Annotated in this window: 59 protein-coding genes, 1 tRNA gene and 1 other RNA gene (1 of these 61 running past the window's edge); 24 read left to right on the top strand and 37 right to left on the bottom strand. The window is 30.0% G+C overall.

Annotation, left to right across the window (positions count from 1 at the left end; translation table 11 throughout):
* The 6 genes in view from tpx to ribB are tightly spaced (at most 60 nt apart) and all read left to right on the top strand, a layout consistent with a single transcriptional unit that may run on beyond the window.
* Positions 1 to 99, top strand: partial view of a thiol peroxidase gene (gene tpx / locus B2989_RS04335; protein ID WP_292944692.1) — the 3' portion only. It extends 408 nt beyond the left edge of the window; 99 of the gene's 507 nt are visible here — the last part of the coding sequence; the start codon falls outside the window, past its left edge; it ends in the stop codon at positions 97 to 99.
* Positions 92 to 460 (top strand): diacylglycerol kinase, encoded by a 369-nt coding sequence (locus B2989_RS04330; protein ID WP_292944689.1) that lies wholly within the window; start codon positions 92 to 94, stop codon positions 458 to 460. The genes tpx and B2989_RS04330 overlap by 8 nt, the downstream gene beginning before the upstream one ends.
* Before the next feature lie 60 nt (positions 461 to 520).
* Positions 521 to 2,944, top strand: coding sequence for a DNA translocase FtsK (locus B2989_RS04325; RefSeq protein WP_292944686.1), 2,424 nt, complete (start codon positions 521 to 523; stop codon positions 2,942 to 2,944).
* Positions 2,945 to 2,956: 12 nt separating this feature from the next.
* Complete coding sequence (locus tag B2989_RS04320; protein ID WP_292944683.1) at positions 2,957 to 3,592, top strand: LolA family protein; 636 nt, start codon at positions 2,957 to 2,959, stop codon at positions 3,590 to 3,592.
* A 6-nt stretch (positions 3,593 to 3,598) separates the two neighbouring features.
* Complete coding sequence (locus B2989_RS04315; protein WP_292944680.1) at positions 3,599 to 5,761, top strand: LptF/LptG family permease; 2,163 nt, start codon at positions 3,599 to 3,601, stop codon at positions 5,759 to 5,761.
* A 50-nt stretch (positions 5,762 to 5,811) separates the two neighbouring features.
* Positions 5,812 to 6,966: a 3,4-dihydroxy-2-butanone-4-phosphate synthase gene (ribB, locus tag B2989_RS04310; protein ID WP_292944677.1), complete on the top strand. Its 1,155-nt coding sequence runs from the start codon at positions 5,812 to 5,814 to the stop codon at positions 6,964 to 6,966.
* Positions 6,967 to 7,038: 72 nt separating this feature from the next.
* Here the strand turns inward: ribB and B2989_RS04305 are convergent, their stop codons facing one another.
* The 4 genes from B2989_RS04305 to B2989_RS04290 all read right to left on the bottom strand — a co-directional run bounded on the left by B2989_RS04305 (position 7,039) and on the right by B2989_RS04290 (position 13,288).
* Positions 7,039 to 10,779, bottom strand: a complete 3,741-nt coding sequence (locus B2989_RS04305) for a DUF3857 domain-containing protein (protein ID WP_292944674.1) — start codon at positions 10,777 to 10,779, stop codon at positions 7,039 to 7,041.
* 40 nt (positions 10,780 to 10,819) lie between these two features.
* Positions 10,820 to 12,013 carry a DegT/DnrJ/EryC1/StrS family aminotransferase gene (locus B2989_RS04300; RefSeq protein ID WP_292944671.1) on the bottom strand — a complete coding sequence of 398 codons (1,194 nt, stop codon included), beginning with the start codon at positions 12,011 to 12,013 and terminating at the stop codon, positions 10,820 to 10,822.
* 107 nt (positions 12,014 to 12,120) lie between these two features.
* The gene (locus B2989_RS04295; RefSeq protein ID WP_292944669.1) at positions 12,121 to 12,588 is read right to left on the bottom strand and encodes a thioredoxin family protein; all 468 of its coding nucleotides are present in this window, start codon (positions 12,586 to 12,588) and stop codon (positions 12,121 to 12,123) included.
* A gap of 67 nt (positions 12,589 to 12,655) precedes the next feature.
* On the bottom strand, positions 12,656 to 13,288 hold the full coding sequence (locus tag B2989_RS04290) for an NAD(P)H-dependent oxidoreductase (RefSeq protein ID WP_292944666.1): 633 nt from the start codon (positions 13,286 to 13,288) through the stop codon (positions 12,656 to 12,658).
* Positions 13,289 to 13,494: 206 nt separating this feature from the next.
* On the opposite strand from B2989_RS04290, the gene B2989_RS04285 reads away from it, so the two are divergent.
* Positions 13,495 to 13,579: transfer RNA gene (locus B2989_RS04285), tRNA-Ser, on the top strand.
* 134 nt (positions 13,580 to 13,713) lie between these two features.
* Here B2989_RS04285 and B2989_RS04280 read toward each other — a convergent pair.
* A complete protein-coding gene (locus B2989_RS04280; protein ID WP_292944663.1) occupies positions 13,714 to 14,457 on the bottom strand; it encodes a hypothetical protein in 744 nt (247 codons plus the stop codon).
* Between the two features lie 256 nt (positions 14,458 to 14,713).
* Positions 14,714 to 16,090 (bottom strand): sugar porter family MFS transporter, encoded by a 1,377-nt coding sequence (locus B2989_RS04275; RefSeq protein WP_292944660.1) that lies wholly within the window; start codon positions 16,088 to 16,090, stop codon positions 14,714 to 14,716.
* A 208-nt stretch (positions 16,091 to 16,298) separates the two neighbouring features.
* Here B2989_RS04275 and B2989_RS04270 point away from each other — a divergent pair, with 208 nt between their 5' ends.
* A complete protein-coding gene (locus tag B2989_RS04270; protein WP_292944657.1) occupies positions 16,299 to 17,069 on the top strand; it encodes an RNA polymerase sigma factor in 771 nt (256 codons plus the stop codon).
* Positions 17,070 to 17,134: 65 nt separating this feature from the next.
* On the opposite strand, the gene B2989_RS04265 is transcribed toward B2989_RS04270, so the two are convergent.
* The 9 genes from B2989_RS04265 to B2989_RS04225 all read right to left on the bottom strand — a co-directional run bounded on the left by B2989_RS04265 (position 17,135) and on the right by B2989_RS04225 (position 23,404).
* Entirely contained in the window at positions 17,135 to 17,599 is a 465-nt protein-coding gene (locus B2989_RS04265; RefSeq protein ID WP_292944654.1) for a pyridoxamine 5'-phosphate oxidase family protein, read from the bottom strand.
* A 5-nt stretch (positions 17,600 to 17,604) separates the two neighbouring features.
* Positions 17,605 to 18,513: a mechanosensitive ion channel family protein gene (locus B2989_RS04260; protein ID WP_292944651.1), complete on the bottom strand. Its 909-nt coding sequence runs from the start codon at positions 18,511 to 18,513 to the stop codon at positions 17,605 to 17,607.
* A gap of 7 nt (positions 18,514 to 18,520) precedes the next feature.
* Positions 18,521 to 18,817, bottom strand: coding sequence for a chaperone modulator CbpM (locus B2989_RS04255; protein ID WP_292944648.1), 297 nt, complete (start codon positions 18,815 to 18,817; stop codon positions 18,521 to 18,523).
* A 2-nt stretch (positions 18,818 to 18,819) separates the two neighbouring features.
* Positions 18,820 to 19,710, bottom strand: a complete 891-nt coding sequence (locus tag B2989_RS04250; RefSeq protein ID WP_292944645.1) for a J domain-containing protein — start codon at positions 19,708 to 19,710, stop codon at positions 18,820 to 18,822.
* Positions 19,711 to 19,923, bottom strand: a complete 213-nt coding sequence (locus tag B2989_RS04245) for a hypothetical protein (protein ID WP_292944642.1) — start codon at positions 19,921 to 19,923, stop codon at positions 19,711 to 19,713.
* Between the two features lie 82 nt (positions 19,924 to 20,005).
* Entirely contained in the window at positions 20,006 to 20,680 is a 675-nt protein-coding gene (locus tag B2989_RS04240; protein WP_292944639.1) for an ABC transporter ATP-binding protein, read from the bottom strand.
* A gap of 2 nt (positions 20,681 to 20,682) precedes the next feature.
* Positions 20,683 to 21,945, bottom strand: coding sequence for an ABC transporter permease (locus B2989_RS04235; RefSeq protein WP_292944636.1), 1,263 nt, complete (start codon positions 21,943 to 21,945; stop codon positions 20,683 to 20,685).
* Positions 21,945 to 23,024 carry an efflux RND transporter periplasmic adaptor subunit gene (locus B2989_RS04230; RefSeq protein ID WP_292944633.1) on the bottom strand — a complete coding sequence of 360 codons (1,080 nt, stop codon included), beginning with the start codon at positions 23,022 to 23,024 and terminating at the stop codon, positions 21,945 to 21,947. The genes B2989_RS04235 and B2989_RS04230 overlap by 1 nt, the downstream gene beginning before the upstream one ends.
* Complete coding sequence (locus B2989_RS04225) at positions 23,021 to 23,404, bottom strand: hypothetical protein (RefSeq protein WP_292944630.1); 384 nt, start codon at positions 23,402 to 23,404, stop codon at positions 23,021 to 23,023. The genes B2989_RS04230 and B2989_RS04225 overlap by 4 nt, the downstream gene beginning before the upstream one ends.
* A gap of 132 nt (positions 23,405 to 23,536) precedes the next feature.
* Between B2989_RS04225 and B2989_RS04220 the strand changes: the two genes are divergently transcribed.
* The 8 genes from B2989_RS04220 (at position 23,537) to B2989_RS04185 (ending at position 30,832) form a co-directional block, all read left to right on the top strand.
* On the top strand, positions 23,537 to 24,673 hold the full coding sequence (locus tag B2989_RS04220) for a PAS domain-containing sensor histidine kinase (protein ID WP_292944627.1): 1,137 nt from the start codon (positions 23,537 to 23,539) through the stop codon (positions 24,671 to 24,673).
* Positions 24,673 to 25,722, top strand: a complete 1,050-nt coding sequence (locus B2989_RS04215) for a response regulator (RefSeq protein ID WP_292944624.1) — start codon at positions 24,673 to 24,675, stop codon at positions 25,720 to 25,722. Before B2989_RS04220 ends, B2989_RS04215 begins: the two co-directional genes overlap by 1 nt.
* Positions 25,723 to 25,811: 89 nt before the next feature.
* On the top strand, positions 25,812 to 26,654 hold the full coding sequence (locus B2989_RS04210; RefSeq protein WP_292944621.1) for a universal stress protein: 843 nt from the start codon (positions 25,812 to 25,814) through the stop codon (positions 26,652 to 26,654).
* A gap of 8 nt (positions 26,655 to 26,662) precedes the next feature.
* On the top strand, positions 26,663 to 27,424 hold the full coding sequence (locus tag B2989_RS04205; RefSeq protein ID WP_292944618.1) for a patatin-like phospholipase family protein: 762 nt from the start codon (positions 26,663 to 26,665) through the stop codon (positions 27,422 to 27,424).
* Positions 27,425 to 27,504: 80 nt separating this feature from the next.
* Positions 27,505 to 29,067: a protein adenylyltransferase SelO gene (locus tag B2989_RS04200; protein WP_292944615.1), complete on the top strand. Its 1,563-nt coding sequence runs from the start codon at positions 27,505 to 27,507 to the stop codon at positions 29,065 to 29,067.
* Positions 29,068 to 29,437: 370 nt separating this feature from the next.
* Positions 29,438 to 29,947, top strand: a complete 510-nt coding sequence (locus tag B2989_RS04195; RefSeq protein WP_292944611.1) for a peptide-methionine (S)-S-oxide reductase — start codon at positions 29,438 to 29,440, stop codon at positions 29,945 to 29,947.
* 35 nt (positions 29,948 to 29,982) lie between these two features.
* A complete protein-coding gene (locus B2989_RS04190; RefSeq protein ID WP_292944608.1) occupies positions 29,983 to 30,423 on the top strand; it encodes a DUF2452 domain-containing protein in 441 nt (146 codons plus the stop codon).
* Complete coding sequence (locus B2989_RS04185; RefSeq protein WP_292944605.1) at positions 30,416 to 30,832, top strand: hypothetical protein; 417 nt, start codon at positions 30,416 to 30,418, stop codon at positions 30,830 to 30,832. The genes B2989_RS04190 and B2989_RS04185 overlap by 8 nt, the downstream gene beginning before the upstream one ends.
* A gap of 92 nt (positions 30,833 to 30,924) precedes the next feature.
* Here B2989_RS04185 and fsa read toward each other — a convergent pair whose 3' ends face one another.
* The 3 genes from fsa to ffs form a co-directional block, all read right to left on the bottom strand.
* Positions 30,925 to 31,578, bottom strand: a complete 654-nt coding sequence (gene fsa / locus B2989_RS04180; protein WP_292944602.1) for a fructose-6-phosphate aldolase — start codon at positions 31,576 to 31,578, stop codon at positions 30,925 to 30,927.
* Between the two features lie 283 nt (positions 31,579 to 31,861).
* Positions 31,862 to 32,662 carry an SDR family oxidoreductase gene (locus B2989_RS04175; RefSeq protein ID WP_292944599.1) on the bottom strand — a complete coding sequence of 267 codons (801 nt, stop codon included), beginning with the start codon at positions 32,660 to 32,662 and terminating at the stop codon, positions 31,862 to 31,864.
* 149 nt (positions 32,663 to 32,811) lie between these two features.
* Positions 32,812 to 32,910: signal recognition particle sRNA small type (gene ffs, locus B2989_RS04170), an RNA gene on the bottom strand.
* Positions 32,911 to 32,998: 88 nt separating this feature from the next.
* On the opposite strand from ffs, the gene B2989_RS04165 reads away from it, so the two are divergent.
* The 6 genes from B2989_RS04165 (at position 32,999) to B2989_RS04140 (ending at position 37,948) form a co-directional block, all read left to right on the top strand.
* The gene (locus B2989_RS04165) at positions 32,999 to 34,036 is read left to right on the top strand and encodes a glutaminyl-peptide cyclotransferase (RefSeq protein ID WP_292944596.1); all 1,038 of its coding nucleotides are present in this window, start codon (positions 32,999 to 33,001) and stop codon (positions 34,034 to 34,036) included.
* Between the two features lie 109 nt (positions 34,037 to 34,145).
* A complete protein-coding gene (locus B2989_RS04160; RefSeq protein ID WP_292944593.1) occupies positions 34,146 to 34,898 on the top strand; it encodes a hypothetical protein in 753 nt (250 codons plus the stop codon).
* A 27-nt stretch (positions 34,899 to 34,925) separates the two neighbouring features.
* Positions 34,926 to 35,309 carry an acyl-CoA thioesterase gene (locus B2989_RS04155; protein ID WP_292944590.1) on the top strand — a complete coding sequence of 128 codons (384 nt, stop codon included), beginning with the start codon at positions 34,926 to 34,928 and terminating at the stop codon, positions 35,307 to 35,309.
* Positions 35,310 to 35,380: 71 nt separating this feature from the next.
* On the top strand, positions 35,381 to 36,934 hold the full coding sequence (locus tag B2989_RS04150) for a hypothetical protein (RefSeq protein WP_292944587.1): 1,554 nt from the start codon (positions 35,381 to 35,383) through the stop codon (positions 36,932 to 36,934).
* Between the two features lie 76 nt (positions 36,935 to 37,010).
* A complete protein-coding gene (locus tag B2989_RS04145; protein WP_292944584.1) occupies positions 37,011 to 37,232 on the top strand; it encodes a YgaP family membrane protein in 222 nt (73 codons plus the stop codon).
* 95 nt (positions 37,233 to 37,327) lie between these two features.
* Positions 37,328 to 37,948, top strand: coding sequence for a hypothetical protein (locus tag B2989_RS04140; protein WP_292944581.1), 621 nt, complete (start codon positions 37,328 to 37,330; stop codon positions 37,946 to 37,948).
* 67 nt (positions 37,949 to 38,015) lie between these two features.
* On the opposite strand, the gene glyA is transcribed toward B2989_RS04140, so the two are convergent.
* On the bottom strand, positions 38,016 to 39,290 hold the full coding sequence (glyA, locus tag B2989_RS04135; RefSeq protein WP_292944578.1) for a serine hydroxymethyltransferase: 1,275 nt from the start codon (positions 39,288 to 39,290) through the stop codon (positions 38,016 to 38,018).
* 144 nt (positions 39,291 to 39,434) lie between these two features.
* Here glyA and fahA point away from each other — a divergent pair, with 144 nt between their 5' ends.
* Together fahA and B2989_RS04125 are read left to right on the top strand one after the other, a co-directional pair.
* On the top strand, positions 39,435 to 40,727 hold the full coding sequence (fahA, locus tag B2989_RS04130; RefSeq protein WP_292944575.1) for a fumarylacetoacetase: 1,293 nt from the start codon (positions 39,435 to 39,437) through the stop codon (positions 40,725 to 40,727).
* Positions 40,728 to 40,845: 118 nt separating this feature from the next.
* Entirely contained in the window at positions 40,846 to 42,027 is a 1,182-nt protein-coding gene (locus B2989_RS04125; protein ID WP_292944572.1) for a hypothetical protein, read from the top strand.
* Positions 42,028 to 42,292: 265 nt separating this feature from the next.
* Here the strand turns inward: B2989_RS04125 and B2989_RS04120 are convergent, their stop codons facing one another.
* The 18 genes from B2989_RS04120 to B2989_RS04035 form a co-directional block, all read right to left on the bottom strand.
* Positions 42,293 to 42,895, bottom strand: a complete 603-nt coding sequence (locus B2989_RS04120; RefSeq protein WP_292944569.1) for a short chain dehydrogenase — start codon at positions 42,893 to 42,895, stop codon at positions 42,293 to 42,295.
* 10 nt (positions 42,896 to 42,905) lie between these two features.
* Positions 42,906 to 43,175 (bottom strand): CBU_0592 family membrane protein, encoded by a 270-nt coding sequence (locus tag B2989_RS04115; protein ID WP_292944566.1) that lies wholly within the window; start codon positions 43,173 to 43,175, stop codon positions 42,906 to 42,908.
* A gap of 44 nt (positions 43,176 to 43,219) precedes the next feature.
* Positions 43,220 to 43,522: an ArsR/SmtB family transcription factor gene (locus tag B2989_RS04110; protein WP_292944564.1), complete on the bottom strand. Its 303-nt coding sequence runs from the start codon at positions 43,520 to 43,522 to the stop codon at positions 43,220 to 43,222.
* Between the two features lie 345 nt (positions 43,523 to 43,867).
* Positions 43,868 to 44,434: a hypothetical protein gene (locus B2989_RS04105; RefSeq protein WP_292944561.1), complete on the bottom strand. Its 567-nt coding sequence runs from the start codon at positions 44,432 to 44,434 to the stop codon at positions 43,868 to 43,870.
* Between the two features lie 47 nt (positions 44,435 to 44,481).
* Positions 44,482 to 45,048 (bottom strand): hypothetical protein, encoded by a 567-nt coding sequence (locus B2989_RS04100; RefSeq protein ID WP_292944558.1) that lies wholly within the window; start codon positions 45,046 to 45,048, stop codon positions 44,482 to 44,484.
* A 7-nt stretch (positions 45,049 to 45,055) separates the two neighbouring features.
* Positions 45,056 to 45,763, bottom strand: coding sequence for a hypothetical protein (locus tag B2989_RS04095; RefSeq protein WP_292944555.1), 708 nt, complete (start codon positions 45,761 to 45,763; stop codon positions 45,056 to 45,058).
* A 241-nt stretch (positions 45,764 to 46,004) separates the two neighbouring features.
* Positions 46,005 to 46,685, bottom strand: a complete 681-nt coding sequence (locus B2989_RS04090) for a hypothetical protein (RefSeq protein WP_292944552.1) — start codon at positions 46,683 to 46,685, stop codon at positions 46,005 to 46,007.
* A 45-nt stretch (positions 46,686 to 46,730) separates the two neighbouring features.
* Positions 46,731 to 47,114 (bottom strand): iron chaperone, encoded by a 384-nt coding sequence (locus B2989_RS04085; RefSeq protein WP_292944549.1) that lies wholly within the window; start codon positions 47,112 to 47,114, stop codon positions 46,731 to 46,733.
* 87 nt (positions 47,115 to 47,201) lie between these two features.
* Positions 47,202 to 47,813 (bottom strand): outer membrane beta-barrel protein, encoded by a 612-nt coding sequence (locus B2989_RS04080; RefSeq protein WP_292944546.1) that lies wholly within the window; start codon positions 47,811 to 47,813, stop codon positions 47,202 to 47,204.
* A gap of 56 nt (positions 47,814 to 47,869) precedes the next feature.
* On the bottom strand, positions 47,870 to 49,627 hold the full coding sequence (locus tag B2989_RS04075; RefSeq protein ID WP_292944543.1) for an FAD/NAD(P)-binding protein: 1,758 nt from the start codon (positions 49,625 to 49,627) through the stop codon (positions 47,870 to 47,872).
* Between the two features lie 265 nt (positions 49,628 to 49,892).
* Entirely contained in the window at positions 49,893 to 51,548 is a 1,656-nt protein-coding gene (locus B2989_RS04070; protein ID WP_292944540.1) for a serine hydrolase domain-containing protein, read from the bottom strand.
* Positions 51,549 to 51,749: 201 nt separating this feature from the next.
* The gene (locus B2989_RS04065; RefSeq protein WP_292944537.1) at positions 51,750 to 52,307 is read right to left on the bottom strand and encodes a hypothetical protein; all 558 of its coding nucleotides are present in this window, start codon (positions 52,305 to 52,307) and stop codon (positions 51,750 to 51,752) included.
* 159 nt (positions 52,308 to 52,466) lie between these two features.
* Entirely contained in the window at positions 52,467 to 53,294 is an 828-nt protein-coding gene (locus tag B2989_RS04060) for a hypothetical protein (RefSeq protein WP_292944534.1), read from the bottom strand.
* Positions 53,295 to 53,456: 162 nt separating this feature from the next.
* Positions 53,457 to 54,008, bottom strand: coding sequence for a hypothetical protein (locus tag B2989_RS04055; protein WP_292944531.1), 552 nt, complete (start codon positions 54,006 to 54,008; stop codon positions 53,457 to 53,459).
* Between the two features lie 165 nt (positions 54,009 to 54,173).
* Entirely contained in the window at positions 54,174 to 54,653 is a 480-nt protein-coding gene (locus B2989_RS04050; protein ID WP_292944529.1) for a hypothetical protein, read from the bottom strand.
* A gap of 142 nt (positions 54,654 to 54,795) precedes the next feature.
* Positions 54,796 to 55,530, bottom strand: coding sequence for a hypothetical protein (locus B2989_RS04045; RefSeq protein ID WP_292944526.1), 735 nt, complete (start codon positions 55,528 to 55,530; stop codon positions 54,796 to 54,798).
* A gap of 150 nt (positions 55,531 to 55,680) precedes the next feature.
* Positions 55,681 to 56,154, bottom strand: coding sequence for a hypothetical protein (locus tag B2989_RS04040; protein ID WP_292944523.1), 474 nt, complete (start codon positions 56,152 to 56,154; stop codon positions 55,681 to 55,683).
* 175 nt (positions 56,155 to 56,329) lie between these two features.
* A complete protein-coding gene (locus tag B2989_RS04035) occupies positions 56,330 to 57,631 on the bottom strand; it encodes a metal-dependent hydrolase family protein (RefSeq protein WP_292944520.1) in 1,302 nt (433 codons plus the stop codon).
* Positions 57,632 to 57,671 lie beyond the last annotated feature (40 nt).

Genomic DNA, 57,671 nt, shown 5'->3' with positions numbered 1-57,671 from the left:
TTAGATGAAAATGGAATTGTACAATATACAGAGCAAGTACAAGAAGTGGCTGACGAGCCTAATTATAAAGCGTCACTTTACGCATTATTAGATGAGTAAAAAAGAACCATTTATAATTAATCGTTTAAAAAGTGTTGGGTATGCCTTTAAAGGCATGCTCTTACTTTTAAAAACAGAAGCCAGTATACAAATACAATTTTGTATTGCTATTATTGTTACTATCGCTGGTTTTGTTTTAAACATCACCTCTACCGAGTGGATTATGCAATGCTTTGCAATAGGCTTGGTCATGAGTGTAGAAGGTGTAAATACTGCTATTGAGGCAATTGCAGATTTTATACATCCAGAACATCACGAAAAAATTGGTTTTATTAAAGACATTGCTGCAGGTGCTGTTTTTATTGCATCCATAGCTGCTACAATCATTGGTTTGATTATTTATATCCCAAAGCTATTTTAAACAATTATCCATTAGGATAAACGTTAACTATTTGTATTTTTACGCAAATTAAACCCAAAAATGGCGAAAGCAAAAAAACAAACTAAAACAAAAAAGAAAGTCGGTTTTAAAAAACCTGACTTAACCTTAACTAGTCAGCAAAAACTAGTCTTGGGTAGCTTTTTAATAATTTTAGGTGTCTTGTTTTTTATATCCTTTTTATCCTATTTATTTACGGGTAAAATTGACCAAAGTGCCTTAACCGAATTTTCTTCTAGAGAAGTAGAAACCCAAAATTGGTTAAGTAAACTAGGTGCTTGGATTAGCGATCTATTTATTCAACGTGGTTTTGGTATAGCAGCTTTTATATTTTCTGGTCTTACCTTTTTATCAGGAGTCTACGTGCTTACTGACCTAAACAAAACTAAATTACGTAAACATTGGTTTTGGGGCATTTTAGTTGTTATTTGGTTTTCAGTTTTATTTGGCTTTTTTGCTCATAAAAATGATGTATTAAGCGGAACTATTGGTTTTGAAATTAATAGCTTTTTCCAAGATTATATTGGTAAAATTGGAACTATATTATTATTAGCTTTTGCTTTTATTAGCTATTTAGCCATTCGTTTTAAATTTACACCACAACGCATAGCAGCTATCTTTAAAAATGCTAGAAAGAATATTAAGGACGATTTTAAAGATGATTTTGTTCCTGTAGATAATTCGTATTCAGACGAAGCTGAAGCTATGAAGTCTGCTTTTGAAGTGGATAAAAAAGTAGAACCTACAATTTCAAACCATTCAAAAATAGAAACCACAAATAATATAGAACTAACGCAAGAAGTTAGTAAGCCTGAGGTGTCTTCAAAAGAAATAAAAACAGAAATAACAACGCCTGAGATTGAAATAGAAGAACCTCAAGTAGAAATTGAGGTAGAATCTGTTACAGAAGAAATATCAGAAACTGATAATCTTGCCAATAAGTTAGTAGAAGACTTTGGGCAGTTTGATCCTACTTTAGAATTGGGTAAATATCAATTTCCGCCTTTAGACTTACTTAAAAAGTATGATAACGAAGGTGTTACCATCAATCAAGAAGAATTAGAAGAAAATAAAAACCGAATTGTTGACACTTTAAATAACTACAAAATTGGAATTGCTAGTATTAAAGCTACTATTGGACCAACAGTCACGTTATATGAAATTGTTCCGGAAGCTGGAATCAGAATTTCAAAAATCAAAAATTTAGAAGATGACATTGCTTTATCACTGTCTGCTTTAGGTATACGTATTATTGCACCAATTCCTGGAAAAGGAACCATAGGTATTGAAGTGCCTAATAAAAATGCAACCATCGTTTCCATGCGCTCTGTAATTGCATCTCAAAAATTTCAGAAAACCGAAATGCATTTGCCAATAGCAATTGGTAAAACAATTAGTAATGAAACTTTAGTCATTGACTTAGCTAAAATGCCACACTTACTAATGGCTGGAGCAACAGGTCAAGGTAAATCGGTAGGTTTAAATGCTGTACTAACATCGTTATTATACAAAAAGCATCCTGCTGAAGTTAAGTTTGTTTTAGTCGATCCAAAAAAGGTAGAATTAACCCTATTTAATAAGATAGAACGACACTATTTAGCAAAACTTCCGGATGAAGCTGAAGCTATTATAACAGACAATACCAAAGTGATACACACATTAAACTCGCTGTGTATAGAAATGGATAATCGTTACGAAATGCTTAAAAACGCATTGTGTCGTAACATTGTCGAATATAACACCAAGTTTAAAGCGCGTAAATTAAATCCAAACGAAGGTCATGCTTACCTACCTTATATTGTCTTAGTAGTCGATGAGTTTGCAGATTTAATTATGACCGCAGGAAAAGAGGTAGAAACACCTGTTGCACGTTTAGCACAATTAGCTCGTGCAATTGGGATTCACTTAATTATTGCAACTCAACGTCCATCTGTAAACGTTATTACAGGTATAATTAAAGCTAACTTCCCAGCACGTATTGCTTTTAGAGTATCTAGTAAAATAGACTCTAGAACCATATTAGATGCAGGTGGAGCAGATCAATTAATTGGACGTGGAGACATGTTATATACACAAGGTAATGATATGATTCGTATCCAATGTGCTTTTGTTGACACTCCAGAAGTTGAAAAAATTGTAGATTTTATTGGTAATCAAAAGGCTTATCCAGATGCTTATTTATTACCAGAGTATGTTGGCGAAGAAAGTGGCACAAGTCTTGATATAGATATATCTGAAAGAGATGTTTTATTTAAAGATGCTGCCGAAATTATTGTGACAGCTCAACAAGGGTCTGCTTCTTTATTACAACGTAAATTAAAATTAGGTTACAATCGTGCAGGTCGTTTAATTGACCAACTAGAAGCAGCAGGAATTGTAGGCGGATTTGAAGGTAGTAAAGCAAGACAGGTTTTAGTTGTAGATTTAGTAGCTCTTGATCAACTATTAGAAAACGAAAAAAAATAAATTACACTTAAAATGAAAAAATTATTAGTATTATTTTTATTAGCTACAAGTAGCATTTTTGCACAGGATGACCAAGCAAATACGCTACTAAACGAAGTTTCAAACAAAGCTAAAAGTTACAACAATATTTCTATTGCTTTTAAATACGTTTTAGAAAATACTGAAGAAAACATAAAACAAGAAACCAAAGGTGACGTTGTTATGCAAGGTGATAAATACCGTTTAAATATTTTAGGTATTACGCGTATTTATGATGGTCAAAACATTTATAGCATAAGCCCAGAAGATGAAGAGGTTACTGTATCTAAAGGAAGTGATCAAGATGAAAGCACGATTACACCTAGTAAAATGTTAACGTTTTACAAGGAAGGTTTTACTTTTAAAATGGATATTGTACAAGATGTTAATGGTAGAAAAATCCAATATGTTAAACTAACACCAATGGATTCTAATTCCGAAATTAAATATGTTTTGTTAGGTATTGATACTAAGACGAAACACATCTATAGATTAATAGAAGTTGGAAATAACGGAACAAAAACAACTTTGACTGTTAATTCTTTTAAAACTAATGAGACTTTATCAAAATCCTTATTTACCTTTGACAAAAATAAATTTAAGGACTATTACATCAATAAACTGGATTAATTCTAAGTGAAAATATTAGATAGGTACATATTAACTACATATCTTAAAACCTTTATCAGCGTGTTTGTAATACTCATGCTGATTTTTGTTTTACAGGCTATATGGCTATACATTAAAGAGTTAGCAGGAAAAGACTTAGACATTGTTACCGTCTTAAAGTTTTTAATGTATATCACTCCTACCCTTATTCCGTTAATTTTACCGCTTACAATTTTGTTAGCGTCCATTATGGTTTTTGGTGATTTTGCTGAAAACTATGAGTTTGCTGCAATGAAGTCTACAGGGATTTCATTACAACGTGCCATGTCTGGATTAGGTCTATTTATTGTAGGCTTAGGTGTATTAACCTTCTTTTTTAGTAATAATGTTATTCCGTGGGCAGAATATAATAGTTTTAATTTAAGAAGAAACATTGCTAATGTAAAACCTGCTATGATTATAGCAGAAGGTCAATTTAATGATATTGGTGATGCTTTTAATATTAAGGTTGAAGAAAAGTCTGGTAAAAATGGTAAATTTCTTAAAGGTATAACAATACATAAAAAAGGCTCTAGTCGCATGTCTGGTAACTTTACCACAATTGTTGCAGATCATGGAGAATTGGCTAGCCAAGAGGATTCAAACGTGCTTAACTTAGTTTTGTATGATGGATATTATTATGATGATACACCACCTAGAAAAGCGGAAGAACGAAACAAAAAACCTTTTAGTAAAGCAGAATTTAAAAAGCATATTTTATCTCTAGATTTATCTGAATTAAATAATATTGATTTAGACCAAAAAAATGTTGAGAACAAATACACGATGCTTAACGTATCAGAGTTAAATTACACAATAGACTCACTTAAAACAGAACGTAATGGCGTGGTTAGCGAGTTTTCCAACACCATATATAATAGGACTAATTTACCAACTTTAAATTTGACCATCAAATCCATAAAAGATAGTATTTATGGTGGAGATATTTTAGACATTTTTAATACCAAACGTAAAATACAAGTATTAGATTATGCTGTTAATAGCGTATCGAGTACTCAACAGATATTAAAATCTAAGACCACAGCTTTACAAATAAAGAACTCTAATATTTATAAACATGGTATACAATTGCACAAAAAATTTGCATTAGGTATAGCCTGTATTATTCTGTTTTTTGTTGGAGCTCCATTAGGTGCCTTAATACGCAAAGGAGGTTTAGGATTACCAATGGTTATTGCTATAGTCTTGTTTTTAAGTTATCACTTTATAGGTTTATTTGCCGAAAACAGTGCTAAAAACGGAAAACTAAACCCTGTACTCTCTGCTTGGTTTTCAACGTTAATCATGTTACCTTTAAGTATATTTTTGACTAAACGCGCAACTCAAGATAGAGGTATTTTTGAATTTGACCATATTACAGTTCCTATTAAAAATTGGTACAATGCTAAATTTGGTAAAACTAAAATTACAGCTGATACATTAAGCTCTGATACAATCTATCTACCAGAAACTGAAAAAGCTAGCTATAAAACATTATCAACACTTAGTATTACTTTTTACATAATTAGTGTTGCTCTATTTATTTTATACTTTGTATTTAAAAACAACAAATTACCAGTTGTAGCTTTAGCTGGAATACAGATTAGTTTAGTTTCATTTATTGTATTTTTATTTAATTATATAAAATCAACTTTAAGCTTTAATAAGTTACACAGCCTAATTTCTGATAAAAAAGAACCTGTAATACAAACCATTATAGGTATAGTTATTTATCCTTTAATATATATATTAAGAGTTCAAAAACTTACTGTTGGAACAGATTATAATATCTTACCAAATAGCACAACAGAAGACATAGCAACCACTACTCCAATTACCTTGGAAGCTAGTGATATTAAAAATTATAAAATAATATCTAAATTAAGTTACGTGTTTTTTACAATCGCGTTAGTATTATTTATTTTGTTTTTTGTGTTTAAAAACAACAAGCTTCCTGTATTCTCACAAGCTAGTATTCAGATAAGTGCAATTTCATTTTTAGTGTTTCTTTTTAATTATATAAAAGCAACCCTTGAATACAGAAAACTACTTAAAATAATAGTAGTAAAAGACAACCCATTAGTTACCGCTTTAGGAGCTGTGTTTTACCCTTACACGCATTACTTTAGAACTCAAAAACTAGACACTTAGTTATACTAACTAAGAAATATGCAATATCTTTGCAGTACAACACAAATGTTATGATTACTACAAAAACAGAACGACAAACTTCTTTTCAATTAAATACAATAGAAGAAGCAATTCAAGATATAAAAGCAGGAAAAGTTATTATCGTAGTCGATGATGAAGACAGAGAAAATGAAGGTGATTTTTTAGCTGCTGCAGAATTAGTTACGCCAGAGATGATCAACTTTATGGCTACTCATGGTAGAGGATTAATTTGCACACCCTTAACAGAACATAGATGTGAAGAGTTAGATTTACATATGATGGTTACTAACAATACCGATCATATGGAAACTGCCTTTACAGTATCCGTAGATTTAAAAGGAAATGGTGTTACCACAGGAATATCTGCAGGTGACAGAGCAAAAACCGTACTATCATTAACTAATCCTGACACTAAACCTTTTGATTTAGCACGACCAGGACATATCTTTCCTTTAGTGGCAAAAGAAGGTGGTGTTTTAAGACGAACAGGTCACACGGAAGCTGCTATAGATTTTGCAAGATTAGCAGGCTTACAACCTGCTGGAGTTATTGTAGAAATCATGAACGAAGATGGTACTATGGCTCGCTTACCTCAACTAATTGAAGTTGCTAAAAAGTTTGATTTAAAACTAGTATCCATTGAGGACCTAATTGCCTATAGAATGGATCATGATTCTTTAATTGCTAAAAAAGAAGATTTTCAGATTGAAACTAGATTTGGTAGTTTTAGATTAAGAGCTTACCAACAAACGACAAATAACCAAGTACATATAGCTTTAACTAAAGGTGATTGGACTAGTGAAGATACCGTTTTAACACGAGTTAATTCTACTTTAGTAAATAACGATATATTAGGTACGTTAACCAATAACGCAGACGAGAAATTAGATGATATGTTCCGTGTAATTAATGACGAAGGTCGTGGAGCTATATTATTTATAAACCAACAAGCAGAATCTATGAATTTACTGCAACGCTTGTCTGTTTTAAAAAGCGCGCAAAAGCCAAACACTGTTGCTAAAGCTCCTGCTATTGCAATGGATAGTAAAGACTTTGGAATTGGAGCGCAAATTTTACATGATTTAAATATTCATAAACTAAAATTAATATCTAACTCTCAGCAAACAAAACGTGTTGGTATGATTGGTTATGGTTTAGAAATTATAGAATACGTAGGTTATTAATTAATAACTTTATTACAATAAAAAAAGCTCCAATTATTTATTAATTGGAGCTTTTTTTTGGATGTTATTTTACTACTTATAACCTATAAAAGTGTCTTGTGCATCTAATACATTTTTGACATAGGTCTTAAATTCTGGGTAGTCAGCAGCTTGAATACGTTTCATTGAAGGCTTTGATTTGATTTCAACCTTTAATTGATTAGCCTTTAACTTACTATAAGTTATGCTATAGGAATGGTCTTTAAAAGTTAGACTAACATTCTCAGGAATTTCAGTAAAAGACTGATCGGCTTGGATATTAACAATATAATCTACTTGGTAAACATCCATGTTTTCGTATAATGTATAATCAATTACATGCTCACGTTTTTCTAAACTAACAATACTATTGGTATAAGGATTAGATACCATTGGTAATTGCAACACATTAGTAGATCCTATTTTATTTATTTTTTTGTTTAATGTCATATCTGAAGTATATTTAATCAACATGTCATCATTAAGTCTTTCTATATTATTCACACTATTTAAAGTAAAGTCATCTGACAATCTATTATCATAATCTTCGTAAACAGATTTTTTAACAACCTCTGCATTTGGCTCTGCAAATACACTAGAATAATAAGAATTAACGTGACCACTATATTCTGAGTCTATTACCATACCAATTTTTGAATTATCGATATTTAATGTAACTATGTTTTTAGAGACCGCTTGCTCTCTTGATAAATTATTTAATTTAAATAAATCATACGTTTTAGTATCATTTCTATCCAAAGGAATCTCTAATGCTGTAGCACCTCTTAATGATGTTGGTAAAGATTTATACGGTAAATACTTATCTGTTAATTCTAAAAACTGATCTTTTCCATCAATTTTAACTTTTGCAATACAGTGATTAAAATCTGTACTTGGCAATACTAAACTGTTATAACCGTAATCTGAGGTTAAAACAAGTACTAAATTAGCGTCTAACTCGGCTTTTTTAGCCAACGTTACATATAAAGTAGAAAAGTCTTTACAATCTCCTAAATTAGTTTTGATAGTTTTAGATGGTTTTTGTGGTACAAACCCACTTTGTCTAAAACTAACATAACTATAGGTAAAATTATTACGTATATAATTGTAGATAATTTTAGCACGTTGGTCTTCTGATAAATGCTTGTAACCTTCCGGAAATAATGCGTCAAATGTATCTTGCACAGTCGCGTTAACTTCCATAACACTTCTAACTAGGTCAGAATACCATATAGAAATTTCGTTCCAACTATCTATTGTACTAAAGTGAACATACTCTGCAACATCACTATCGCTTGGCATATAGTCTTCACCTTGTGGTAATCCTGGATTATTTAAAATAGTCCATTCGTATAATTTAGAATCGCCTTTAGTTGTTATTTTAGGTTGTGTATTACCGTTAACACTTTTATAATTTAATTTATAATCTTTTGGCGCAATTACTTTAACTGAAGAAGAGGCAGTAGGATGAAAAGAACCTAACATAAAACGGTCAGAATACGTTTTGTAAAAACGACCTGACTTAGAAAACGAATATTCGTAATCTAAATAAATAACATCACCAATTGACAATCCGTTAAATACTAAGCTAGATCCACTTTTATCTGCTGGTACGATGCTTTTATCTTGTTTAACAATTTCTGATTTATTAATATTATATGTTCCGCTTAAACCTAAATCATATTCTTTAAAACGTTCTACTCCATTGTCTGAAGTAATTTCGTAGATAAAAACAGATCTATAATTACCACCACCTTCACTATACAACTCTACAGTACTATTATCATGTAATATATTAAACCCATAATTATTGGTTAAAATCTTACCTCTAGTGTCCGTAATTAATCCGTAAGCATCTTCTGTTACTAAATCTTTTAAAACGTTATTTTCGTTATTTAAATCTTTTAATTTTTTTCTTAGGGATTTATCGTTGCTATTGTGAGCCAATGATGCTTGATACGCAGTAATTGCTTTTTGTTTATCTATTTGAAGTAAAGCATCCCCTTTTAACTCTTGAAAAACAAACGAGTCTGGAAAATTTGATAATCCTTGATCAATATATTTTAAAGATTCTTTATGTTTTTGATATTGATGTAATTTATTAATAATTGATCTTAAGTAATAATTATCTGTCCCTAGATATTCAATCTCATTGGTTAACATATCCATGACTTTATCTTTTTGATTGCGTCTATCGTAATAAGACACTAGCTGTCTAACTAAAGCTAAGTCAAAGGTGCTTTTTTCTAAATCTTCTAATATACTAATGGTCTTATTTTCCTCTTCAAACAATGACGCATATAAAGGTGCATAACGTAATACTAACTTAGTATTACCATCTGCCATCTTCATTAACTTATCTAGGTTTTTTTTGACTTTAGCTTTATTTTCTTGACGTGCATTGTAGATAAAATCTGCAGTTTCGTGCATGATTTCTAAATCAATAGTTTTTTTAAGTTTCTCCAGGTATTCTTCTAACTCAGTAAGACTCATTCTAGTCAACTCGTCAAACAACATAACTTTTAATAAAACTGGTAGATAATAGGAGTCGTCATCCAGTTCCATATTTTTATTAATTTCTTGTATGCTAGTATAATCTTCTTCTAAAGAATACACAGAAATCATTAATTTTCTTAACAAACTACTTTTTGGATAGTGCTCTAAAAATGGTTGTAATACTTTTTTAGCTTCTTCATATTTAGAGTTTCTTAAATACGTTTTTACTAAACAATAGGCATTAAAAAAGTTATTTGGGTTTTGATCAATTTTGTTTAAAAAATAAGCCTCAAAACTATTAGTAATTGGTTTTGCATTTAGTTGATTTACAGTACTTTTATTATAGTCAGCATAGCTTGCAGTATCTTTTAGATTAGTATTATGTGAGCCATCTAAATTTAATGGACTAACTATAAAGTAGCTACCATAATCACTCTCTGCGGTTTTTATTAATAACCTATTATTACCTTTAGGAAACGTTACTTTGACTTGATACGCATCTAGTTCTGTAACAACGTCTTGTTTGTTTTCAAAAATTACTACATCATTTAACCATAATTTAAAAGCAGATCCGCTTCCTATACGTAAAATTACTGTTTCGTCTTGTGATGCAGTAACAAATGTTTGCGCATAATTAACACCAGAGCCATACTCTTCGTGATTTGTAAAAAACTGATAAGCCTCTTCTTGGTTTTTTGCAGTGTACCAATTAACAAAACCATTACTTTCTGCATCAAAAGGCGCATCACTATTAGCGTTTGTTTCTGGACCATATACACGATCAAGACCACTTTTATTTAAGTTTTCAAAAACACCACAATACTGCCAATGTCTAAACGATGGTATATTGTTCATTTTAGAATTATATGTCTTCCAGTCTTTACTGTCTCTTGCTAATACAGACTCTAGGTAAATTATAGCATCTTTGATAGTGCTATGTGTGGGATTTTTTTTGGCAACGCTTCGAATTGCTCCTATATTTTTGCTATTAAAACCAGTTTCTAGATACGTATTAAATAAATAATTTTCATTCCAAAGTGCATATAAGTGATACTGATAATCTGCATCATTTAAAAATGCAGGCAAAAACTCTTTATTAGTTCTAAATTGACCATTCTCTACCCTAAGCATTTCATTAACAATAAGATTTTGAATAGTATTGTCATTAACATTCTTTAATGTTTCAGTAGCAGAAACACGATTATTACTTAATAACTCTTGCCAAAATTGATCATAATTATCTTGGGCTAAAGCCGAATAAAAGCTTAGCAAAATAAATAGTATAGCGAATTTTTTCATTTAGTGGTTGGTTTAAGGGATTGTGATAATAAATTAAAGATTATAGTGATTGTTTAATAGCGTCTACCATAAGTTGAGCACGCTCACGGACTTGTTGTTCTGTCCAAGATAACTTTATCAAACAAGATATGTTTCTACCAATAAAATGATCTGAAGCATCAAATGTTTTAGTTTGTAAGTACGCTAAACCATTTTTAACGTCGTTAGATACTGGATACAAGGTTTTAATATCTTTTAAATGCTCCCATTTTCTAATATAATGCCAATTATTATCATAATAATGAAAACAAGCATCAACACCACTCTCTTTAAAAGTAGAAGCTACTTTTCTGGCAGTATCTAAATTAGGTAAGAAAAAGTTTAAAAACGCGTAACTTTCTTCTCCTCCTTCTGGAACCGTTCTAAAAGTTACCTCAGGAAACACAGACAGTGCTTCCCTTAATATTGTGTAGTTTTTTTTCTGAATAGCGATAAAATCCTTTAATCGTCTTATTTGAGCCAATCCTACAGCTGCATTAAGCTCTGATATTCTGAAGTTATATCCTAAATATGGGTGTAATTCTGCTCCTCTATCACTACCAATATGATCGTGACCATGATCGGTAAACAAATCAGCGTTTTTAGCATATTGTGCATTGTTAGTAACCACTGCTCCACCTTCTCCACAAGTTATTGTTTTTACAAAATCAAAACTAAAACATCCTAAGTCACCATAAGTACCAAGATATTTTCCTTTATAAGTTCCTCCAATAGCTTGGCAAGCATCTTCGATTAGCTTAAGATTATGATCTTTAGCTATAGCCATCAAAGCATCTAAATTAGCCATGCTTCCACACATGTGTACTGGCATTATAGCTTTAGTCTTACTGGTAATTGCTTTAGATACAGCTTCAGGATTAAGGGTTAACGTATCGTCAATATCTACCAAAACAGGAATTGCGCCTAACATCATAATAGCTTCAAAACTAGCTACAAATGTAAAGCAAGGCATAATAACTTCATCTCCTGCTCCAATACCAGCTAGCGCTAACGCAACAGATACAGCAGCTGTACCATTGGTAACTAATTGTGCGTGATTAACTTCTAATGTATGTTGAATTTCGTTTTCTAAAGATTGTGCTTTGTAATGTCCATTTCTCATGGCATCAAAACCATAGCGCATCAAAACACCATTATCTAAAACATCCTCTACTTCTTTTCTCTCTAAAGCTCCAAAGCTTTCAAATCCTGGCATCTGTATAATATTTGTTAATATTCCAAATCTAACAGAAAATAAGCAATAAAAAAAACGTCTAAAAATTAATTTAGACGCTTTAATAATTATAGATGGTATTTATATTACTAGTAGTTTTCTAAAATAGATTCAATAAAAGCAAAATGTCTGTCTGTTTCACGTAAAAAGGTATAACCAGATAATTCGCCTATAATATTTAATTGATCGTTTAATGCCACTAAATTTGGATAACCTCCATTAGTATTGTATTTACTAACCACAGTATTGTTTTTCTTTTGTTGTTCTTCAGAAATTATATCTGTACGTCTTGGCATATCAATCATAACTAACACAAACTGTTCTGCTTTTTCTTCAAAAGCTTCTGTATTAAAAAAGTCTTTTTTCAACATTTTGCAAGGTGCACACCAATCACTACCTGTAAAGTAAATTAATATTGGTTTTTTAGATGAAATAGCCTCAGTTTTTGCTTCATTTAAATCCGTCAACCAATTTAAGTTTGACATGTCTTCGTCTTCTTCTTGAGCAGAAACAGCGAAAGAGATACATAAGACAAATAAAAATATTAATTTTTTCATATTGTGTGTGTTAAGCTTTACAAAAATATTCTTTTTACTGAAATAACAATAATCTTGCCACGAAATTCTATTTCCAAATAATTACACTTTCTTCAATAGGTTTTCTAACTTTTTTAAGTTTAGACATAAAATCATCTTCAGCCCTATATCCTATTGGCATAATAAGGACAGATTTTAAATTTAACTTTTCTAAATTTAAAGTAGCATCATAATCTTTAGTCGAAAACCCTTCCATAGGACAAGCATCTATATTTAATAACGCACAAACCGTCATTAAATTTCCTAAAGCTAAATAAGCTTGTTTAGTGGCCCAAGTTTCTTTATCAATTTGAGTTTTAGCATCAAAATCATGAACTAAAAAATTTTTAAATGGATCCAAAATCTCATTAGGAGTGTTTCTAAGTTCTTTAACTCTATTAAAATAATCTAAAACAAAAGGTGTATCCATTTTTGAATCAATGCAAAACACAAATAAATGAGAAGCTTCTTGCACCTGTTTTTGATTAAATGATAAAGGAACTAATTGCTTTTGTAGTGTTTTATCTTTTATAACTAATAACTTTATTGGTTGAAGACCGTACGATGTTGCAGTTAAATTAAACGCTTCAGTTAAAATTTTAATATCACTTTGTGCAATTATTTTTTTTGAATCAAAACTTTTGGTGGCATATCTCCAGTTAAGTTGTTCAATTATATCCATAATATCCTTTTTTAAGCAAAAATAAAGCTTATCAATCATGCAAAACACATAAAACCCTATAGATTTTTAAATAATGTAAGATTTAATTACTTGTTATCATATTGATAAACAACTTTTTAAAAAATAATGCATTTTTTATTTGAAAATAACTAAAATCATATCTATATTTGCACTCGCAATTGGAGGATATCCAATGAGACACTCAAGGAGAATTGGCAGAGTGGTCGAATGCGGCAGTCTTGAAAACTGTTGAGGGTCACACCTCCGGGGGTTCGAATCCCTCATTCTCCGCAAAAGCCTTACATTTTATGTAAGGCTTTTTTTATTATATCAACTTTTGATTTTATTAATTATACAGAGATCTATATTTTTTTTTAAAAACCTTTTACCCTTTTTACTTATGGTTATTGATATATTTATTACACCTATTTTGATTTAAATTGCTTAATAGCTTCTTTAAAAAATGATATAACATCATTTATATTTACGTCCAACAATTCTAAAATTGCACCAGTAAAATCTTCTGTTCTCCACTCTCCTATTGTTAATTCATTAAAATTATAAGGTTTAATTATTTTATCATTTTTATATCCAGAGATATAAAAATAGTGGGTTTTAGATACATTATCCGGAATCGCTAGTCCTAAACCAATCGTTAAATCAGTATCTGGTATCTTAGCATAAATACCAGTATCAAAATGATGAGGCCATACTCTGCAAGGTGCTTCCAATTTATAATATGCTTTTATACTTTCAATAACTTTTTCTGCCATTACACGTTGAGCTGTCAATGTTTTTAGACGATCTAAATTAGACAATTTAAAAGTGTAACTAGCATTTATACTATATGGCAACGTATAATGAAACTTATAGGTGTACAACTTATTAAGATTGCTTTTAGACATATCCGAAAGCCACTTTAGGATAGTGCTATGCGAGACACCATCCAAACTAAAACTTGTTTTACCTTTTTTAGAGTTCCATACTAATGCGAAGTTGTCATAATCTAAACCTAAGACATCTTCGTTTATAGAAAGTGAATGCGTATATAAACACTTATCTGTTATACTAAATCCAAAATTTGTATGACTGTCGTCGTCTTTCTTTTCAAGAAAACTAATTCCAGCTGCAGCTAAATACTGAGCTGCCAAATGCATTTGATCATCCATAATAAGTTGTTTTAGATATTATAATTAAGTCTATAAATTAGTGTATTTAAGCATCAATAATTTAAATATTACAATAAAATTTTCTTAAATAAGCTTATTAATACAACATACTTAAAAGTTGTGACAAAAAATGTGATAAAAACATTAGACTTAATACTTTATAAAATCCATCCTATTTATTCTATTAGATTTTGAAATAAAAAAAAAGCCATAACATTTAATCTGTTATGGCTTTTTAAAATTATAAGTAGTGACATTACTCCCAAAACCCTTCAATCTCTTCTAAAGATTTACCTTTAGTTTCTGGTATAAATTTATAGGTTACGTACACTATAATTAATATAAAAGCAATAAATATAAAATAAGGTAAAGAGCCATTCCATGGAGCACTGTTATTAGTCTCACTTCCCATAACCATTGGAAAAGATTGAGAAACCACATAATTTGCAGCCCATTGTGCTGCTACAGCTACTGACATAGCCACACTACGTATTTTATTTGGAAACATCTCTGACAATAATACCCAAACAACAGGTCCCATTGATAAAGCAAAAGATGCAATAAAAACTAAAACACCAATTAATGATAACATACCAACGCTTTCTTGTTGTAACGTAACTCCTAATAGCAAAAATCCAATTATCATCCCTATTGACCCTATGTACAGTAAAGGTTTACGTCCAAATTTATCTACCGTAAACATGGCTACAAAAGTAAAGACCAAGTTGACAAATGCTAATAATATTTGTTGTGCTAAAACATCTTCTTTTCCAAAACCTAAGGCTTTTTCAAAAATATCTGCACCATAATATAACACTGCATTTATACCTGTAAATTGTTGCAACATAGACAAAGCAGTACCTATTGCTATGATAATTAATATAGCTTTAGAAAAATAACTAACCTTAATACCATCGTTATTTTGGTTTAAAGATTTTTTAATTTGTAACATCTCTTTAGACGCTACTTCGGCATCATTAATTTGCTCTAATACAATTAATGCCTCTTTATCTTTTCCTTTTAAAGCTAACCATCTTGGACTTTTAGGCACAAAAAATAATAGTATTAAAAATAAGCCACTTGGTATTAACTCTGACCAAAACATACGACGCCATCCAAATTCTATATTTTCAGCTACTGTTAAATTGTTTCCTATATAATAAGTTGCTAAAAACACTACAAAAAAGCCTATAACTATCGCTAATTGATAGTACGTAACCATACGACCTCTTATGTTAGAAGGTGCAATTTCTGCTATATACATTGGTGCATTCATAGATGCTACACCTATACCTAATCCTCCTAAAATTCTAAAAAACACTAGCATACTAACTGATTGTGGAAAAATTTCTGGTAAACCAGAACCATATGCTGATAGTGTAAATAATAATGCCGAAATAATTAAAGACCATTTTCTACCTATTTTTATACTTAATGGTCCTGCTACTATTGCTCCAACAAAGCAACCTAATAGTGCACTACCAACAACCCATCCTTTTAAAGCATCGCTTAATTGAAAATGTTCTGTAAGATAATATTGAGCGCCATTTATAACACCTGTATCATAACCAAATAATAAACCTCCTAATGCTGATACAGCTGCAATTAGAAGTAAGAAAACACTTTTTTTCATTTAAATAATTTTTGTTAGTCAATAAATATACTATTAAATTGATAATAAATTCAACATGTTTGGTTTTTGTATGGTTAGTATTTTTTAATTGTAAGCAATGTATTATTAAAGTAATCTTAACAGATTATTTTATGTGATTAATATCATGTTTTAATGTATAGATTTTAAGTAATTTTATAGTAAACTTATTATTATTATTATTATTATTATGAATACAAATATCAAGTATTATCAAAGTAAAAATGAATTTAGATTATTTGTTAAACAATCACATTCTAATCTTCTTCAATTTAAAAATGAAGGTGATAAAGACGCCTTTAATAATTTAGTTTTAAAAATATTACCTGTTTTACGGAATTACATTAATAGACAACTTAATGTGTACATTAGTCAAGGACATTTTTCCAAAGGAAAATATAAAGGTGATGATATAATAGATCAACTTTTTATAGAAATTTACGATCATATTGAAGACGTTAAACATGAAAAAGACTTTTATGCTTGGTTGTACTTAAAAGTCGATCAAATAATGGAAGACATTAAAGTTGAAGAAGAATTTAATGACTTCTTTTTTAAAAATATTGACACCTATTCTAAACCTGAATGGGATGCTATGGAAGAAAAATATACTAAGGATGCAGATGGTGATTTATTGCTAATTGAGGAGTTGTCTGATAGCTCTTACAATCATAATGACTACGAATTAAAACCTATTTTTATTGAAGAGAATGAAGTCGATTTTATTAATAAAATTGATAAACATTTAAAACAAGATGAATCAAAAAAACACACAGCTTTTGTTGTTGGAAATTTACCAAATGCAATGCGTCAAGTTTTTGAGTTATTTACTAATGAGCATTTATCCTTTGAAGAGATTGCAGTAGTTAGAAAACTATCTATAACTGAGGTTAAAAAATTATTTAGCGATGCTAAAAAAGCTTTACAAATTAGCTTATTTAATAGGTATTTAAATAATTAATCCGATTTTAATTTAAAAAAAAGAGCTATTAATAAATAGCTCTTTTTTTATATTCTATTTTAATATTAAGCTTTAAAGTCTAATCTTTTTTTTCCTGTTATAGCTTCTATATTAATTAAAAACACAGCAGGAATATCATCCTTATAAATTTTACTAGAAAAATCACTTATAAAGTTAGCTTTACTATGTTCTTTTTCTAAAATAATATCTTTTATTCCCAAAGAAAATTTATGCAAATAGGCTTTAGCATCACTACCAAAGTGTTGTTCAAATTTACCGTGTACTAATACAGATTTCCAATTAGTAACATTTTCTACATCAGAAACTAATATTGACACTGTTGGATTTTTACGCATAGCATTCATTTTATGACCATCTCCAGAGTAACATATAATTGCATGCTTTTCTTTGTCAAAAAAATAGGTTATTGGGATTACAAACGGAGTATTGTTATATATATAACCTAATTGTCCAATATAATTGTTTTCTAAAATGTATTCTATTTCTTTTTCTTCTAGATTTTTAAACATAATGCTTAGTGTTTTTTAGTGTTTGTTTCTACTTTTAAATCAGGTATTTTAATTAACTCAATAGTTTGAGAAGCTAAAACAACTTTACCATTGGTTGCTTCAATTTCTGTCCTAATTAAATCATTTAATATGTGTTTTGTTATTCTTCGTTTTTTATAATCTACGATATATCTTAAATTAAATTTAATCCAATTATCTGTTAGTGTGGTTGCTAAAGTAGGCTCTACCATTGCATCTTCTATATAATATTTATTAACGACTTCTTTCCATTGATCTTTAGATGCTTTTGTATATTCTGCTAATGTTGTTGTTGCTGCTTTTATAATTATGGATTTTGCTAAATCAATATCAGAACCATAACGTATTGGCAAATTAAACTCGTCCCAAATAAATGGAAAATCTTTAGAGTAGTTATAAACAGGTCCTTTAAAGACAAATGCATTACTTAATTTTACAATTCGGCCTGTATAATTATCACTTTCTACCCATTGCCCAATTTCCATCATTGTGGTATAAATACTATCTACATCAATGACGTCTCCTTTGATTCCGTTAATTTCTATTCTGTCTCCTGGTTCATACACTTTTACAACAAAAATATACACGGATCCTGCAATGCTTAAAATTAATTCTTGCAATGTAAATGCTAATCCAGCAGACAATAAACCTAGCGTAACTGTAAAATCTTTAATGCTTCCTGTAAAGTATAAAACTGTAATAAAGGCTAACAGAAAATAACCTATTAGCTCAATCCCTTTTTGAGATTTATATCTAACAGAAGTATTAGCAATATTCTTTTTTAAAAAGCGTCTAATAAATTGTACGCAAAGCAATACAAAAACAACTATTACAACATATTTAATTATACTTTGCAATAGTGGATACTCTAAAAACCATTGATTTATTTTCTCCATTATTCAACTATAAATCTTCGTATAATCTTAGTTTATTATTAAGCGATGTTATTTGATTTTGCATGTCCTCTACACGTTGTAATAAATTATAAACTGCATCTAAACCTTCTAAATTTATATTAAGATCAAAGTGTAAACGCATCAATTTTTCAACCTCACTAATTTGTGTTATTTTAATGTAATTATCATTATCTGAAACCACAATTTCAATTAGTTCATAATCTTTTAAATCATTTATAAACGTTGTAGGCACGTTGTAATGCGTACAAAAAGTTGTTATAGAAATTAAATCTGTTACTTCCATAATTATCTTAATTTTTGAAGTTGGGTAAATAAATCTTTCTCTTTATCTGTAAGGTTTGTCGGTGTTTTTATTTGATAGGTTATATATAAATCTCCAAACTGTTCTGCTTTTTTATACTTAGGAAACCCTTTACCTTTTAACTTAACTTTTGTTCCGTTTTGAGTTTCTGGTTTAACCGTTAATTTTACTTTACCATTAAAAGTATCCACCATTAAATCTCCACCTAACATAGCAGTGTATAAGTCTAAATCTACAGTTGTGTAAAGGTTATCTTTATCTCTTTTAAATTTTGAATGATTTTGAATAGAAAACTGAATGTATAAATCACCATTTGGTCCATCATTAACCCCTTTACCTCCATGACCTTTAATTTTAATGGTTTGTCCATTTTCTACTCCAGCAGGAATGGTGATTCTGATGTTTTTATTATTAACAGTAAGTGTGCGTTTATGATCCGTATAAACATCTTTTAAATCTAAATGAAGCTCTGCATTAAAATCTTGACCTCTAAATCTAGTGTTTCTTTGTCTTCCAGATGCTTGACCACCAAACATACTACCAAACATATCTTCAAAATCTTGTTCGCTATAACTACCAGAATTTCCTGCTTGTCCTTGATATGCTCTTTGTTGTTGCTGTTGCTGTTTTGCCTGCTCATAGGCTTCAGCATTTTGCCAATGCGCTCCATATTGATCGTATTTTTTACGATTTTCCGGATTGCTTAATACCTCATTGGCTTCATTAATCTCCTTAAATTTTTTTTCAGCTTCTTTATCGTTTGGATTTAAATCTGGATGAAACTTACGAGCTAGTTTTCTGTAAGCTTTTTTTATATCCTTATCCGAAGCTGTTTTGGCAATACCCAACGTTTTATAATAATCTATAACTGCCATTTATTTAGTTTTATGATTTTCTATGTGGTGTTTAAGCTCCTGTTTTAAGGTGTTTAAATAGTCCTGTAATTCTGGAATATCAATATGTGGATGTTTTTCAGAAGGAATCGTAATTGGTTCTTCCAATAAAAAGGTGTACAATTCTGGATAATTGGTTTCTATATTAGATGTTAATTGTGTGATTTGCGTTAATAGCTCTTGCTTTGTTTTCATACCTAACTTATTTAATAACAATAAATTTACTCTTAAAGTTACAAGAATAATATGATTAAAATCAGTTTTAAGGCATTAATAATTAGCTAATTATTTGACCATCTTCCATAGTGATTATCCGATCTGTTCGATTTGCAAAATCCGTATCATGTGTTACGATTAATAATGAAAGGTTTTCTTCTACACTTAGTTTTTTAAAAATATTAAACACGTTATCTGCATTATGACTATCTAAATTACCAGTTGGCTCGTCTCCCATAATTATAGACGGATTATTTATAAGTGCTCTAGCTATTGCTACACGTTGTTTTTCGCCACCAGAAACTTGAGAAGCACGTTTATAAGCTAAATGTTGGATATTTAAAATTCTTAATTTTTCTAGTGCATCTTTTTCAATCTCTTTTAAACTTTTTTCTCCTAATTTTTTAGCTGGAAGCATTACGTTTTCTAGCACTGTAAATTCGGAAAGCAAATAATGAAACTGAAACACAAAGCCTATATGTTTATTTCTTACATAAGATAATTTATTAGGACTATCACCTGTTAATAAATCGTTATTTAAATATAAATCACCTTCATAGTCTGAATCCATGGTAGACAAAATGTATAATAACGTAGACTTACCGCAACCAGATTTTCCCATTATGGAAACAAATTCGCCTTCTTTAATTTTAAAATTAATATCTTTTAAAACATGAAAAAGCACAGGCTTTTTAAAGTATTTATTTATGTTTTTTGCTTCCAGAACTGTTTTCATAATTATTGACCTCTTATTATTTTAACTGGATCTATTTTTTTAGCTTTTCGGGATGGTAAGTAACCAGCAAAAAAGGTAGATATCATAGCAAATACAATACCTATAATATAAAACCAACCATTAAAATTTATTGGATAAGTATCTACGGTTGGCAAAGCTTCTGTTTTAAACGGAATTGTACTAATTATGTTAGTAAAAACAAATCCTATTAATAGCCCTAAAACACCACCAACTAGACCAATAATCATAGCTTGACTCATAAAAATATACTGTACATCTTTTCCTGAAAACCCTATGGCTTTTAAAATAGCTATATCATTCATTTTCTCATAAATAAGCATATTTAAAATGTTATAAATACCAAAACCTGCAACTATTAATAACGTTATTGATACAGCGTAGGTAATTAGGTTTCTAATGGTTGTTCCTGTTTCAAACTGAGCATTTGCTGTGTTAATATCAATAGCAGTTAAATTAAATTGTTGCTCTATTTTTTTGGATAATGGTAAAGCTTTATCAATATCAAAAAGCTTGACATTAATATCTGTAATATAGTTCTCGGCTTCTCCTAAAATCCGTTGGACTGTTTTAAGGTTTACAAAACTTTGAATAGCATCAATATCTGCAACACCACTTTGATAAATTCCAACAATTTTTAAAGGAAAAATGTCACCCTTTATTGTACTAACTTGCACTCGATCTCCTAATTGTAAGGACATTTTTTTTGCTATTCCAGAACCCAATAAAATTCCGTTTTCTGTATTTTTTAGTTTTTCTGGAGCGCCTTCAATAATATAATCTCTAAAGTTAAATAGTCGTGCCTCCTCTACAGGTTGGATACCAGTAATATTACCAGCAATTTCAATGGATCCTGAAATATAAAATATTTGCGTTTTAATTTGCGGAATGGCACCTTTTACGTCTTCCTTTTCATTTAAAAATTTAATAATAGGTAACGCATTGTGTATTTTTTTCTGACTTAATTTTGGTTTAATAGAATGTACTACGTTAATGCTATTTTTAAAAGCATCGTAAAGCTCTACAGGTTGTTTTTTAGAGGGTTCAATCTCATTATAAACATGAATATGTGGTGTTTGATTTAAAATTAAATCGTCTAACATAGCATTTAAACCTGTCATAAAACTAACTAAAGTTATATACGCTCCAATACCAAAAGTAACACCTAAGGCTGCAATTGCAGTTTGCTTAAATTTAGTTAGCAAATGCGTTTTTGCAATATTTAATATGATGGTCCAGTTTACCATTATTCTGGTTTATAGATGTAGGTTTCTTTAGTAATTCCATCAATAACCTCCACAAATTCCATGTTTTCTAAACCTGTTTTGATGGTAATTAAACCCTCTGCTGTTTTTACTTGGTTACTATTAATCAGGTAATTTCTTGGAATGGTTAACACGTTTTCTTTTTTAGAGATTACAATATTAGCTTCTCCTGATAGTCCTGGATATAACACTTCCGGAGGATTCACAAAAATGGCTTCGACTTTAAATGTTTGATTACGTTCGTCCTTTTTAGGATATATTTTATACACCTTACCTTCTAATACTTTTCCTGTGTACGCATCTAGTGTAATTAATACATCTTGATTTTTCACAATTTTTACAATATCCACTTCATCCACTAACATTTCAATAATAAAAGTTGTAGCACTTCCAATAGATGCCACAGGTTCCATGGTATTAACCAACTCGCCAGAGGATTTATAAAGCGCGTAAACTTTACCATTTACAGCACTTTTTACTGTAAAATCCTTAGTACTAATTAAAGACGTTTGGTAATTATTTTGCGCTTGTTTTACACTTGTATTTAATTGATTTTTAGTTTGGTAATATTTATTTTTAAGTAATGTTAAAGTATTTTGTGACAGTTGATAGTTAAGTTGTTTTGCATCAAAATCGGCTTTAGAGCCTATATTTTGTGTCCAAAGGTTTTGCTGTCTAAAAAAGTTAATCGAATCGTTTTTATACTTCAAATTTGCTGCTTCAATTTCATCTTTAATCCCTGATAAAATAGCTGCACTCCCATTATAATTTTCCTTTGCTAAATCTAAAGACAGTTTAGCATTTTGTGTATTTAAAACTGGTGCATTATTTATTATTTGAGCAATCGCTTGGCTTTTTTTAACAACATCACCTTCTTCAACAAAATTTTTATCTAAAATACCAGCAACAATAGCATACGCTTGATATAGACTATCCGGTTGTATTGTTACAGACGTGTATACAGATTGGGTTAAATCCTGAGCTATCGGAAACATCTTTTCTGTTTTACTATTGCAAGATAAAAGCAATAAAACAAGACCTATTAATACAAGATTTTTCATATTTTTTTTAATTCAATATCTAATTTAGCTAACAGCATTAATTCTGATTTATTACGATTAGAAAAACTACTTGCTACTGCATTTGCTGTTTTTACTATTAATGCTTTTCGTGATTCAGTAAATAGCGTTTTGTTAGTGTTCATAAAATTCAAAAAACTTTTAAAACAGGTGTCTGCATTGTAATCATGATCCCTATGTAACCAACTAAAACTATCAATGATTGTAAATGTATCTTCGGTTAATTTCCATTCCTTTTCTACTGTAAATTTTAAGGCGTTAATTTCATCAACTTCAATTGTCCCATCTATACAAGCAATAGCGTAAAACAACTTACCAAGGTTTTGATAAAATAGTTTCAGGGTATGATCTTCATTTTTCATATTCAAAAATATTACACCGGAAAATTAAGCCGAATCTTTAACTTATTTCATGATATAAATCATCAAAAAGTAGAGCACTCCCACTTTTTTTTGTAATTTTATTTTCATTAATAAATACGCTTAAAACACTGTATGCTTAAAACTAATCAAGATGTTTTTGAAATACTATCTGAAGCCATATCTGAAGGTATTTTGATAGTGGACGAAAACCAAATTATTATAGCTGTAAACTCGTCCACTGAAGAGATGTTTGGCTATGAAAAAGATGAGTTAAACAACAAACCACTAGAAACTTTAATACCTAAGACCTACCATAAAGGTCATGGACAGCATTTTGATAACTATTATAAAAACAGCGAAAAACGTACCATGGGTAAAGGACGCGCACTTTTTGCTGCAAGAAAAGATGGCAGTACTTTTCCTGTTGAAGTTGGTTTAAATCCATTTAATGTCTCTGAAAAAAAATATGTAATGGCATTGGCTATTGATATTACAGAACGTAAAAATTATACCGATAAACTTGAAAAAACAGTTATCGAACGCACAAAACAACTTACCGAAGCTTTAGCTACAGAAAAAGAATTAAATGATTTAAAAACAAAGTTTCTATCTCTTGTTTCGCATGAGTTTAAAACACCTTTAACCGGAATTTTAACCTCGTCTATGCTACTAAGCAAATACAAATTAGCAGAACAACAAGATAAACGAGACAAGCATATAAATACCATTAATAGTAAAGTACACTACCTTAATAATATTTTAAATGACTTTTTATCTGTAGAAAAACTTGAATCTGGAAAAGTAAATTATAGGTTTACAGAGTTTAGATTAAGTAAGGTTATAAATGAAGTTATTTATAATGCAAATATGCTTTTAAAAGAAGGTCAAAAAATAAATTATCCAGAAGATATTGATGATATGTCACTAATTCAAGATGAGAAAACTTTGGAATTAGCATTGTCTAATCTAGTGCATAATGCCATTAAATATTCGCCAGAAAATACTACCATTCAGTTAAAAGTAAAACAAGATCCAATCAATACAACTTTTATAATTATTGATAACGGAATTGGAATTCCAGAAAACGATCAAAAAAACATTTTTAATCGTTATTTTAGGGCTGAAAATGCGCTGTTAAATCAAGGCACAGGAATAGGATTAAATATTGTAAAAACACATTTAGAAAACTTAGGAGGAACAATAGGTTTTGAAAGTGAAGAAAATATAGGTTCCACATTTACCATTACCATACCAAACCAACCAAACTAATGAAAACCATACTTTTAATTGAAGATGACGCTGTTTTAAGAGAAAACACTAAAGAACTTTTAGAGCTTTCTGACTACCACGTGACTACTGCATCAAACGGAAGATTAGGATTAGAAGCTGCAATAACAAACACACCAGACATTATTATCTGCGATATAATGATGCCAGAACTAGATGGATATGGTGTATTAGATGGCTTGTCTAAGCAAGAAAAAACTATGCACATTCCTTTTATTTTTTTAAGTGCAAAAACCGAAAGACAAGATGTAAGAAAAGGTATGGATTTAGGTGCAGATGACTATATTAAAAAACCCTTTGAAGAGGATGAAATAATAAGCGCTATAGAAAGTAGATTGGCTAAAGCTGCTATTTTAAAAGATCGTCGTGAAGCCCAAAACCCTGAATCAGATAAAACAGATACGCTTAGAAATTTAAATGACTTAAAAAACTTTTTTGATGATAATGGAGACCTGTTTGATTATGGTAAAGATGAGCAGATTTACAAAGAAGGTCAAAACTCTAACTACGTTTATTTAATACTTAAAGGTATAGTAAAATGCCATAAATTAGACGAAAAAGGAAAAGAGCTGACCACTGCTTTACATAAAGAAGACGACTTGTTTGGCTATACCTCTTTTACACAAAACATACCATATCAAGAAACCGCAACAACTATAAGTGAGACATCATTAGTTGGGCTTTCAAAAAACGAATTAACCAATATTTTAAATACCAATCACAAATTAACTTTAGAGTTAATACAATTACTTACAGATGATATTTCTGGTGTAAAAAATCAATTATTAGAAATGGCTTACAGTTCTGTTTACAAAAAAACAGCAACTACAATTTTAAAATTTGCGGACAAATTAAATTGCAAACCTAAAGAGCCCATTAAAATTTCTAGAAACGATTTAGCAAGTGTAGCTGGAATAGCAACAGAGACCTTAATTAGGACTATTTCATCCTTTAAAAAACAAGGATTAATAGAAATTGAAGGTCGAAACATTAAAATTATTGATATCGAAAAACTTAAAGAAGTTAACTAATAGCCTTATTAAATAAAGGGTATATGATTTTTATCATTTTTTAAAACAAGTGTTACGCATAGATTTGTTTTTAATAAGATAAAAATTAAATGAAATCTATATTATTACCTACGGATTTTTCAAAAAACTCTTGGAACGCTATTGAATATGCAATTAAGTTTTGTGCAAACACACCATGTACATTCTATTTAATGCATGTCAATAGATTAGCAGAAGTTTCTGTGGATACAATGGATTACAACATTAATACTGCTGTTATTGAAGAGACGTATACTGCTACTGCTAAAAAACAATTAACCGCATTTTTAAAAAAAACAGCTAGTCAATATCCAAATAACTCAAATCATGCTTTTTATACTATAAACGAAGTCGATTTTTTTATAGACGCTGTTAGAAAACAGGTTTTAGAAAAAAAGATAGACCTTATAGTTATGGGTACAAAAGGAGCTTCCGGATTAGAAAAGCTAATCCTAGGCAGTAACACCGCAGATATTATTACCAAAGTAAAATGCAATACTTTAGTGGTACCTGAAAACGCAACCTTTAAAACCCTTAGTCAAATTGCATTTCCTACAGATTTTCTACAATTTTACGGTATAACAACATTACAACCTGTTGTAGATATTTTAGAAAAATTTAATGCAGCATTAAGAGTACTTCATATTACAAAGAAAAACTCTGTATTAAATAATGATCAAAAAAAGAATAAAGAGTTTGTTTCAGATTACTTTAGTGCTAACAAGCATAGTTTTCATTACCTTACTAACACAAAAATTGAAGCTGCAATACAATCCTTTGTACAAGAAAATTCCATTGATATGATTGCTATGGTAGCTAAAAATCTAAACTATTTTCAACAAATACTTTTTCATAGTAAAGTTGAATACATTAGCTATCAAACAGATGTACCCTTTTTAGTGCTTCACGAATAATTTAAAAGATGAATATAGGCTTAGTTCTTTCTGGTGGTGGTATGCGAGGTGCTGCACATATTGGTGCAATTAAAGCATTAGAAGAACACAATATTTTCCCTACACACATTGCTGGTACAAGTGCAGGAGCTATTATTGGTTCATTATATGCATATGGCTTTTCGTGCCAACAAATGATGGAATTTTTAAAAACCACCCAACTTTTTAACTACAAAAAATTTGCTATTAGCAAACCTGGTTTTATTGATGCCGAAAAATATTATAACTACTTTAAAAAACAGTTTCCAGAGGATAATTTTAAAGCATTAAACAAACAGCTTTTTATAACTGCTACAAATATTTTAAGTGGTGATTTAGAAGTTTTTAATGAAGGCGAATTAATTAAACCTGTTTTAGCATCGGCAGCTTTTCCTGGATTATTTTCTCCAATAAAAATGAAACAGGGCTTGTACGTCGATGGTGGTGTACTTAACAACTTTCCTGTGGACGTGCTACAAAAAGAATGCGATCAGATTATTGGCGTTTATTTAAATTTATATAACACAAAAACAGAAGCGCAATTAAAACATTTTCATAATATTATTGAGCGTTCCATTACTTTAGGTGCTGTAAAAACAGATATGGAAAAGTTTTCAAATTGTGATATTTTAATAGCACCTCAAGCACTAAGTCAATTTGCACTTTTTGACAAAAAAAATATCGATGCTATTTATAAAATTGGTTACGATAGCATGAAAGACGTCTTAAAAAACCAAAAATCAAAGACTTAAAATATATTCCGTTAAGCAATAAAATGCACACCTCTTATTATGACAAGCAATTCCGTATCTTTGTCATATAAAGGCTTGACATGAAACTGAACATAAAAAACACATTTACTACACAACTTCCAGCAGACCCAATAACAGACAATAGTAGACGTCAAGTCACTAAAGCCTGTTATAGTTTTGTGACTCCTAAACAGACTGCAAAATCAGAGTTAATCCATGTCTCTCCAGAGATGTTGGACACCTTAGGTTTTTCAGAAAACGATGCTAAAACAAAACAGTTTTTAAATGTGTTTACAGGTAATACCGTGTTTGAAGGCACCACGCCATATGCGATGTGTTATGGTGGGCACCAATTTGGACATTGGGCCGGACAATTAGGCGATGGACGTGCTATTAATTTATTTGAAGTCGAACACAATAATAAAAACTGGAAACTACAATTAAAAGGAGCTGGTGAAACTCCGTATTCTAGAACAGCAGATGGTTTAGCTGTTTTACGAAGCTCAGTCAGAGAGTATTTATGTAGCGAAGCCATGTATCATTTAGGTGTACCAACTACACGCGCTTTAAGCTTAGCGTTATCCGGAGACCAAGTATTACGTGACGTCATGTATAACGGTAATCCTGCTTACGAAAAAGGCGCAATTGTGTCCCGAATTTCACCAAGTTTTTTACGTTTTGGAAGTTTTGAGATTTTAGCCTCAAGACAGGATACAGAAACCTTAAAAACACTAGTAGACTATACTATAAAAAATCATTTTTCGCATTTAGGCGCACCAAGCAAACAAGCTTACGTTCAGTTTTTTAACGACGTAGCCATGCGTAGTTTAGACATGGTTATCCATTGGCAACGTGTTGGTTTTGTGCATGGTGTTATGAATACCGATAACTTATCAATCCTAGGTTTAACCATAGATTACGGACCATACGGTTGGTTAGAAGGTTTTGAGCCTGGATGGACGCCAAATACGACAGACAATCAAAACAAACGCTACCAATATGGATCACAACCAGATATTGTCCTTTGGAATTTATACCAATTAGCAAATGCCTTATATCCATTAATTGAAGAGGCAGAAGGTTTAGAAGCAGTGTTAGCAAATTATGCCGAGCAAAAAGACATCCAATACCTACAAATGATGCGTAGTAAAATTGGATTGTCATCCGAAGAACAATTAGACGCCAACTTGATTCAAGAATTAGAAGATTGTTTGCAACTAACAGAAACAGATATGACTATCTTTTTCCGTAATCTATCAGATTTTGATGGTGCAAATCCGACTAATGGATTACAAATTATTCGTGATTCTTTTTACGACATAAAATCTGTAACAGAAGCTGTAAAAGACAGATGGAATTTATGGTTTGATAGTTATGCAGACCGTTTGGAACGCGACCCAATTTCAGCGAAAGCGAAAAAAGAAAACATGAACAACGTAAACCCAAAATACGTATTACGTAATTACATGGCGCAATTAGCAATAGACGATGCTAACAAAGGTGATTACAAGCTTATTGATGACTTATTCAACTTACTAAAACAACCTTACGCAGAGCAGCCAAAACACGAAAAATGGTTTGCAAAACGACCAGAATGGGCTAGACACAAGGTTGGTTGCTCCATGTTATCTTGTAGCTCTTAGTTTTATAAATATATTATGTTTAACGCTTCTTTCTTCCTGCTTTTTTACAAAGCAGAAATTCATTTTCCTCTAAAAAATATGAGAAAAACAAAAAAAGAATAGAGTAACGATATTACAAAAGCAATAACAAAAGCTAAAACTATAACCAAAAAAACAAAATAGCAAACAGCTCCTCTCTTTAGCTAAAGAGAGGTGGTTTTTACTTCAGAAAAAATCGGAGAGTTTGACCTAAAACGCGCAGCAGTTTTAAAACAACAAAAAATAAACACAAATAACAATCTAACTCCTCTTTCTTACTGCTTTTTTTTCCAAATCAGAAATTCATTCTCCTCTTAAAATAAGAGGAGAGCTAAATAAAAAAAAGAAAACAATGAACAATAAAATAGCATTTGGAGGTGGTTGTCATTGGTGTACAGAAGCAGTATTTCAAGCCTTAAAAGGTGTAAATAAAGTCGACCAAGGTTTTATAGCTTCAACCAAAAGTAACACAACTTTCTCAGAAGCTGTTATTGTTCATTTTGATTCGGAAATAATTACACTTGATATCTTAATTCAAATACATTTATACACGCATAAAAGTAGCTCTAACCATTCAATGCGGACAAAATACAGATCGGCTATCTATTATTTTTCAGAAGCTCAAAAAGAAGCTACTTCCCAACTTCTAATTAAGTTACAATCAGAATTTGATACACCACTAATTACCAAAACACTTCCTTTTAAAGACTTTAAACCGTCAGAAATTCAATTTAAAAACTACTATAAAAACAATCCAAATAAACCGTTTTGTAAAACTTATATTAATCCAAAACTTAAGTTATTACAACAAAAGTTTAGCAAACATTTAACGGATAACATACAGCGTAAATCTATTAAATAATAGCTATTTAGTATCTTTGTTAAAAAAGAAAAAGAATGTCAGACACTAAAAAACCTGATAATATTGTTTTTAATCCAGAGACACAAAAATACGATGCATCATTAAAACCGTATGCAACAAATGTTGGTGCGCCTGCCATAAAAGTAACAGAAAACGTTACCTGGAAAAACAAAAACGTACACAAAGCCAATAAGCAAATTAAAGCCAAGTATTTAGAGTTAAAAGCCGAATACGAAAAAATGATGGCAGAACTAGAATATAATAATCTAGTTTATAATGCTAAGTTTAGTTTTCAGCCCATAATTGGAGAGACGTATCATTTATATAGAGATAATAAAGGACAACCCTTTTTATCTATTATTGCGCCCGAACAATGCAATTTTGACTTTATTGGCAGTTTTTATTTAAACTCGGAACACATTTGGAAAAGAACCGACGAAGAAGCTACAGACAACGACTTAATTGATAATGAGTAATCTTCATATAATAAGTCTACTATTTGATTTTGGATTAGTCGTATTAATTTGGATGGTACAACTTATAATTTATCCAAGTTTTAAATACTATAATCAAGAGGCGTTAATAAAATGGCATGCCAAATACACGGTAAGAATCGCTGGTATTGTAATCCCGCTAATGTTTGGTCAGTTAATACTGTATTTATATCTAGTATTTACGCAATCCGACACCTCTATTTATATTAAAAGTGCTTTAACTATTAGTGCGTGGATAGCGACTTTTGCAATATTTGTTCCGTTGCACAGCACAATTAACAACGGGAAAAGTACAGAAAAAACACTACAAGATTTAGTATCAAAAAACTGGATCAGAACAGCAATTTGGACGTTATTATTTATAATTAACCTAATTACAATAGTAAAATAAAAAGCATAAAAAAATCCCAAGCATAACACTTGGGATTTTTTTTATATTAATAAATAGCAGTAAAAATGCCCACTATTTAATAAATCCTAAAACTAGTTTCCTTTTTTGTAATCCTCTAAAAACTTAGCTAAACCACTGTCCGTTAAAGGATGTCTTAATAACCCTTCAATAGAGCTTAAAGGTCCAGTCATAACATCAGCACCTAATTTAGCACAGTCAATAACGTGCATTGTGTGACGTACAGATGCAGCTAAAATTTCAGTTTCAAAAGCATAATTATCATAGATATGTCTAATCTCTGCAATCAAGTTTAAACCATCCGTAGAGATATCGTCCAAACGTCCAATAAACGGAGACACGTAAGTCGCACCAGCCTTAGCAGCTAATAATGCTTGACCAGGAGAAAACACTAACGTTACATTAGTTTTAATACCTTTATCACTAAAGTATTTACAAGCCTTAATACCATCTTTAATCATTGGTAATTTAACCACGATTTGATCATGTAATTCCGCAAGTGCCTCACCTTCTCTAACCATACCTTCAAAGTCAGTAGATATTACTTCCGCACTAACATCACCATCCACAATATTGCAAATGTCAACATAATGCTTCATAATATTATCATGTCCAGTAATCCCTTCTTTAGCCATTAACGACGGGTTAGTGGTAACACCATCTAAAATACCCATATCCTGAGCGTCTCTAATTTGGTCTAAATTGGCAGTATCAATAAAAAATTTCATTTAAAAAATATTTAAGTTGTGTATATTTAATTATTTGGGCGTTACCACAAGGGGCAGGCTGTCCGTTATATCTTTTTTTGCCATTTGTGGCAGCAAAAAAAGGATGCCACTTCCATCCTTAACGCAATGCAAAGTTACAATTTAACTTTTGCAAGTAAAATAATGATATCAAATGATATTAACATTTTACTCAAAGTCAAACGTTTTTACGAAGTTAAAAATAATTAAAACCGATTAAATTAATTTAGGAACTTGGAATTTTGAATTTGTTATTTGGGATTTCCTATAATTTGTAATGATTCAATAATAGTTTCTCGTACATCTTATCAGGTAATAAAAACTTTAAAATAATAGAAAATTTTTGCATTGGCGCGCCAACCTTATAATGTATTTGCGGATTTTTAGTATTAATAACCAAATGCACTTTTTTAGCCACAGCAATTGGGCTACTGCTATTATCAACATGATCGTCAATATCTTTAAGTACGTTTGGATACTTGGTGTATGGCGAGTCTTTTAAAACTGGTGCATGGTAACGCCCAGCAGCAATATTTGTAGCAAAATCACCAGGTGCTATATTAGTAAATTTAACTCCAAAATCCTTAGTTTCCATGCGTAACGCTTCCGTAACAATTTCCAAAGCACCTTTACTAGCGCTATAAATACCACGATATGGTAATCCCATGTATCCAGCAATGGATGTAATGTTTATAACCAAACCAGACTGTTGTGCTCGCATTTGCGGTAACACAGCTTTTATAACATTTATAGGTCCAAAAAAGTTGGTATTAAAATTATGTTGGATTTGGTCTTGCGGAATTTCTTCAATAGCACCATTTATACCAACACCTGCATTGTTAACCAACACATCTAGCTTACCTTCTGCGTCTATTACTGTTTTTACAGCAGCTGCAATAGTAACCGTATCATTAACATCTAAAGCTACCAACTTAAATTTACTGTTGGCGTAATTAGACGGATTGCGACTGGTACCATAAACAATACACCCTTTTTCGGTTAAAAACTCACCTATAGATTTTCCTATTCCAGAAGAGCCTCCTGTAATTAATACAACTTTAGACATGATTTGTAAATAATAAATTAAGAACTGTAAAATTAATAATGCTTCTGAGAAAACATCGTAAAAGCAAAAAAGATTTGCTAGAATTAACTAACAAATCTTTCTTTTATGTTTTTAAATCTCTTTTTAAAAAAGGATTTAGAGTAATCAAAAAAAGGCAAGCTACCTACATCACACCGCTACGACCATCTACCTTTGCTTCGTTCCCGACCTGGAGGATTCAACAGGAGCTGGTTGTGTAGGACTTGCCAGGTGCAAAGATACACACATTTTATTTTCTTGCAATCATTTTTTATAATGAATTTTAATAAATAACTTGCTCTCAAATAAGTTTACAAAATGAAAGCATTTAAATACCTTACAATCATATTTTTAGCAATCACATTATTTTCTTGTGGTGACGACGTAGAAGCGCAAAAAAAGAGCTTTTCGGTTACAACCAACGCTCAAAATGGTACAATTAGCATTGACAAAACGCTAGAAGTGTCTTTAAAAAATCCTAAAAACATACCAATAACCTCTGCAAGTTATCAATTAGATGGCAAACCAATTCAGGCTAAACAACCGCTTTCTGACTTTAAATTAGGAGAACATAATTTAAAAGCTACCATTAATTTTGATGGCGAAACTGCCGAAATCAATCAAACTATTGCATTGTTAAGTGATGTGGCTCCAAAATTTTTAACAGTAGAAATTATAAATACGTTTCCGCATGATAACACTTCTTTTACACAAGGTTTAGAGTTTAATAATGGTGTGCTTTATGAAAGTACTGGACAACGTGGCGAATCTAAAATTAGAAAAATAGATTATAAAACTGGTGACGTTATTAATGAAACTACTATTCCTGATGCTTTTTTTGGAGAAGGTATTACAGTACTTAATAATACCGTTTACCATTTAACTTGGCAAGGTCAAAAAGGATTTACTTATGATGCCACTACCCTAGAAAAGAAAAGCAGCTTTAATTACGGAAAAAGTAAAGAAGGTTGGGGATTTGCTAACGACGGAACTAACCTGTATAAAAGTGATGGAACCAGTTTAATCTGGAGTCTAAATTCTGATACGCTAAATGAAGAAGACCACATACAAGTGTGCACTACAAAAGGAAAAATTGGAAGATTAAACGAAATTGAATTCGCAAATAACAAATTATACGCTAACATCTGGGAGAAAAACGGAATTGCAATTATCAATCCTAAAAATGGTGCTGTAGAGGCTGTAATTGACTGTACTATTTTAACCAAACAAATTCCTAATTTTTCGATTAACGAAAACTGTTTAAATGGTATTGCTTACAATCCAGAAACACAAACGTTTTTCTTAACCGGAAAACGTTGGGACAAATTATTTGAAGTTAAAATCTTGGACAATTAACGTCATCTTATAAAAGTTAAAAGATTATAAATTAGGTGTTAAAGTCTCTTAATTAAATTTTTCATGTCATTGATAAATCTAAATTTGAGACTAATCAACCAACCAACTATTGAAAAATTTTACGCTTTTATTAGTCTTTTTGACAAGCTATTTTGCATCCGCACAAACGGTAAATGGTATTGTTTACGACTCCATTTCTACCATAGAAAATATTAAAATAACCAACCTGTCTTCCAAAAAAATGACAGCTTCCGATGCTCACGGAACGTTTTCAATAGCAGGAAACATTGGAGACACGCTTCATGTTAGTTCCTTATTTTATAATGAGCAAAAGTTAGTTTTAAAAGGGCATCATTTCCACGAAAGTGTAGTTATTGAGCTTAAACAGGTTTTTAATAACCTAGACGAGGTTAAACTTATTGAACCTTATAAAGAGATTTTAGCGGATATTAATGTTGTTGAAACTGAGCTTAAAAACCAGATTTTGGCAGACATAAAAAATAATCCTCATTTGTACTCTAAACAACCTACAACTGGTGGAATTGATATTATACAAGTTATTGGACTGATTGCTAAATTGTTTGAAAATAAGGACAAATATGTCGAGCCACCTTTTATTGAAATGACTTACGAAGATTTAGAAACAGTTTTTGAAAATTCTAGTGTATTTAACAGACGCTTTTTAACTCAAGATTTAGAAATTGAAGAGGAATACATTCCTATGTTTTTTGAATTTGTTATTAAAAACAGGCTTGATAGCGAGCTTGTAAAAAAAGATAAAGAAGTAGATTTAATAGAGCTTTTTGTACAAAAAGGAAAGACCTTTAATAAAATTATTGCTGACTTTAAAAACCAACAATAAGTGGTATTTTAGTACTTTATTAAAAATATGAAAACCTACAATAAAAATTTAATAGTTACTCTTGATGATTTAGATGCGCTAAATCACGTTAATAATGTGCGCTATATTGAATGGGTAAATCACATTGCAAAAACACATTGGCAAAAAGAAGCACCAACTAAAATGCAAAATGATTTTTATTGGGTATTACTGTCACACCATATTGACTATAAACATCAAATTGTTTTGGGTGATACAGTAACACTTAAAACCTACATTAAATCTTGCCAAGGTGTTAAATCTGTTCGTGTTGTAGAGGTTTTGGTTGATGATAAAATTTGTGCGTATTCCGAAACCAAATGGTGTTTATTACATGCGGAGACTAATAAACCTGCAAGAATCACAAATGACATTATTTCTATTTTTCAATAATTTTAAAGTCATATACTATTTACCCTTCAAAAAAGTTATATTTTAGTCAACCAAAGTTACAATTACATTTTATGAAGCGTACGCTATATTTTATTTGCTGTCTTGGATTTATATTATTTTGCAGTTCTTGTCGTAAGGATTTTGAATTTCAGGCTAGTACTGGAAATTTAGGTTTTTCTAAAGACACCGTTTATTTAGACACTATTTTTGCAAATATAGGATCAAGTACGTACAACTTAAAGGTATACAACACTAGTGATGACGATATATCTATACCTAATGTATCTTTACAAAACGGAGAAAACTCTGGATATCGTTTAAATGTAGATGGTCAAGCTGGAAAAAGTTTTCAAGACGTGCAAATCCTAGCAAAAGACAGTCTTTTTATATTTATCGAAACGACTTTTAATACAAACAACTCACCTATTATTGATAATCAGTTTGTATATACAGATAAAATATTGTTTGATTCTGGAGATAATCTTCAAGATGTAGATTTAGTAACTTTAGTTAAAGACGCTATTTTTATTTATCCTGATAAGGACAATACAACTGGCATAATTGAAACCTTGACTTTAACTATTGATGGTGAATCTGTTGCAACAGATATACAAGGTCGCGAGTTACTACCTGAAGAATTAACTTTTACTAATCAAAAACCATACGTTATTTATGGCTATGCAGCTGTACCAAATGGAGAAACACTAACCATAGATGCTGGTGCACGCGTTCATTTTCATGCAAACTCAGGTTTATTAGTCTCCGAAGGTGCTACTTTAAATGTCAATGGTACTTTAAGTAGTGACCCAGAAGTATTAGAAAATGAAGTCATTTTTGAAGGTGACCGTTTAGAGCCAATATACAGTGATGTACCTGGACAATGGGGAACTATTTGGTTATTTGAAGGCAGTCAAAATAATACTATTAATCATGCTACAATTAAAAATGCAACCGTAGGTGTGTTATCAGATGGTAATGCAGATGCTGTAACCGATAAATTAACCATTACAAACTCTCAGATATATAACATAAGTACGTTTGGTATATTAGGACGAAACACGTCGATTAAAGCAGATAATATTGTTTTAAATAATGCTGGACAAGCTAGTTTTGGTGCCACTTTAGGTGGAAAATACAATGTCACCCACTCCACTATTGCTAATTATTGGAACAGTAGTTTTAGACAATTTCCAGCTTTATTAATTAATAATTTTGTTATCGATGAAGAAAACACTGCGTTTATTTCGGATTTAACCGAAGCTAATTTTAGTAATTGTATTATTTACGGAAATGATAATCCTGAGTTATTAATTGATCAAATTGAAGATGCATCTGTAGTTTTTAACTTTAAGTTTACTAATTGTTTACTACGTTTTCAAGATTCTAGTAATTTCTTTTCTAGTCCTAATTATGATTTTGATGATGCCACACATTATGAAAACATGATTTTTAACCAAGATCCTGATTTTAGAGATGTTTTTGAAAACGATATGATTATTGGTGAAAACTCAGCTGCTAATGGTCAAGGTAACACAGCATTTGCTGCACAAGTCCCAAATGATATTTTAGGCGTTAACAGAACCACTAGTCCGGACTTAGGTGCATTTCAACATATCACTTTTTAGATTGAGCGAAATAATAAAATAGGACTAGCTTTTTCAATTAGTTTTGAACTAAATAACAACCCTCAATTATTTAGTCATGATAAAGTTAAAAAGAAATATGAGCAATTTTGATAGATTAGTCCGTTTTATAGTGGTTATATTGCTTATCTCTATATTATATGTTGGAGAATTTAATGGTCTGATAGCTTTTATAATTATAATCGTTTCCGCCATGTTTTTATTTGCTAGTGTTACAGCTTTTTGCCCATTTTACAAATCGACTAACATTTCTACTTTTGACTCTGACGACTATCTATAACGTCCTCATTAACATCTGATTTTATAGTTACATTATATAAAAATGGTCTGATTATTGAGAATAAACAAAAAGTTTAATCTCTTAAATATAATCTTATGAAATCAAGTAAAATTACTCAACGTATTGCAGCTTTATTATTATTATTATTATTTATGATTACTGCAAATGGACAAACAAAGCATAAAAGCAACTCTAGCTTATTAGCTTTGGAAACCTTAAATCTAATTACTTTTATTAATACATTAAACGCACATCCAAATGACTTTTATAAAGGTGAAATGACTTTGACTGATGGAACAATTCTTATTGGATATTTTAGTTTAAACAACTCAATTACTGATAATTATGTTGTGTTGCATGACGATGGAGAAACTTACCATTATTATTGTAAGGATGAAATTAATGATGTTATGTTATACAATCCAAATTCTGACAGTAATACAGTATTTGAATTTATAAAAGATGATGGTAAATTATACCGAAAAGTATATGACAATAATAAGGACGTTATAGTTTATGACACTGCTAATTATCCTTTTGATAATACTTTAGTTGACCAAGTTATTATTGATGTAGATAATCAATTAATTGAAACATGGAATTTTTGGACTTCTGGACCAAAACATGATTTGATTAAATATCTAAGAGATAGAGATAACATTAGATATAAGCGCAACCAATTTAAGTCGTTAGACGATATATTTGAAAAATTATAAAACAAAAAAGCCTGCTAAAGTATAGCAGGCTTTTTTTCCGCGAAAGCGAAAAATCATTTATTATAGACTAAGCTACAAACAATGGTAACTCGCTCATCATTGCATTAACTTTAATTGCTATTTCGTCTAATAAATCTTCGTTTTCATGATTCATGATTACTTGATCAATAAGCTCTACAATAGCTTCCATTTCGTTTTCTTTTAAACCTCTTGTTGTAATTGCAGCAGTACCAATTCTAATTCCAGAAGTTACAAATGGTGATTTATCATCAAAAGGAACCATGTTTTTATTAACTGTAATGTCAGCTTTTACTAAAGCTTTTTCAGCATCTTTACCTGTAATGTTTTTGTTACGTAGGTCAATTAACATCATGTGGTTGTCTGTACCACCAGATATAATTTTGTAGTCACGCTTAACAAAAGCGTCTGCCATTGCTGATGCATTTTTTTTAACCTGTAGCATATAATGCATAAACGGTTCTGTTAATGCTTCTCCAAAAGCAATTGCTTTTGCTGCAATTATATGCTCCAATGGACCACCTTGATTACCAGGAAATACACCAGAATCTAAAAGTGATGACATCATTTTTAAATTTCCGTTTTTAAGTTTTAATCCAAATGGGTTTTCAAAATCTTTACCCATTAAAATCATACCTCCTCTTGGTCCACGTAACGTTTTATGTGTTGTAGTTGTTACAATATGACAATGTGGTAATGGATCGTTTAAAATACCTTTTGCAATTAATCCTGCTGGATGCGATATATCTGCTAATAACAAAGCACCAACGCTATCTGCTATTGCTCTAAAACGTTTAAAATCTATATCTCTAGAATATGCAGATGCTCCTGCAATAATTAATTTAGGCTGCTCTTTAGTTGCAATTTCTTGAATTTTATCATAGTTTAAAACACCTGTTGCTTCTTCTACTCCATAAAATACAGGATTGTATAATTTACCCGAAAAATTTACTGGAGAACCATGTGTTAAATGCCCACCATGAGATAAATCAAATCCTAAAATTTTATCTCCCGGTTGTAAAACTGCGTGATAAACAGCTGTGTTTGCCTGACTTCCTGAGTGTGGTTGCACGTTAGCATACTCTGCACCAAATAATGTTTTGGCTCTATCAATTGCTATCTGCTCTACCTCGTCAACTACTTCACAACCACCATAATAGCGCTTTCCAGGATACCCTTCGGCATATTTGTTAGTTAACACAGATCCAGCTGCTTCCATAACTTGGTCACTGACAAAGTTTTCGGATGCAATCAATTCTATACCATCTAGTTGGCGTTCTTTTTCTGCTTGAATTAGTTCAAAAATTTGTTCGTCGCGTTGCATAATTGTATGTTTTTAAATTTCCGCTTTAAGCGAAAATAGTTTTATCGTTAAATATTTATCAAAAATAAGAAATACTGCTTGTAAATAATTGAAAAAACATATATTTACTTAGAATTTATAAACAACAAATCAACAATTATATATATGCCATTATCCGCAAATAATCCAGACAGAAAATCATGGTTACACGTCGATAAAAACTCTGACTTTCCTATTCAAAATATTCCTTTTGGTGTTTTCTTAACTAGAGACGACATTATTACCATTGGAACACGAATTGGAGACACAGCAATTGATTTAGGCGCTTTACACCAATTAGGTTATTTTGAAGGCATACCATTAACAGATGATATTTTTCTTCAAGACACCTTAAACGATTTTATTGCTGATGGACGCAAAACGTGGCGTTTGGTTAGAAATAGAATTGCTGAAATATTTGATGCTGACAATGACTCGCTTAAAAATAATGTAAAACATAAAGAAGTTGTTTTATTTAGATTAGACGAAATTGAAATGCAGTTACCAGTGCAAATTGGTGATTACACAGATTTTTATTCTAGTATAGAACATGCTACTAATGTTGGGACCATGTTTAGAGATCCTGACAATGCCTTATTACCAAACTGGTTACACATACCTGTTGGTTACCATGGTAGAAGCAGCTCTATCATCCCATCTGGAATACCAGTACACAGACCACAAGGTCAAACCTTACCTGCTGGAGCAACTGAGCCAGTATTTGGACCAAGTAAATTAGTGGATTTTGAGTTAGAAATGGCTTTTATTACTACTGATGCAAATGATTTAGGAGAACCAATTCCGGTTAATGAAGCTGAAGAATATATTTTTGGTTTAGTATTATTTAATGATTGGTCTGCACGTGACATCCAAAAATGGGAATATGTGCCATTAGGACCATTTTTAGCTAAAAACTTTGCATCATCAATATCTCCTTGGATTGTTACTTTAGACGCGTTACAGCCTTTTAAAGCTGACAGCCCAAAACCACTTAAAAAGCTTTTACCTTACTTACAACAAAACGGTAAAAAGAGTTACGATATTAATTTAGAAGTTGCTATACAACCTGAAAAGGCTAAAGAAACTGTGGTTAGTAAATCTAACTTTAAGCATATGTATTGGAGTATGTCGCAACAATTGGCGCATCATACTGTAAATGGATGTCCAGTTAACTCTGGAGATATGATGGGAAGTGGTACTATATCAGGACCGACACCAGATACTTATGGATCGATGTTAGAATTATCGTGGAGAGGTGAAAAACCTGTAAAACTTAATGATGGTACAGAGCGTAAATTTATTAATGATAATGATACCGTTATTATGAGAGGTTACTGCGAAAAAGATGGTACTAGAATTGGATTTGGAGAAGTTAAAACAAAATTATTACCAGTGTTTGAGCCTAAAAAGGCAAAATAACAACTTATTAAACATCAAATAGTTAACCCTTAAATTTAAAAATTTAAGGGTTTCTTTTTTGGGTTTGGCACGTAAATTGAATTTCTATATATATAGAAACCAATTAAATCCAAAAAAGATGAGAAAATTTACACTTATTTCAGTAGTTCTTCTAGTACTTACATCTTGTGTTGGAAGAAAACAAATCGAGAAACAATTACATTCTGGTGATTACGATTTAGCCATTAGTAATGCTTTAAAAAAGTTAGAAAACAACAAAGATAAAAAGCGTAAGCAAAGCTACGTAATGATGCTTCAAGATGCCTATTACAAAGTGGTTGACGAAGATCATACTAACTTAAACCATTTAACTAAAGATGGAAATCCAGAGTTGTATGAAACGATATATAACACCTATTTAGATTTAGATAGTCGTCAAAATGCAATCAAACGTGTTTTACCTTTACAAATTAGTGGACAAAATTTAGAACTTAATTTTAATGATTATAGTGATGAAATAATTAACTATAAAACTAAAGTATCTGAGTATAAATACGGACAAGCTAAGCAATTAATGACAACAGATAATAAGTTTTACAATCGTGATGCTTATGAGTTGTTACAGTCCATTGAAGCGATTAATCCTAACTACAAAAATGTTAGAGATTTATTAAGTGAGGCACATTTAAATGGGACAGATTTTGTTTTAGTTACTGTACAAAACCAGACACGTCAGATACTACCACAACGTTTGGAAGCCGATTTATTAAATTTTGATACTTATGGCCTTAATCAGTTTTGGACAGCATATCATGCTAATCAAGATCATACCATTGATTACGATTATGCAATGGAGTTACAATTACAACGTTTAAATATCTCTCCAGAGCATATTACAGAAAGACAATCATTACGTCAAAAAGATATTATTGATGGTTGGGAGTATATTTTAGACAGTAACGGAAATGTTGTAAAAGACAGTTTAGGTAATGATGTTAAACAAGATAAAATTATAAATATTAAAGCTAGATTTTTTGAAGTTAATCAACTTAAATCTACGCAAGTTATTGCTAAGGTTGTTTACACAGATTTAAAGCAAAATCAAATAATAGATAATTTTTTAATAGATAGTGAGTTTGTTTTTGAAAACACTTTTGGAACTGTAAAAGGTGATCGCAGAGCTTTAAATACTGAAGATTTACAATTACTAAAAAACCAACTTGTACACTTTCCTAGTAATGAACAAATGGTTTATGACACTGGAGAAGACTTAAAATACAAATTAAAAGATATTATAACAAGATATAGTTTTAGAGGTTAACCTTATGTGCTATACCAAAACAAAACTCCCAAATAACTTTGGGAGTTTTTTTATTATTGCTACTACTTGATTTTTAATATTAACAGGAAGGTTGTACAACAGTTTATCGACCCTTGCCTTTCTTTTATTATGTTGGATAACTGTCGTGATTTTTAATATTTACTAATAACTTTAAAATCTTGTCCAAATGAGACGTTATTAATTAAAAGTAAAAGTGTAATTATTAGTTTATTCATTTAAAAAATGGGAATTAACTTGATTTATGTTAGTTGTAAATTCTAATTATTTCGCCATTTCCCTTTCCATTTACACTTCTAACATAGCCATTTATAACTTTATTCATAGGGATTGGATTATGGCCAGGAAAATAGTCTTTGTATTTTTTATAAGCATCTTCTACCATTCCTGAAGACACCACATTTACCCTAATTCCGTTTTCAATTTCTAGAGCCACTGCTTGTACAAAACTATGAATACCACCATTTACCATAGCAGCACTTGTGGTCTTAACAACTGGATCGTCTGCTAAAATACCAGTGGATAAGGTTATTGATCCTTTTGGGTTTAAATACTGTTGTCCAATACGCACCAGATTAACTTGTCCCATTAATTTACTTCTTAATCCAATATAATAATCGTCTTCAGTAAGATTATTAAAATCGTCCCATTTTGCCTCTCCTGCAATACAAATAATGGCATCTAATTTTCCAATTTGTTCAAACATGGCTTTTATTGACTTGCTGTCTACAATATCCACATTTACATCGCTATTGCTTCGTCCAGCGATTATTATTTGGTTGTTTTCTTTAAAATGCGCAACAACAGTTTTTCCTATTGTTCCGTTTCCTCCTATTATTAAAATTTTCATAGTTTGTTTTTTAAGTTAAACATTGATTTTTCTTGCAATTATCTTTGTTACTTCTTGACTTGTAAATGGTCAAAGTAGCAATCACACTCCAAAGTAAATTGGTCACAAATGGAGGTATTGCGTTATAGAAATAACAATTTATGGCTATAAAAAGGCCTCCAACCAAATTTAAATACTTACCATAATCTAACCATTTTTTATTTTTTAATAAGGTTAATGCGTATGCCAAGATTATAAATCCTGAACCTGTCCAACCTAAAATATCAATTAGTAATTTCATAGTTTGTTATATTGCGAAATATAGATATGAATGCTTAATTTTTTTTAAATTAAAAATTCTGTGAACTGTTTAATGGTCTTTTCGTTTCGTTTTAAATAGGACCATTTTCCATGTCTTGTTGCTATTAAAAGACCACATTTTTCCATATTTGTTAAATACGTTGAAATAGTAGATTGAGATAATTTTGTTTTTTCTTGAATATAGGTAACACAAACACCATCATTAAAATGCTTTAATGTTTCGTGTGGCGGAAAATGTTTTTCTGGCTCTTTTAGCCATTCTAATATTTGAAATCGGATTTGATTAGATAAGCATTTACCAATTTCTGTTGCTATTTTCAAATTCATAATGCTAACATATCGAAAATTCTAGATATATAAAAATGAAAACGTAATTATTTAAAAAAAAATTACTTTAACATCCCTTAAATCAATGATATATTTGAAGTGGCATTTGAACACTTTAAACAATTGGCTGACTATATAATTCTCTTTTAAAATCCTTTGGAAAACTTAGTAATGCTTTAGTAGTTGTAACTATTAACATGGCTTTTTAGCCTTGTCAGTAATTAAACTCCTATTGTGTTAATTTGTGCAAGAAAACTAAAAATTAGCTACAACATTTATAGTCATGATTAAGTTTAAACTAAAAGTCTTACTGGAAGCTAAGCTTAATCCCTAATTAGCAGAAAGCTAAACAAGGTGTTTTGAGTTTTTATTTTTAATTAGGTAACTGTTAATTACTATTTGAGTAATTAAAGCGCCACAAAAAATCCCGAGATATCCAAATAGTTTGATATGAGTCAAATTTTTCAAAACAGTTCCAAAATATAAACCAGCTAAAATACCTAAGATTAAAATGACAATATATTTTAGTAATTTAATTCTTCCTAATTTTACTAATTCATTATTCTTTTTTTCAAAAGATTCATTATTAATAATATACTGTTTTAAATTGTCTATATATGTTTCAAAAATAGATGAAAAAGCTATTGGTGTAATAACTCCAAAACCATAGGTTTTAACTGTATGATGGATAACAATTTTATGATTATCAACACTTTTGACTTTAATATTAGATTCCCAATTTAGAACATTTAGTTTCCAGCCATCAAAAATTGACCCTTTTTTCTCAAAAACAAGATCGGTTTCATCCTTTATAATTTTAAGATTATTATTTTGAAAATAGTGAATAAGCTTGTCCTTTGTTACTGCGTTATTATTTATTTGAAATTCAAAACTATTATGATATTCTTTCATGAGATCAGATAATTAGACTCTTTTACTATGATTTATTAAGGATAAATTTAAACATTAATTTTATACGCTGTTGTCGTTCGATTTTTTATCCAATTCTTAAATTCTAAATTAACCTTTACTTCTTGAATTCCGTGAGTTTTATTTTCAAAAGTAAAAGTAGGATGATAGTCAATTTTGTATTTTTTTAATATTTCGTCGATTTTTAATTTCTCAAATTTTGCTTTAGTTTCTTGTTTTTTAAACGCTTTAAGTTTAGAGTACGCCATTCCTAAAAAAGTAAAACCCATTACAATAATTCCAAGTTTTACTGACCATATAAACACGCTATGTATTGTCCATTCTGAAAAATAATATCCTCCAATTATTAATAAAATTCCACTAATACTAGTCCAAAATATAGTGAGATGAATTGAGTTTTTATTATTACTTAATATTACCAACTCTAGGTTTGTCCTTTCTAATTTTTCTAGAAATTTTTCATCAAATTTAATTTTGGAGCAAGTATTTATAAAGTTAGGCTTTTTTTGGGTCAAATTACAAGTCAAACCATTTTCAAAACTTGTCCTTTCGTTTTGACATAAAGCACAATCATTGTATATACAAAGTTTAGACATTAGTTTTTTAATTTATTTCCATTGGTTTAACTCCCATAACTTTAATCCACTCTGTCACTTCTAAAGGTTTCCAATGCTTATTGGTGTAAACTTTATAAATATAATCGTACAAGGCTTTAGTTAAAAAAATTAGTCGACCATCATTTGCGCCAGAAGCTAAATAAACCCTTTCGTTAATGCCTTGTTTTTCTGCTTCTTGGTTTATTATTTGAGCAAATCTCATCACTGATTCTCCCCAACCATAATTTTTAAAGTTTTTAAAAATTACATATTTAGTTCCGTTTATTGTTATCCTATGATTTAACCATTTATTTTTATCATCCCATACTTCGATATGGTCCGTTATATTTATTGTCAACCCAATTTTATTAAAAGTTGGTTTCACTTGTTCTAATAGTTCTGTAAATCCACCAAGTTCAAAGACGGTTTCGCCATCACACCAATAATATCTATAATCAAGAGGAACACCAGTTTGATCATCCCAAATGGAAACCAACTCGTTTGTTGGATCATAATTTTTAATTAGTTCATTTTTTAAACTGTCAATATTTTTTTTGTCAGTGTATTTATAATAACCCAACTCCTCAATTTTTGTCACAAATTGAGTTGCTGATACCTCTTGATTTGATTTTAGTTTTGCTTTGGTTTTTACATTATAGGCACCAAAAAGACCCAATCCTATTAACAGTCCAATTATAATTCCTAATTTATTCATTCAGTTAAATATTTGCTACCCTGTTAATATATTGTTTGTTGTTTGACATGTATTATAAAATTTTACAAGAAAATTGGATAAAAGTTACGACATAGTAAGTTAGCACTAATTTGTGGATGATTTAATAGCATATTTATACACTAAATCTGTCAAATAAATTACAGATAGAATATTTGTGAAGATTTAAATAAGTACTCTTAAACTAAAAAATTAATTTTACACGAAATGGATCATGATTTTTTTATTCAACTTTCCTATACACATCTGTTCCGCAGTCAATACAAAATCCTTTACCCTTTGTTAAAGTTAATAGTCCATTTTGTTTGACTTGTATTGAATACAGTTTATTACATTCAAATTCAATATAATAATTTCCCCAACCTTGTCTGATAAGCTCAAATTTACCATTTGAAACTAATTTACCATTATTGAAAATTTTTAGTGTTTTATCTTTTTGAAATAGTATCTGTTCATCCTTACTTCCTTTAAAGGGTTGTAAGAGATTTGTCATAGTTTCCCATTGCCATTTTCCAACTATTTGACTGATGTTTAATTGTTGTTTTTGAAAATTAATCCCTCTAATTCTATCTATTGCGTACATTGAATAAAAGGACTCTTTATTCTGTTTAGCAAACGTTAAGTATTTTTCTATTAAAATTGAATCTTTTGTTTTTAATTCGTTGTTTTTTAAATAAGATACATACTCTGAAAAGTTTTTCTTCCTTAAAGCGTCTAACGAAAAATCTTCTGAAATTAATTTCTCGAATTGTATCGTTGGTAAATTTCCTAAAGAATCAATTTGTGATTTTAAAATAGATAATTCATCATTTAATTTTAAGTTTTCATCCCTTAATTTAGCTTCATTTTTATTACAGGATTGTAAAGTAAAAATAACCAATAAAAGTAAAATTATTATTCTCATAGACCTCTATGTCTCGTGCTTTTAGTATGCACTATTGTGGATTATTTATTTACCTAAAAGTTCTTCTTTTCTAAAAATTACCATTCGCTTAATTAAATCTTTAGGTAAAGGCTTGTTTAACGGAAACTTGACTGTCCCCTTACCTACTTCTAAATCTTTTAACTGGTCTGAAAAGTGGTCTACTGTTGCTTGATAAGGATAAAAACTTATGTGTTTAGCATAAGCAACTATCATGATTTGTTGCTGTGGTTTCACTTTTGGAATAAGGGTAAAAGAAGGCACTTTATAGTTAGTGATTTCCACTGTTTCTGGAACAGCTTCTTTTATCAAACTTCTTAGATCGCGCAAAATTGATTGTGCTTCTAATACTTGACTATCAATATAGTCATCTATAGTTTTAAAGGTTGGCATTGGTCCTTTTTTTTCCATTTATTTTAAATTTTTAGTTTGTTTATTACATTTCAAAATTCTGTCAATTAGCTTGTGTAATTGTCACCCAGAGTTAATTAGTGATTTTTAGATTTTAAAAACAGCACCAACATTAAAACTCATATAAAAATTCTTTCCACCTCTTTGTTCCGTAGTGTCGGTAAGTCCAATCAGATTAAAATTTTCAACGACCATTAAAAAATTGGGTAATATTTGAAATTTATATCCAATGCCTCCATTAATTCCAAATTGAGTTGATTTAGCCAAGTCATTTATACTAATAAAACCATTTCCATCATTATAATTTGCTTCTGCTTCAGTTAAAAATCCAATACTAATTCCATAATTTATGTACCAGTTTTGTTTTGCTCCAAAGTGATAATTAATAGTTAATGGAACAGTAATGTACTTTGTTCTTTCGGAATATTTGTCGGAAAAAATTAAAAAGCCAGCATTGTTAGTTCCCATTTTTTGATAAAGCAAACCTGAGCGTAAACTCCAATTGTTGTTAAAATAATAATTTCCGTAAACTCCTAATTGAATACCAGAAACAGATGATGAGCCAAAAAGGAAAGAATAAAATTGGTAAGAATCACTATATCCTATTATTGGAGTAACTTCTAAATCTCCTTTTTCTGTCGTTTGTCCATAACTAAATAAACTACTAATTAAAAAGCCAAAGCAGATTACATATTTCATATCATATTTTTATTTTTTTGATCTATAATTTTAATCATCAATGTCAATCAAATATTTTAAGCTGGATGGTCTGTTTTTAATCTTTCTACTAAACCGTCTGCCCAATCTTTAATTCTGGGTCCAAAGCATTCTAAAATAGCATCAACACCAACAACGCTTCCTTTTGCAAGCCTACCTAAAACTGCTAGATTAAGTGTTTGTTTTTTATTTTTAGAGACTACTAATCCATTTTGTTTTGTGTCTACACCAAGTTTACTATGTATGGCTTGTATTAAATTATCATTTAATAAATTGGTTACAATTGGCGAAATTACTTTTTCGATTTTTGGACTGTCTAAAACAGCGTTAATCATGGTGTCTACTGTAATTTCTTGGTTATGTTTTTGTAATTGCCAGCCATTATCTGTTAAATTAATTTTAGGATCGTTGACAAAATTTAAATCTAATGTACCTTGATAAGTTAAGGCTAATATCTGTTGTAAACTTTCAATAGGTGGTCCAAAAGCGTAACGTTTTATACGCTCATCAAGCGCGATAACTTTGCTTATTATATCCTCTTGTAAAGCTGAGTGAGACATCATTGCGTATAATGTTGGTTGGCAATGACGCCAAACTTGACCTAAGCAATAATCTAAACTTATTGGCTGTTTTGCAGTAGCCATATCTACATAAGCTTGAATAATAACTTCTGGCGCATTATCGTGAGATAGTAATAACTCGTGTTTAAAATTTTCGTCTTTTAGATAGGCTTCTGTTATTGTTTTTAATGCTAGAACAGAAAAATTATGTTGGTAAGCGTGATTTCCTAATTTTAAGTATTGATTGGCAACTATAGTCGCAATAGCTTTAATTAAAAAAGTGTTGCCATTATTATAATTTTCATCCTCTTTAATTTGTAATAATTCTGACTTAAAACTTAAAATTTTAGCATCACTTGGTGTAAATAACGCATCAATTTTGGAGTTTAAAGGTTTACAAGCCATAGGTAAACCATCCAATGAAAAAGGTATAAGTTTTAAGGTGCTTTTTCCTGGATGATAATTCATTTTGTTTGTGTTGGTATCAATAACTTCAAAATAACCACCATTTGCTTTGGTTATAGCCCTAATAACATCTATGGTTGCTAGTCCAAAACCTCTAAGTCCAACTGTATGAGCTTTGTTTTTATAATCTATAGATAGTAAGTGTTTTATAGGATACGCTTTTAAAAACAAATTAACTGTGTTATTATTTTGAGCATAATTTATCCAATCTTTTAATTGTTTGGATGTTTTGGTTTCCTGATGTCCAATAGTCAATACGACCTCGTCTGCATTATAATTGTTACCATTGTCAACAGTAATTGTAAAGGATTGATTGTTGCTTTTGACTGCTGTAACTTCAGAATTAAAAACGGTCATTACATCAAGTTTTTGTAACGTTTGAGCAATACTAGTGTAGCGCGCTTTTAAATACTTACCAACATCAGAACGTTTAGGAAACACTTCATGTTTATTATTATAAATAGCATCTTGGCTTTTACCTGTCCAATCATGGTAAGACATAAAGCCTTCTATTTTAGTGTTTTTAATTTTTATTACAGGTCTTTTAGCGATAGTTAAAGCGCGTTCCGAAATATTTAACCAATTAGTATCTGGTTGATCTAAATTATATATAGAACCACAACCTAGTTGAGCGGATTTTTCAAAAACTACAATTTTTGGAAGTGTTTTTAAATTAGTATTTGATAATGCAATCATTATATTTTCTAATGCTGAAAGACCTCTTGGTCCACATCCAATGATAGCAATTGTTGTAGTTTTTGGTGTACTCATTTATAATTTTAAAATTGAAAAGGCACTAATGAATTGTAAGATACTTAAAGAATAATTTTATTCATAATACAATTGCTATTTAATTATAACAGACTCCCTCAGACTCATTTTTAAAATTGAAATATTAACCTAAATCGCACTTTTATGGTATTACTTCTTGTTTTGTTTTTATTATAACTTTAAAAAAAACAGATAAATATCCACGAGGAATTTGTTGACTAGTATATATAGTTACAAAAATTATAAATGATGTTAACCACAGTCTTTATAGCTTTTCAAATTGGATTCCCATTAATGTAAAACTGATAATTTCGTTTTTCTCATTTCTTTCAAATGCTATTGGGCTAATAGATATTTCTAATAGGTTTTTAGAAATTGATGTCAATTCTGTTTTGTATGCTCCATTTTTATAATATAAATATAACGACCCATTATCTAAACTAATTTTTTTTGCTATTTGAAAGTCTGCATTATAGTATTCTCCTTCAAATTGACTTAATTCTTTTTCAGAATGTACATAAGGCTTAAATTGGTTAAATACCCAAGGCTTATCATTATTAAATTCATTATAAGTAAAATAGGTATTTCCCTTTTCTAAATTAAACTTAACAAGCGCTTTACTGTTACCCATTAAAAATATAAATTCATTATTTCCGATAGGTTTTAGCTCTGCAATTTTATCTCCATCTAATGTATATGCAATAAGTTTATCGTTTTTTACTTGAATTGAATTTGCTTTCTTATCGTCATCATTATAGTAATATAAGTAGTGTCCTTCATATTGCTTTAATTGGTTATTTGAAAGTGTTATAAAATTATATGTTTCGTCTAAAGTTTCGTTTTTAGGATTTGGAGTTACATATAAGTCTACAAAATCAAAAAAAGTATCTCTAAATTCGTCTTCAAATTTATTTTGAGTAGTAAAAAAGGCGATTTCTAAGCTTGGAAAATAAAGATATTTAGAAACAAAGCCACCAGCACTCATTCCATCAAATCCGACAGCTTCATGTCCATTATAGGTTTCAAACTCTACACCTAAACCAAAATTTATTTTTTTACCATTATTTAATGTGGCTTTAGTGTGCATTTTTTTCCATAATTCTGGCGAACCAATTGTAGCATTTCTTAAATTAAGGTGCCATTTGTGCATATCATCAGGGTTTGTCAAAATCTGTCCATCTCCAACAAATTTTACAGCATGAAAATGAGTTTTATAATACTGACCATCATCTTCTATATACCCAATTGCTCTATTTTTTATGGACTTATAAATATTGTCCTTAATAGCTGTATTAGCCATATTAAGTGGATTGAAAATGTTTTTTTGTAGATAATTGCTATACGTTTCGCCAGAAGCTTTTTCTATAATAGATGCTAGTAGTATATAATTGGCATTGGAATAATAAAAATGCTCTCCAGGTTTAAAACGAAGTTCACTAACTTTAGTAATAATGTTAATCATTTGATGTTGATCAATATAGTCGTTAAACCACAAATCAATAACACCAAAATAAGGATCAACTTCTTTAATTCCACTAGTTTGATTTAGCAGTTGTTCTATAGTAGGATTTCCTTTTTTATAATGCGGAAGTTTATCTATATACTTATACGCTGGCTCTTTTATATTTAATTTACCTTCTTCCTCAAGTAATAAAATAGCTGCTGCTGTAAATTGCTTAGAAATAGAAGCAATATCAAAAACCGTTTTGCTGGAAATAGGGATATTGTAATCTAAATTTGTTGTTCCATATTGTTTTTGAAACAAAATTTGGTCCTTTTTAAAGACTGCAATCGAAAATCCAGGTTCATTTGCTTCTACTTTATATAATTTATCAATTTTGGTATCTAAATTTTGAGTGCATACTATGTTTGGAATTATGCAAAAAACTATTAAAATTACTAAATATTTACTTTGATTCATTTGTGATTGTTTCTATTAAAGATAGATGTTTTATCAAAATGTTACAGTCTATCTTTTATTGCAACTAATGTAATTGTTTAGTTAGGTCCCATATTTTGAGTTAGTTACTTATCAAATAATTACAGAATAAAAAATACGTGCCTTTTGTTGTTGGTAAGATAAAACTGGTAGCAGATTATATATAGGTATTACCAAACGTTTTTATTCAATCAGTCCAAACAATGTATTTTCATCGACGTCAAGAATTTTTAAAATTCCTTTTTCTTTTGAATAGTAAAGCGTTTTAGGATAATTTCTAAGAATATATACATTTGAATAATCAACACCTTCTACACTAGTAGTGTCAATAAATTCATTTTGGAAATAGTAAAAATCATCTCCAAAACAATCATAAAAATAAGCTGTAAATTCAAAGTCATTATCTCTATCACTTTTTACAGTTATCTCTCCTTTATAGCAATTTGAATTATCAATAAACGAAATTCTTCCAACTTCTATAAAATCGTCTGAAGAAGAGCCAAATATAAATGATGATTCGTTAGGACCATCAGCAATATATTCTATAGTTTTTGAGTTAACAGAAAAAGAAATAATTTCATTAGTTTCAATGTTTTTCAATTGAAAAATTTCGCCTATTTCATAAGTTAGTAATGCTTTACCTTCTTGACTTAAATCATAATATTGATCTTCAACTTTGCAAGAGGTGACTAACAAAAGGATAATTACTATTTTAAGATTATAAATAAATTTGTTAGTCATTTTGATGTTTTTTTTCTTCTATTGGGTAACGTATTGATGTACGACTTAGATACGTGTTTCCAAACTAAAGTTAACCAATAAATCACAGATAAAACATCCGTGAGGATTTTTGTAGTTAAACTAGAACCAGTAATACATTATATACGATTTTGTATATCGTTATTTTTGATATTCGATTTTTCTTTCCCATACCAAACCTAACTCTCCATTGTTATAGCTTTTTTTAGTTATCCAATGTCCTTGCTTGTCATAATGGTATTCCCAACTATTCCACTGTTTTTGATTACCATCTTTATCGTACCAATGTTGTGTTAAGATATTGTTTTGCTTATCATAAGTAGAAATAAATTTTGTATAATCACCATTGGCTTTAAAAAATTCGGAAATCACTTCATTTCCATTTGAATCATAAATGTATGTTTGAGTTTCGTTACTTCCATATGAATCGTAATGTATTTTTTGTATCATTTCATTATTAGAATTATATTCAAATTCAGTTGTAGAAACTTTATCCGATTTAGGGACGCCTCCTATTTTTGATATTACATTTCCGTTTTTATCATATTCGTTTTTTTGGATATAAAATAATTTATTTTTGCTGTTATAATTTTTTAGTTCTATTTCATTTCCGTTATCGTCAATTGTAATAATATAATATTGTTTCAAGTTTCCATTTAAATCACAAATTGTTGTTTTTATTTGTTTTTCACTTTCGTCTTTTTGAATTTTGGTAACCCTATAAATATTCCCTTTGCCATCGTATTGACCGTATTCAATTATCTTTTCATTGTCATCATACACTTCATACTTTACAAAATGGTCGTCTTTAAATGCAGAATCTCGTGGCATTTCTGAAAATCTATTTGTACTGTATTTTGCATGAATAATTTTCCTTATTTTTAAACTATCTTCCGCACCTTGAGCCCAAATAATAGAAGTTGAGCAAATTAATGCTAAAGTCAATAAAAATATGTTTTTCGTTTTCATTTTTTTAATGTTGTATAGCGTTGTTTTGTATCTTTTTTCGTGGTTTAAGCATCTAATTTAGCAAATTAAAACCAAATAGAAAATCTGCGAGGACTTTTAAAAGTAGGCTAAAACTAGCTATTAATTATAAGCTTTGTTGTCCAATGTTTTTTATTCTCAATCTTAAATTCCGCTCAAAATAAATCCGACTGTTATAAAAATCAGCGTTGTATATATAAACGGTTTTTTAGCTTTATAAATATCCGAAATTAAATTCCAACAATACAAATAAATAAAAATTGGTATCATAAAACCTAAATACGGAAAGTCTTTTTCAATGGTCAGTTCAATTCCAGCAAAAAACCAAAATAATCTCAATAAGAACAATAATGTTCCAAATAAAATCCAAATTGAATTAATTTGTGCCATTCTCAACCTTTTGGTTTTTTTTCTATCAGTTGCAAAAGGTTTACTCATCCATAAATATGTTGTAAAACAAAACGAAAATCCAACCGATGCAAATCCGATTAAAGTGAGATAATTAAATGATAATTGGTAATTAATAATGTTCAGCCAATTCATAGCCTCAATATTATCTCCGATATTACACAATTTTAAACTTATTCGTAAAAGTGAATTGAAAATAATACAATATCCAATTCCAACAACGATTCCGCTATAAAATCGGAACTTACCAATTTCCATTATCGTTAAGTCAGATTTTAGTTTTTTCAATTCAGCAGAATGTTTGTTTTAATAGTTTTACAACGGTTCCGTATAAGAATAGTCCGGTTTTGTGTGCGAGGATTGTCCGAAGGAAAATCAGATGTAACAAAATTGCATGAACTCTCGATTACGCACCTAATTTAGAATTATTTTACACAATGTTGTAACACTTATTTAATCAAATTGAGTTATTAAATAGACAATATCTTTTTGCATATACTCACCAGCTTTTTTTTGATACTCTCCATTTTTATTTATAATTAGTATACCATAACAAGTTTTGTCTTTAGAAAAGATTTGATTTAAGAAAAAATTATTAATATCTACAAAATGATTCTTTGAATCAATAACTTTTTTTACTCTCAATTTATCAGAGTATACAAAAATGTTCCTAACGTTTTGTAGTTCCATTTTTGAATAAAATTCAGTCCACCATTTCAAAGAATTTTTCAAATTTTGATAATTATCATAGTGACAACTACTTTCCGGTTGTCTGAAATTCACAAATAGGAATTCTTCTGAATCCCATTTATAATTTTCTTTGATAAAATTTAATTGAGCTTCAGTAAGTTTTTCAGTAGTTATATTTTTATTAGGTCTGTTAAAACTTAAAAGTCCAACTGCCAAAATAAGAAATAGTATTATTTTTTTCATATGTGTTACAATGTGTTTGTATATGGTTTGTTGCGTGTTTCAAATAACTAATTTAGCAAATAAAAACCGAATAGAAAATCCACGAGGATTTTAGTAAGTAGGCTAGAACTAGCAAAAAATTATAAACGGTGTTGTGTTTAGTTTATTTATAAGATATTACGTTTCTTATAATTTTCCCTGAGTCTATATCTTCGATTTTAACTTCAGTTATAAGGTTTTGTTCATTGAGTTTGTAACTAATTGATTTATTGCATATAACCTTTTTAGATTCTATATATATTGTTTTGATATGAGTGATTAATTGATTTTTAAAAGTATAGTAAGAAATTGTATTTTCATTTTTCCACTCAGATAAAAGTTTTACAGTTTTATTTTTATCATCGTATTTATATTCATAAATCATATTATTTATAGAGTCATGATATTCTCTTACTAATCTATTCTTGGAGTCGAATTCATAAAGTATAGTTGGAATTCCAGATATATTATAAGTCACAATGTTTTTTGAATAAGAATAAAAAACTGGATTTTCAATATTTTTACTGTCAGTTATTTTAATTATTTGATTGTTTGAATATTCAAATGTAAACTTACTTACTATTTCCTGATCAATTAGTTTAAAAACGGTTAACGAATCTTTACCCTTAGAATCAAAGTATCTAATTGATTTTGAAAACTCTTTATTTGTATTATAATAAGAAGGATATTTTTCAAAAGTTTCAATTTTATCGACTTGTTTTGTTATAAAAGGAAACATTAATTCTTGCTCATATACGTGAAAATAAATTGAGTATTCATCGCCTAATTTATGTTTATCTTGAGAAAAAGAAAGCATATAGTAGGACAATAATAATAAAGTTAAATAAGTTTTTTTCATAAGAATTTTAATTACACACAACGTTTAATATATGGTTTGTTACGTGGTTTAAGCACTAAATTTAACAAATAAAAACCGCATAGAAAATCCGCGAAGATTTTCATAAGTAGGCTAGAACTAGCAATAAATTATATATGGTGTTGTAACACCTTATTTTTCCATTATATATTTTTCGAAAGTTTCAAATTCAACACTTTCAATTTCTTTTTTTGAAGGATAACTGTGTCCATATAATCCTGCAAAGAGTGGAATTGGTTTTTCGGCTTTTTTTCCGTTTTCTTTAGTTTTTATATCATTAGGTAATAAAACTTCTCTTTCTACAGCAATGCTAAAATCTGACCAGCCAAAATTAAATTCAGATTTACACTTTTTACAAGTCCATTTTTCGTTTGAGTTTTCAGTACCTTTTTCCAGAGTTTCAATGTCAAAATTCTTTTTGACTTTTGAGATTAATAATGTTGTTTCCCAAGCTTTAAAAGATTTTCCGAAGTCGACACAATTTATTCCAACTATTTGGATAAATCTTGGATGTTGACAAGCACAAGAATCCCCTTGATAATATTTATCAGCTACTTTTTCAAGCAATTCAGATGCTCTATTATACCTAATTTGGAAATCTTCCACTGGTTTTGTTTTTAATTTTTTACAACGTGTTTATTAATGGTTTGTTGCGTTGTTTAATCACCTAATTTAGCAAATAAAAACCGAATAGAAAATCCGCGAGCATTTTCAGAAGTATGCTGGAACTAGCAATATATTAGATACGGTGTTGGCATACGTTTTTTGCTTAAAGTGTATTTTAGTTATTTTTGTTTCTATAAATATTTCCATCTTTCATTATAAATACAACGTTTTCTAATGTAGAGATGAAATCATTAATAATATCTCCTTTTACAGCTATTATATCTGCATTTGCTTTAGGTTTTATGTGTCCAATTTCATTTTCTCTTCCTAATTGAAAAGCTGATATATATGTGCTGGATTGAAGTATATCTAAAGGCTTCATTCCTGCTTCAAAATAATACCTATACATGTCTTTGGATGATTTTCCAGATGATACTTTTATATCTGTATAATTATCAGAACCAGCCACTATAGGAATACCTATTTCAATTGCTCTATCAAGTCTTTTTTTCATTCTATTAATATAGTTATCAATCCAATCTAACTCATTTTCGTTATAATTGGCGAGTTTTGCATAAGTATACATATATGATTTACTATTTTCTGTAGGTACAAGAAAGATTTGCTTTTCTGCCATTTTTACTAAAGTGCTATCTGCTAAATTAAACCCATGTTCAATTCCATCTACACCTGCTTCAATTGCATTCCATGCGGATTGATTTGTTACGGAATGAGCTGTGACTTTTAAATTATATGAGTGAGCAGTCTCTACAATAGATCTTATTTCATCTATTGTTAAATAGGTGTTATTGGGAATATTATCTGCGCAAATTTTGATCAAGTCTACATTTTGATTAACATGTTCACGGACAGCATTTTTTGCATCTTCAGGACTTGTTATTATTCGATATTCTAAATCTATTATGTTTTGATGTTTAGGTAGCACACCATAAACTTGTCCGCCATTTGCTGCCAAAATTGGACCAGATGCAAAAATACGAGGACCATCAATCGTTCCTTCATTAATAGCGTCTCGAAGAGCTACATCAAGGTATAAACCAGAGTTTCCAAGATCCTTAATACTTGTTATTCCTTCTTCTAAGTAACTTTTTGCTCTTTTGGCAGCACGAAGCGCTCTTAAAGCATCACTTTCCATGGTTAGAGATTGAATGCTGTGTTCAGCAAAATCTTCATTGGCCTCTTGAGAAAAAAGGACATGTGTATGAGCATCAATTAGTCCAGGAAGAACAGTATACTTTGTTAAATCTATAACTTTGCTGTTTTTAGGTAATGATTCAAATTCGCCAATAGAAATAATTTTTGTCCCTTGAATTTGTATAAGTTTGTTTTTTAGTAGCTTATTGCTTTTACTTTCGTATAAAAAACCAGCTTTGATATAGGTGTTTTTTTGTTGTCCTATTAATCTCGTATGCGAGGAAATAATAATTATGAATAAAAATATAAGGGTTTTATACATGTCTCAATTTTTGTTTAAATGTCTAGTCCTGAAATATGGC

The organism is Olleya sp. UBA1516 (assembly GCF_002323495.1).
GTDB lineage: Bacteria > Bacteroidota > Bacteroidia > Flavobacteriales > Flavobacteriaceae > Olleya.
This window is presented reverse-complemented; position numbering and strand designations above follow the sequence as displayed.

Bases quoted from the DNA above. Each gene is read 5' to 3' on its own strand.
- B2989_RS04330 (WP_292944689.1), top strand. From the start codon at position 92: ATGAGTAAAAAAGAACCATTTATAATTAATCGTTTAAAAAGTGTTGGG.
- B2989_RS04280 (WP_292944663.1), bottom strand. From the start codon at position 14,457: ATGGATGATCAAATGCATTTGGCAGCTCAGTATTTAGCTGCAGCTGGA.
- B2989_RS04165 (WP_292944596.1), top strand. From the start codon at position 32,999: ATGAAAGCATTTAAATACCTTACAATCATATTTTTAGCAATCACATTA.
- B2989_RS04045 (WP_292944526.1), bottom strand. From the start codon at position 55,530: ATGAAAAAAACTTATTTAACTTTATTATTATTGTCCTACTATATGCTT.
- B2989_RS04295 (WP_292944669.1), bottom strand. From the start codon at position 12,588: ATGAAAAAATTAATATTTTTATTTGTCTTATGTATCTCTTTCGCTGTT.
- B2989_RS04150 (WP_292944587.1), top strand. From the start codon at position 35,381: ATGAAGCGTACGCTATATTTTATTTGCTGTCTTGGATTTATATTATTT.
- B2989_RS04050 (WP_292944529.1), bottom strand. From the start codon at position 54,653: ATGAAAAAAATAATACTATTTCTTATTTTGGCAGTTGGACTTTTAAGT.
- B2989_RS04155 (WP_292944590.1), top strand. From the start codon at position 34,926: ATGAAAACCTACAATAAAAATTTAATAGTTACTCTTGATGATTTAGAT.
- B2989_RS04190 (WP_292944608.1), top strand. From the start codon at position 29,983: ATGTCAGACACTAAAAAACCTGATAATATTGTTTTTAATCCAGAGACA.
- B2989_RS04090 (WP_292944552.1), bottom strand. From the start codon at position 46,685: ATGAGAATAATAATTTTACTTTTATTGGTTATTTTTACTTTACAATCC.
- B2989_RS04200 (WP_292944615.1), top strand. From the start codon at position 27,505: ATGAAACTGAACATAAAAAACACATTTACTACACAACTTCCAGCAGAC.
- B2989_RS04070 (WP_292944540.1), bottom strand. From the start codon at position 51,548: ATGAATCAAAGTAAATATTTAGTAATTTTAATAGTTTTTTGCATAATT.
- B2989_RS04320 (WP_292944683.1), top strand. From the start codon at position 2,957: ATGAAAAAATTATTAGTATTATTTTTATTAGCTACAAGTAGCATTTTT.
- B2989_RS04080 (WP_292944546.1), bottom strand. From the start codon at position 47,813: ATGAAATATGTAATCTGCTTTGGCTTTTTAATTAGTAGTTTATTTAGT.
- B2989_RS04245 (WP_292944642.1), bottom strand. From the start codon at position 19,923: ATGAAAACAAAGCAAGAGCTATTAACGCAAATCACACAATTAACATCT.
- B2989_RS04235 (WP_292944636.1), bottom strand. From the start codon at position 21,945: ATGGTAAACTGGACCATCATATTAAATATTGCAAAAACGCATTTGCTA.
- B2989_RS04095 (WP_292944555.1), bottom strand. From the start codon at position 45,763: ATGAATAAATTAGGAATTATAATTGGACTGTTAATAGGATTGGGTCTT.
- B2989_RS04220 (WP_292944627.1), top strand. From the start codon at position 23,537: ATGCTTAAAACTAATCAAGATGTTTTTGAAATACTATCTGAAGCCATA.
- B2989_RS04120 (WP_292944569.1), bottom strand. From the start codon at position 42,895: ATGAAAATTTTAATAATAGGAGGAAACGGAACAATAGGAAAAACTGTT.
- B2989_RS04105 (WP_292944561.1), bottom strand. From the start codon at position 44,434: ATGAAAGAATATCATAATAGTTTTGAATTTCAAATAAATAATAACGCA.
- B2989_RS04195 (WP_292944611.1), top strand. From the start codon at position 29,438: ATGAACAATAAAATAGCATTTGGAGGTGGTTGTCATTGGTGTACAGAA.
- B2989_RS04075 (WP_292944543.1), bottom strand. From the start codon at position 49,627: ATGAGTACACCAAAAACTACAACAATTGCTATCATTGGATGTGGACCA.
- B2989_RS04255 (WP_292944648.1), bottom strand. From the start codon at position 18,817: ATGGAAGTAACAGATTTAATTTCTATAACAACTTTTTGTACGCATTAC.
- B2989_RS04065 (WP_292944537.1), bottom strand. From the start codon at position 52,307: ATGACTAACAAATTTATTTATAATCTTAAAATAGTAATTATCCTTTTG.
- B2989_RS04115 (WP_292944566.1), bottom strand. From the start codon at position 43,175: ATGAAATTACTAATTGATATTTTAGGTTGGACAGGTTCAGGATTTATA.
- B2989_RS04230 (WP_292944633.1), bottom strand. From the start codon at position 23,024: ATGAAAAATCTTGTATTAATAGGTCTTGTTTTATTGCTTTTATCTTGC.
- B2989_RS04215 (WP_292944624.1), top strand. From the start codon at position 24,673: ATGAAAACCATACTTTTAATTGAAGATGACGCTGTTTTAAGAGAAAAC.
- B2989_RS04125 (WP_292944572.1), top strand. From the start codon at position 40,846: ATGAGAAAATTTACACTTATTTCAGTAGTTCTTCTAGTACTTACATCT.
- B2989_RS04225 (WP_292944630.1), bottom strand. From the start codon at position 23,404: ATGAAAAATGAAGATCATACCCTGAAACTATTTTATCAAAACCTTGGT.
- B2989_RS04210 (WP_292944621.1), top strand. From the start codon at position 25,812: ATGAAATCTATATTATTACCTACGGATTTTTCAAAAAACTCTTGGAAC.
- B2989_RS04060 (WP_292944534.1), bottom strand. From the start codon at position 53,294: ATGAAAACGAAAAACATATTTTTATTGACTTTAGCATTAATTTGCTCA.
- B2989_RS04325 (WP_292944686.1), top strand. From the start codon at position 521: ATGGCGAAAGCAAAAAAACAAACTAAAACAAAAAAGAAAGTCGGTTTT.
- B2989_RS04250 (WP_292944645.1), bottom strand. From the start codon at position 19,710: ATGGCAGTTATAGATTATTATAAAACGTTGGGTATTGCCAAAACAGCT.
- B2989_RS04305 (WP_292944674.1), bottom strand. From the start codon at position 10,779: ATGAAAAAATTCGCTATACTATTTATTTTGCTAAGCTTTTATTCGGCT.
- B2989_RS04085 (WP_292944549.1), bottom strand. From the start codon at position 47,114: ATGGAAAAAAAAGGACCAATGCCAACCTTTAAAACTATAGATGACTAT.
- B2989_RS04110 (WP_292944564.1), bottom strand. From the start codon at position 43,522: ATGAATTTGAAAATAGCAACAGAAATTGGTAAATGCTTATCTAATCAA.
- B2989_RS04175 (WP_292944599.1), bottom strand. From the start codon at position 32,662: ATGTCTAAAGTTGTATTAATTACAGGAGGCTCTTCTGGAATAGGAAAA.
- B2989_RS04140 (WP_292944581.1), top strand. From the start codon at position 37,328: ATGAAATCAAGTAAAATTACTCAACGTATTGCAGCTTTATTATTATTA.
- B2989_RS04145 (WP_292944584.1), top strand. From the start codon at position 37,011: ATGATAAAGTTAAAAAGAAATATGAGCAATTTTGATAGATTAGTCCGT.
- B2989_RS04300 (WP_292944671.1), bottom strand. From the start codon at position 12,013: ATGCCAGGATTTGAAAGCTTTGGAGCTTTAGAGAGAAAAGAAGTAGAG.
- B2989_RS04205 (WP_292944618.1), top strand. From the start codon at position 26,663: ATGAATATAGGCTTAGTTCTTTCTGGTGGTGGTATGCGAGGTGCTGCA.
- glyA (WP_292944578.1), bottom strand. From the start codon at position 39,290: ATGCAACGCGACGAACAAATTTTTGAACTAATTCAAGCAGAAAAAGAA.
- B2989_RS04240 (WP_292944639.1), bottom strand. From the start codon at position 20,680: ATGAAAACAGTTCTGGAAGCAAAAAACATAAATAAATACTTTAAAAAG.
- B2989_RS04275 (WP_292944660.1), bottom strand. From the start codon at position 16,090: ATGAAAAAAAGTGTTTTCTTACTTCTAATTGCAGCTGTATCAGCATTA.
- B2989_RS04290 (WP_292944666.1), bottom strand. From the start codon at position 13,288: ATGGATATAATTGAACAACTTAACTGGAGATATGCCACCAAAAGTTTT.
- fahA (WP_292944575.1), top strand. From the start codon at position 39,435: ATGCCATTATCCGCAAATAATCCAGACAGAAAATCATGGTTACACGTC.
- B2989_RS04185 (WP_292944605.1), top strand. From the start codon at position 30,416: ATGAGTAATCTTCATATAATAAGTCTACTATTTGATTTTGGATTAGTC.
- B2989_RS04100 (WP_292944558.1), bottom strand. From the start codon at position 45,048: ATGTCTAAACTTTGTATATACAATGATTGTGCTTTATGTCAAAACGAA.
- B2989_RS04035 (WP_292944520.1), bottom strand. From the start codon at position 57,631: ATGTATAAAACCCTTATATTTTTATTCATAATTATTATTTCCTCGCAT.
- B2989_RS04265 (WP_292944654.1), bottom strand. From the start codon at position 17,599: ATGTTTAAAAATCTAGAAGAAAAAGAAATAGAATACATTTTAGAAAAC.
- B2989_RS04270 (WP_292944657.1), top strand. From the start codon at position 16,299: ATGAATACAAATATCAAGTATTATCAAAGTAAAAATGAATTTAGATTA.
- fsa (WP_292944602.1), bottom strand. From the start codon at position 31,578: ATGAAATTTTTTATTGATACTGCCAATTTAGACCAAATTAGAGACGCT.
- B2989_RS04260 (WP_292944651.1), bottom strand. From the start codon at position 18,513: ATGGAGAAAATAAATCAATGGTTTTTAGAGTATCCACTATTGCAAAGT.
- ribB (WP_292944677.1), top strand. From the start codon at position 5,812: ATGATTACTACAAAAACAGAACGACAAACTTCTTTTCAATTAAATACA.